The organism is Longispora sp. NPDC051575, from assembly GCF_040681875.1.
Lineage (GTDB): Bacteria > Actinomycetota > Actinomycetes > Mycobacteriales > Micromonosporaceae > Longispora.
In genome coordinates this window covers 166,056-223,058 of the sequence record NZ_JBFAZP010000005.1, presented here as the reverse complement: position 1 = coordinate 223,058, position 57,003 = coordinate 166,056, and the positions used below count along the sequence as shown (strand labels likewise).

52 protein-coding genes (1 of these 52 cut by a window edge) are annotated in these 57,003 nt (G+C 72.4%); 26 read left to right on the top strand and 26 right to left on the bottom strand.

Features of this window, described 5'->3' with window-relative positions:
• The 3 genes from AB0M43_RS15445 to AB0M43_RS15435 all read right to left on the bottom strand — a co-directional run.
• Window positions 1-2,606, bottom strand: the 5' portion of a protein-coding gene (locus AB0M43_RS15445) for a BTAD domain-containing putative transcriptional regulator (RefSeq protein ID WP_363724981.1). 580 nt of this gene lie to the left of the window's left edge; the window shows 2,606 of its 3,186 coding nt (coding positions 1-2,606); its start codon is at window positions 2,604-2,606; the stop codon falls past the left edge of the window.
• 170 nt (window positions 2,607-2,776) lie between these two features.
• Complete coding sequence (locus tag AB0M43_RS15440; RefSeq protein WP_363724979.1) at window positions 2,777-3,100, bottom strand: hypothetical protein; 324 nt, start codon at window positions 3,098-3,100, stop codon at window positions 2,777-2,779.
• On the bottom strand, window positions 3,097-3,957 hold the full coding sequence (locus tag AB0M43_RS15435; protein ID WP_363724977.1) for an SseB family protein: 861 nt from the start codon (window positions 3,955-3,957) through the stop codon (window positions 3,097-3,099). Before AB0M43_RS15435 ends, AB0M43_RS15440 begins: the two co-directional genes overlap by 4 nt.
• 159 nt (window positions 3,958-4,116) lie before the next feature.
• On the opposite strand from AB0M43_RS15435, the gene mycP reads away from it, so the two are divergent.
• Window positions 4,117-5,163 (top strand): type VII secretion-associated serine protease mycosin, encoded by a 1,047-nt coding sequence (gene mycP / locus AB0M43_RS15430; protein WP_363724975.1) that lies wholly within the window; start codon window positions 4,117-4,119, stop codon window positions 5,161-5,163.
• Window positions 5,164-5,292: 129 nt separating this feature from the next.
• Here the strand turns inward: mycP and AB0M43_RS15425 are convergent, their stop codons facing one another.
• The 3 genes from AB0M43_RS15425 to eccB all read right to left on the bottom strand — a co-directional run bounded on the left by AB0M43_RS15425 (window position 5,293) and on the right by eccB (window position 7,386).
• The gene (locus AB0M43_RS15425) at window positions 5,293-5,586 is read right to left on the bottom strand and encodes a WXG100 family type VII secretion target (RefSeq protein ID WP_363724973.1); all 294 of its coding nucleotides are present in this window, start codon (window positions 5,584-5,586) and stop codon (window positions 5,293-5,295) included.
• A gap of 13 nt (window positions 5,587-5,599) precedes the next feature.
• Entirely contained in the window at window positions 5,600-5,917 is a 318-nt protein-coding gene (locus tag AB0M43_RS15420; RefSeq protein ID WP_363724971.1) for a WXG100 family type VII secretion target, read from the bottom strand.
• 68 nt (window positions 5,918-5,985) lie between these two features.
• Entirely contained in the window at window positions 5,986-7,386 is a 1,401-nt protein-coding gene (eccB, locus tag AB0M43_RS15415) for a type VII secretion protein EccB (protein ID WP_363724969.1), read from the bottom strand.
• 65 nt (window positions 7,387-7,451) lie between these two features.
• On the opposite strand from eccB, the gene eccE reads away from it, so the two are divergent.
• The 7 genes from eccE (at window position 7,452) to AB0M43_RS15380 (ending at window position 16,946) form a co-directional block, all read left to right on the top strand.
• Entirely contained in the window at window positions 7,452-8,873 is a 1,422-nt protein-coding gene (eccE, locus tag AB0M43_RS15410) for a type VII secretion protein EccE (protein WP_363724967.1), read from the top strand.
• The gene (locus AB0M43_RS15405) at window positions 8,870-9,547 is read left to right on the top strand and encodes a hypothetical protein (RefSeq protein ID WP_363724965.1); all 678 of its coding nucleotides are present in this window, start codon (window positions 8,870-8,872) and stop codon (window positions 9,545-9,547) included. Before eccE ends, AB0M43_RS15405 begins: the two co-directional genes overlap by 4 nt.
• A 146-nt stretch (window positions 9,548-9,693) precedes the next feature.
• The gene (locus AB0M43_RS15400) at window positions 9,694-10,428 is read left to right on the top strand and encodes a peptidase E (RefSeq protein WP_363724963.1); all 735 of its coding nucleotides are present in this window, start codon (window positions 9,694-9,696) and stop codon (window positions 10,426-10,428) included.
• A 216-nt stretch (window positions 10,429-10,644) separates the two neighbouring features.
• Window positions 10,645-11,070, top strand: coding sequence for a hypothetical protein (locus AB0M43_RS15395; protein ID WP_363724961.1), 426 nt, complete (start codon window positions 10,645-10,647; stop codon window positions 11,068-11,070).
• 3 nt (window positions 11,071-11,073) lie between these two features.
• On the top strand, window positions 11,074-13,590 hold the full coding sequence (locus tag AB0M43_RS15390) for a caspase family protein (protein WP_363724959.1): 2,517 nt from the start codon (window positions 11,074-11,076) through the stop codon (window positions 13,588-13,590).
• A gap of 290 nt (window positions 13,591-13,880) precedes the next feature.
• The gene (locus tag AB0M43_RS15385; protein WP_363724957.1) at window positions 13,881-14,039 is read left to right on the top strand and encodes a hypothetical protein; all 159 of its coding nucleotides are present in this window, start codon (window positions 13,881-13,883) and stop codon (window positions 14,037-14,039) included.
• 3 nt (window positions 14,040-14,042) lie between these two features.
• A complete protein-coding gene (locus AB0M43_RS15380) occupies window positions 14,043-16,946 on the top strand; it encodes a caspase family protein (protein ID WP_363724955.1) in 2,904 nt (967 codons plus the stop codon).
• Between the two features lie 32 nt (window positions 16,947-16,978).
• On the opposite strand, the gene AB0M43_RS15375 is transcribed toward AB0M43_RS15380, so the two are convergent.
• Complete coding sequence (locus AB0M43_RS15375) at window positions 16,979-17,170, bottom strand: DUF397 domain-containing protein (RefSeq protein ID WP_363724953.1); 192 nt, start codon at window positions 17,168-17,170, stop codon at window positions 16,979-16,981.
• A gap of 42 nt (window positions 17,171-17,212) precedes the next feature.
• The gene (locus AB0M43_RS15370) at window positions 17,213-18,037 is read right to left on the bottom strand and encodes a helix-turn-helix transcriptional regulator (RefSeq protein WP_363724951.1); all 825 of its coding nucleotides are present in this window, start codon (window positions 18,035-18,037) and stop codon (window positions 17,213-17,215) included.
• A gap of 246 nt (window positions 18,038-18,283) precedes the next feature.
• Here AB0M43_RS15370 and AB0M43_RS15365 point away from each other — a divergent pair, with 246 nt between their 5' ends.
• The 4 genes from AB0M43_RS15365 to AB0M43_RS15350 all read left to right on the top strand — a co-directional run bounded on the left by AB0M43_RS15365 (window position 18,284) and on the right by AB0M43_RS15350 (window position 21,868).
• A complete protein-coding gene (locus tag AB0M43_RS15365; protein ID WP_363724950.1) occupies window positions 18,284-18,586 on the top strand; it encodes a hypothetical protein in 303 nt (100 codons plus the stop codon).
• Between the two features lie 163 nt (window positions 18,587-18,749).
• On the top strand, window positions 18,750-19,964 hold the full coding sequence (locus AB0M43_RS15360; RefSeq protein WP_363724949.1) for a S1 family peptidase: 1,215 nt from the start codon (window positions 18,750-18,752) through the stop codon (window positions 19,962-19,964).
• 2 nt (window positions 19,965-19,966) lie between these two features.
• Window positions 19,967-20,629: a hypothetical protein gene (locus AB0M43_RS15355; protein WP_363724947.1), complete on the top strand. Its 663-nt coding sequence runs from the start codon at window positions 19,967-19,969 to the stop codon at window positions 20,627-20,629.
• A 144-nt stretch (window positions 20,630-20,773) separates the two neighbouring features.
• Window positions 20,774-21,868, top strand: coding sequence for a WD40 repeat domain-containing protein (locus tag AB0M43_RS15350; RefSeq protein WP_363724945.1), 1,095 nt, complete (start codon window positions 20,774-20,776; stop codon window positions 21,866-21,868).
• A 165-nt stretch (window positions 21,869-22,033) separates the two neighbouring features.
• On the opposite strand, the gene AB0M43_RS15345 is transcribed toward AB0M43_RS15350, so the two are convergent.
• Window positions 22,034-22,762: a TetR/AcrR family transcriptional regulator gene (locus tag AB0M43_RS15345; protein WP_363724943.1), complete on the bottom strand. Its 729-nt coding sequence runs from the start codon at window positions 22,760-22,762 to the stop codon at window positions 22,034-22,036.
• Between the two features lie 151 nt (window positions 22,763-22,913).
• On the opposite strand from AB0M43_RS15345, the gene AB0M43_RS15340 reads away from it, so the two are divergent.
• Window positions 22,914-24,413: an MFS transporter gene (locus AB0M43_RS15340; RefSeq protein ID WP_363724941.1), complete on the top strand. Its 1,500-nt coding sequence runs from the start codon at window positions 22,914-22,916 to the stop codon at window positions 24,411-24,413.
• Between the two features lie 162 nt (window positions 24,414-24,575).
• Here the strand turns inward: AB0M43_RS15340 and eccD are convergent, their stop codons facing one another.
• A complete protein-coding gene (eccD, locus tag AB0M43_RS15335) occupies window positions 24,576-25,952 on the bottom strand; it encodes a type VII secretion integral membrane protein EccD (protein ID WP_363724939.1) in 1,377 nt (458 codons plus the stop codon).
• Window positions 25,953-26,609: 657 nt separating this feature from the next.
• On the opposite strand from eccD, the gene eccCa reads away from it, so the two are divergent.
• From eccCa to AB0M43_RS15310, 5 genes are read left to right on the top strand one after another with little or no spacing between them, the layout of a single operon-like run.
• Window positions 26,610-30,482: a type VII secretion protein EccCa gene (gene eccCa / locus AB0M43_RS15330; protein WP_363724937.1), complete on the top strand. Its 3,873-nt coding sequence runs from the start codon at window positions 26,610-26,612 to the stop codon at window positions 30,480-30,482.
• A complete protein-coding gene (locus tag AB0M43_RS15325; protein ID WP_363724935.1) occupies window positions 30,482-31,294 on the top strand; it encodes a hypothetical protein in 813 nt (270 codons plus the stop codon). The genes eccCa and AB0M43_RS15325 overlap by 1 nt, the downstream gene beginning before the upstream one ends.
• Window positions 31,295-31,325: 31 nt before the next feature.
• Window positions 31,326-31,757, top strand: coding sequence for a hypothetical protein (locus AB0M43_RS15320; protein WP_363724933.1), 432 nt, complete (start codon window positions 31,326-31,328; stop codon window positions 31,755-31,757).
• A 2-nt stretch (window positions 31,758-31,759) separates the two neighbouring features.
• Window positions 31,760-33,418 (top strand): hypothetical protein, encoded by a 1,659-nt coding sequence (locus AB0M43_RS15315; RefSeq protein WP_363724931.1) that lies wholly within the window; start codon window positions 31,760-31,762, stop codon window positions 33,416-33,418.
• 38 nt (window positions 33,419-33,456) lie between these two features.
• Window positions 33,457-34,767, top strand: coding sequence for a S8 family serine peptidase (locus AB0M43_RS15310; RefSeq protein WP_363724929.1), 1,311 nt, complete (start codon window positions 33,457-33,459; stop codon window positions 34,765-34,767).
• 25 nt (window positions 34,768-34,792) lie between these two features.
• Here the strand turns inward: AB0M43_RS15310 and AB0M43_RS15305 are convergent, their stop codons facing one another.
• From AB0M43_RS15305 to AB0M43_RS15260, 10 genes are all read right to left on the bottom strand, one after another.
• A complete protein-coding gene (locus AB0M43_RS15305; protein WP_363724927.1) occupies window positions 34,793-35,371 on the bottom strand; it encodes a hypothetical protein in 579 nt (192 codons plus the stop codon).
• 146 nt (window positions 35,372-35,517) lie between these two features.
• Window positions 35,518-36,792 (bottom strand): serine hydrolase domain-containing protein, encoded by a 1,275-nt coding sequence (locus tag AB0M43_RS15300; protein ID WP_363724925.1) that lies wholly within the window; start codon window positions 36,790-36,792, stop codon window positions 35,518-35,520.
• A gap of 248 nt (window positions 36,793-37,040) precedes the next feature.
• Window positions 37,041-37,505, bottom strand: a complete 465-nt coding sequence (locus AB0M43_RS15295; RefSeq protein ID WP_363724923.1) for a hypothetical protein — start codon at window positions 37,503-37,505, stop codon at window positions 37,041-37,043.
• Window positions 37,489-39,114, bottom strand: coding sequence for an alpha/beta hydrolase (locus tag AB0M43_RS15290; RefSeq protein ID WP_363724921.1), 1,626 nt, complete (start codon window positions 39,112-39,114; stop codon window positions 37,489-37,491). The genes AB0M43_RS15295 and AB0M43_RS15290 overlap by 17 nt, the downstream gene beginning before the upstream one ends.
• A complete protein-coding gene (locus AB0M43_RS15285; protein ID WP_363724919.1) occupies window positions 39,114-39,410 on the bottom strand; it encodes a type VII secretion target in 297 nt (98 codons plus the stop codon). Before AB0M43_RS15285 ends, AB0M43_RS15290 begins: the two co-directional genes overlap by 1 nt.
• A 15-nt stretch (window positions 39,411-39,425) precedes the next feature.
• Window positions 39,426-40,613 (bottom strand): MarP family serine protease, encoded by a 1,188-nt coding sequence (locus tag AB0M43_RS15280; RefSeq protein ID WP_363724917.1) that lies wholly within the window; start codon window positions 40,611-40,613, stop codon window positions 39,426-39,428.
• Window positions 40,614-40,622: 9 nt separating this feature from the next.
• Complete coding sequence (locus AB0M43_RS15275) at window positions 40,623-41,363, bottom strand: CoA pyrophosphatase (protein WP_363724915.1); 741 nt, start codon at window positions 41,361-41,363, stop codon at window positions 40,623-40,625.
• Entirely contained in the window at window positions 41,360-41,866 is a 507-nt protein-coding gene (locus AB0M43_RS15270; protein ID WP_363724913.1) for a TlpA disulfide reductase family protein, read from the bottom strand. Before AB0M43_RS15270 ends, AB0M43_RS15275 begins: the two co-directional genes overlap by 4 nt.
• A complete protein-coding gene (nth, locus tag AB0M43_RS15265) occupies window positions 41,863-42,606 on the bottom strand; it encodes an endonuclease III (protein WP_363725765.1) in 744 nt (247 codons plus the stop codon). Before nth ends, AB0M43_RS15270 begins: the two co-directional genes overlap by 4 nt.
• Window positions 42,607-42,663: 57 nt before the next feature.
• A complete protein-coding gene (locus AB0M43_RS15260) occupies window positions 42,664-43,803 on the bottom strand; it encodes a CapA family protein (RefSeq protein WP_363724911.1) in 1,140 nt (379 codons plus the stop codon).
• Between the two features lie 71 nt (window positions 43,804-43,874).
• Between AB0M43_RS15260 and AB0M43_RS15255 the strand changes: the two genes are divergently transcribed.
• The 3 genes from AB0M43_RS15255 (at window position 43,875) to AB0M43_RS15245 (ending at window position 46,568) form a co-directional block, all read left to right on the top strand.
• A complete protein-coding gene (locus AB0M43_RS15255) occupies window positions 43,875-45,110 on the top strand; it encodes a Gfo/Idh/MocA family oxidoreductase (protein WP_363724909.1) in 1,236 nt (411 codons plus the stop codon).
• A 73-nt stretch (window positions 45,111-45,183) separates the two neighbouring features.
• Complete coding sequence (locus tag AB0M43_RS15250) at window positions 45,184-46,347, top strand: hypothetical protein (protein ID WP_363724907.1); 1,164 nt, start codon at window positions 45,184-45,186, stop codon at window positions 46,345-46,347.
• Window positions 46,344-46,568 (top strand): hypothetical protein, encoded by a 225-nt coding sequence (locus AB0M43_RS15245; RefSeq protein WP_363724905.1) that lies wholly within the window; start codon window positions 46,344-46,346, stop codon window positions 46,566-46,568. The genes AB0M43_RS15250 and AB0M43_RS15245 overlap by 4 nt, the downstream gene beginning before the upstream one ends.
• A gap of 66 nt (window positions 46,569-46,634) precedes the next feature.
• On the opposite strand, the gene AB0M43_RS15240 is transcribed toward AB0M43_RS15245, so the two are convergent.
• Window positions 46,635-47,285 (bottom strand): adenosylcobinamide amidohydrolase, encoded by a 651-nt coding sequence (locus AB0M43_RS15240; protein ID WP_363724903.1) that lies wholly within the window; start codon window positions 47,283-47,285, stop codon window positions 46,635-46,637.
• A 119-nt stretch (window positions 47,286-47,404) separates the two neighbouring features.
• Between AB0M43_RS15240 and AB0M43_RS15235 the strand changes: the two genes are divergently transcribed.
• Together AB0M43_RS15235 and AB0M43_RS15230 are read left to right on the top strand one after the other, a co-directional pair.
• Window positions 47,405-48,082, top strand: a complete 678-nt coding sequence (locus AB0M43_RS15235) for a Crp/Fnr family transcriptional regulator (RefSeq protein ID WP_197006031.1) — start codon at window positions 47,405-47,407, stop codon at window positions 48,080-48,082.
• 242 nt (window positions 48,083-48,324) lie between these two features.
• Window positions 48,325-48,624, top strand: coding sequence for a hypothetical protein (locus tag AB0M43_RS15230; RefSeq protein ID WP_363724901.1), 300 nt, complete (start codon window positions 48,325-48,327; stop codon window positions 48,622-48,624).
• A 121-nt stretch (window positions 48,625-48,745) separates the two neighbouring features.
• Here the strand turns inward: AB0M43_RS15230 and AB0M43_RS15225 are convergent, their stop codons facing one another.
• The 4 genes from AB0M43_RS15225 to AB0M43_RS15210 all read right to left on the bottom strand — a co-directional run bounded on the left by AB0M43_RS15225 (window position 48,746) and on the right by AB0M43_RS15210 (window position 53,883).
• Window positions 48,746-52,285, bottom strand: coding sequence for an adenylate/guanylate cyclase domain-containing protein (locus AB0M43_RS15225; protein ID WP_363724899.1), 3,540 nt, complete (start codon window positions 52,283-52,285; stop codon window positions 48,746-48,748).
• Window positions 52,282-53,085: an MBL fold metallo-hydrolase gene (locus AB0M43_RS15220; protein WP_363725763.1), complete on the bottom strand. Its 804-nt coding sequence runs from the start codon at window positions 53,083-53,085 to the stop codon at window positions 52,282-52,284. The genes AB0M43_RS15225 and AB0M43_RS15220 overlap by 4 nt, the downstream gene beginning before the upstream one ends.
• A 178-nt stretch (window positions 53,086-53,263) precedes the next feature.
• Window positions 53,264-53,722 (bottom strand): RidA family protein, encoded by a 459-nt coding sequence (locus AB0M43_RS15215; protein WP_363724897.1) that lies wholly within the window; start codon window positions 53,720-53,722, stop codon window positions 53,264-53,266.
• Window positions 53,722-53,883 (bottom strand): DUF4177 domain-containing protein, encoded by a 162-nt coding sequence (locus AB0M43_RS15210; protein ID WP_197006034.1) that lies wholly within the window; start codon window positions 53,881-53,883, stop codon window positions 53,722-53,724. Before AB0M43_RS15210 ends, AB0M43_RS15215 begins: the two co-directional genes overlap by 1 nt.
• A gap of 69 nt (window positions 53,884-53,952) precedes the next feature.
• Between AB0M43_RS15210 and AB0M43_RS15205 the strand changes: the two genes are divergently transcribed.
• From AB0M43_RS15205 to AB0M43_RS15195, 3 genes are read left to right on the top strand one after another with little or no spacing between them, the layout of a single operon-like run.
• A complete protein-coding gene (locus tag AB0M43_RS15205) occupies window positions 53,953-54,399 on the top strand; it encodes a hypothetical protein (RefSeq protein ID WP_363724895.1) in 447 nt (148 codons plus the stop codon).
• Entirely contained in the window at window positions 54,396-55,334 is a 939-nt protein-coding gene (locus tag AB0M43_RS15200; RefSeq protein ID WP_363724893.1) for an ArsA-related P-loop ATPase, read from the top strand. The genes AB0M43_RS15205 and AB0M43_RS15200 overlap by 4 nt, the downstream gene beginning before the upstream one ends.
• 8 nt (window positions 55,335-55,342) lie before the next feature.
• Window positions 55,343-56,416 carry an ArsA-related P-loop ATPase gene (locus AB0M43_RS15195; protein WP_363725761.1) on the top strand — a complete coding sequence of 358 codons (1,074 nt, stop codon included), beginning with the start codon at window positions 55,343-55,345 and terminating at the stop codon, window positions 56,414-56,416.
• Here the strand turns inward: AB0M43_RS15195 and AB0M43_RS15190 are convergent.
• Window positions 56,413-56,703, bottom strand: coding sequence for a WhiB family transcriptional regulator (locus tag AB0M43_RS15190; protein WP_197006037.1), 291 nt, complete (start codon window positions 56,701-56,703; stop codon window positions 56,413-56,415). The two genes, AB0M43_RS15195 and AB0M43_RS15190, sit on opposite strands and share 4 nt — an antisense overlap.
• Window positions 56,704-57,003 lie beyond the last annotated feature (300 nt).

The following is a 57,003-nucleotide window of genomic DNA, read 5'->3' as shown; positions in this document are numbered from 1 at the left end:
TCGCCGTGCCGGTTGCCGATCCGGCGGTCCAGGTCCAGGGCGGCCCGGATGTGCTGCTCCGCGTCGGCGTACCGACCGAGGGAGTGTTCGGCCATGCCCAGGCTGTTCAGCGCCGTGCCCTGGAGGTCCGGAGCGTCGGCCAGCGCGTCCAGCGCGGCGGCGAACTGCTCGCGGGCAGCGGCGAGCCTGCCGAGCTGCATCGACGTGTTGCCCAGGTTGCCCAGGCTGAAGACGTCCAGCTGCCCGGTGGCGCGCGACCGTTCCCACGCGTCGCTGTAGCAGTCCGCGGCGAGATCGGGCCGGCCCATCCTGCGGTACGTGATGCCGAGGTTGTTGAGGATCGCGCTCACCCCTTCGGGCCAGTGCTCCCGGGCCAGGTCGACGGCCTCGCGCAGGTCGCGGACCCCGTTGTCGAAGTCGTTGGTGACGGCCCGGGCCATCCCGAGGCTGAGTAGCGCCGCCACTCTTCCCGGCCCGCTGCCCGCCGCGTCCGCCGTCCGCAACGCCGTGGCGGCCGAGGACAGCCATTCGACGGGGTAGCCCCGGCGGTAGAAGTAGCTGCGGGTGGCGTCGGTGAGCAGCCACGCGACCTCGGGCGCCCCGTGGCCGGCCGCCTGCTCGATCAACGCGCACAGACTGAGCCGTTCGGCGTCCAACCAGGTCACCGCGTCGGGCCCGCTGTCGAACGTGGCGGGGACCGTGTCGGCCAGCGCGGGCGGGGCGGGCAGGCGACGCCCCTCCGGGTTGAAGGCGGCACTCGCGGCGAGCGTGCTGTGCAGGTACCAGTCGAACAACCGGCCGACCGCCGCCGTGGACTCGCTCGGCGCCTGGGCCACGAGCCGTTCGTGCGCGTAGATCCGCAACAGGTCGTGCACCGAGTACCGCTGCGCGCCGTCCGTCTCGACCAGGTGCGCGGCCACGAGCCGGTCCAGTAGGGAGCCGACCCCGGCCACCGGGACGCCCAGCAGCGCCGCGGCCGCCGGGGCCGTGAAGTCGTCGCCCGGGACAAGACCGAGCAGGCGGAAGAGCCGGGCGGTATCGGCCGGGAGCCTCGCGTAGGACAGGTCGAAGGCGATCCGTACCGAGGCCTGGTCGTCGCCCTGGATCTCCAGTGCCGTGAGCCGGTCCCCCGCGCCGAGTTCGGCGACGTAGCGGGTGATGTCCTGGTCCGGGTGGTCGGTCAGGTGGGCCGCGGCGATCCGCAGCGCCAGGGGCAGGTGCCCGCACAGTCGGGCCAGCTCGGCGGTGGCCTCCGGCTCCGCGGTCGTCCGGGCGTGGCCCACGACCCGGGTGAGCAGCGCGAACGCCTCGTTCGGGGTGAGGATGTCCAGGTCGAGGCGGCGCGCCCCGTCCCGGGCGATCAGACCGGACAGCCGGTCGCGGCTGGTGATCAGGGCGAGGCTGCCCGGGCTGGACGGCAGCAGCGGGCGGACCTGGTCGGGGTGGCTGGCGTTGTCGAGGACGACGAGCACCTTGCGGTCGGCGAGCAGGGTCCGGTACATGCCGGTCGCCTCGTCCAGGTCGACGGGGATCCGTTCGCCGGACACGCCGAGGATGCGCAGGAACCGGGCGAGCGCGTCCAGCGGCCGGACCGGCGGGGTGGACGAGTAGCCGTGCAGGTTGATGTAGAGCTGGCCGTCGGGGAAGCGGTCCCGGGCGCGGCGGGCCCAGTACACGGCGAGGGCGGTCTTGCCCACCCCGCCGATGCCGGCGATCGTGCTGATCACCACGGCCCCGCTGTGGCCGAGCAGCAGGTCGAGCTGTCCGAGCTGCGCGCTGCGCCCGGTGAAGTCCACGATGTCGGGCGGCAGCTCGGCCGGACCGGTCTCCGAGGCCGCGGGGCCGGGGACCGGCAGGTCCAGCGCCGGGTCGCCGCGCAGCACGGCCGTCTGGAGTCGTTGCAGCTCCGGGCCTGGATCCAGCCCCAGCTCGTCGCTGAGCGCGGTGCGGATCCGCTGGCACACGTCGAGGGCGTCGCTGCGTCGGCCCGCCCGGTACAGGGCGAGGATCTGCAGCTCCGCGAGGCGTTCCCGGAGCGGGTACCGCCCGGTCAGCTCCGCCAGTTCGGTGAGGACCTCGGCGTGCCGGCCCTGGGCGAGCTCCGCCTCGATCCGCAGGTCCGTGGCCGCCAGCAGCAGTTCGTCCAGCCCCGCACCGACCCGGGACCGGGTGCGCTCGGGGGCCTCCTCGCCGAGCGCCGGGCCCCGCCACAGCGCGAGGGCCGCGCCGAGGAGCTTCGCCCGGGTCGCCGGGTCCGCCGACTCCTTGGCCCGCTGGTACTCGCCCCGGAAGCGGTGCACGTCCACCAGTTCGGGGTCGCCCTCCAGCACGTACGCCGAGCCCCGGGTGACGAGCCGGAAGCCGTACCGTTCCGCGTCGGCCTCCGCGAGCCGCTTGCGCAGCCGGGACACGTGCACCTGCAGGGCGCTGCGCGGACGGCTGGGCTTGTCGCCGTCCCAGAGCAGGTCGATCAGCCGATCGGTGGACACGGGATTGCCCAGTTCGAGCAGCAGGAGTCCGAGCAGGCAACGCTCCAGGCGTTGTCCCAGCTCAACAGGTTGCCCGGCTACGAGAGCCTGGACGGAACCCAGAACACGAAACTCCATTACATGACCCTAACGGGCGGGCGGATCGTGGCGGCAAGCGAACGGCAAGCTTCCGGCAAGCGGTGTACAGCAAGCTGTATCCAGTAGGGCGGAACGCCGGGTCAGACGGGGGTCGGGCGCTCCGCCCTAAATCCTTGTCCGGGTCCGGTCGGCCGCGGGCCGGACGCGCCCTAGATGCGCTGCTCCTGCAGGCCGATGACCTCGGCCCGGGACGCCCAGCCCTGGTAGACGCCGAAGTCGAACTCCTCCAGGCCGAGCTTCTCGGCCACCGGCGCCCGGCCGCCCGTGTACTCCAGGCGCAGCCACTGGCCGTGTTCACCGACCACGATGAACTGTTCGCCCTTCCACGAGCACATCGTCCTGATGTAGTACAGCTCGACGTCGGCGGCGGGGACGACCAACAGCTCCGGTGTGTACAACCGGACGGAAGGGCCGTCGGGGCTCGCCTTGTACTCAACGCCCTGATAACGGGCGAAGTATCCGTCGCGGCTCATCTGCGCCACCCGTCCACGTCGGCGTCGAAGGTCGCCACCAGCTCGCCGTTCATCCGGGTGATCGTCGCCCCGTGCGGCAGGCGGACACTGTCCACCTTGAACTCGGGGATCACGTCGCCCGTCTCGCCCGGCGCGAACCCGCTGCCCCGGAACGGGGCCCGCTCGATGACCCAGCCCTCGATGGCGGCCATCGCTGGTTCGTCGCGGCCGCCGTAGGGGATGCGGTAGAGGTCCTCGCGGTGCGCCGCCCAGGTGAGCAGGAACTCCGAGAACGACCTGCCCAGCGCGGCCTCCAGGCCCGCCAGGGTGCCCAGGTGGGCGATGTCCGGCGCGCGGTAGACGAAGCCGGCGACCCGGTCGTAGCCCCGCTCCAGGTAGAACGCGACCTCGCGGGAGGTCAGCGGCTTGCACAGCATCGTGGGGCCGGGCGCGGGCGGCGTGGGCACCGGCATCACCCCGGTCTCGCCCTCGCCGGTCAGCCCGACCTCGGCGGCCCAGCCGGCGAGCTGCACGACCTGCTCGCCCGGGAGGGTCGCGCTGTAGGGGGTGCCCGGGTTGAGCGCCAGGGACCAGCCGGCACTCGGCCACGCGCCGATCAGCCGGGCGAACTTGACCCGCGCGGCCGGCCGGTCGCCGAGCCGCTCCTCGGACGTGTAGACCGCCTGGTGCGGGACGCCGTCGACCACCTCGGGCGCCCAGGGGAAGTCGGGGTCGGTGGGACGCACGTCGAACCGGAGCCCGCTCGGGGCAGGCAGAAGCACCCGGGCCAGCAGCAACGCCGACAGGAAGCCATCCGTACTGGCCCCTCCGGCGGCGTCGAGCAGCGCGGCCTCGAGGTCGTTCGCCGGCGTCACCACCCCACCAACTTACCGTCCCGCCGCTACTCTCATCACATGCGATTTTCGGCCCGGCTGGTATCGGCCGAACTCGCCCTTTCCTGGTTACTACTGCTTCCAGCGCCCGCGTTTGCCGTTCCCGGGCAGCAATGCGCGCAACCCGGGCAAAGCATTGCGGACGTGCCCTGGGCGCAACGGCTGCTCGCCCCCGAACGGGTCTGGCCGCTGGCCACCGGAGCCGGGGTCACGGTCGCCGTCATCGACTCCGGTGTGGACGCGACCGCCCCGCAACTCGCCGGCCGGGTCGACCCGGGCCGCGACTACCTCTACGGCGGGGCCAACGCCGCCGACGACTGTGTCGGGCACGGCACCGGGGTGGCCAGTGTCATCGCCGCCCAGCGCGATCCCCGGACCGGCTTCCGCGGGCTCGCGCCCGGCGCGCGGGTGCTGCCGCTGCGGGTCAGCGAGCAGGAGCTGGTCAACGGGGAGACCCAGGGCAAGTCCAGCGCCGCGGGGCTCATCAGTGCCATCCGGTACGCGGCCGACAACGGCGCCAAGGTGATCAACCTCTCGCTGACCACGGACGACAGTCCCGAGCTGCGCGCCGCCGTGGACTACGCGGCCGGCAAGGACGTGCTGCTCGTGGCCGCCGTGGGCAACCGGCAGAACGGCGACAAGCGGGTGCCGTACCCGGCCGCGTACGACGGGGTGCTCGGCGTCGGGGCCGTGGACAGCGCGGGCCAGCGCTACCCGGAGTCCCAGATCGGCCCGTACGTCGACCTGGTCGCGCCCGGGGTCGCCGTGACCGTGGCGGCGCGGCAGAGCGGGCAGGCCACGGTGAACGGGACGAGCTTCGCGACGCCGTTCGTGGCGGGGGCGGCGGCGCTGGTGCGCCAGTACCACCCCGGGTTGAGTGCCGCGCAGGTCGCCCAGCGGCTGATCGCCACCGCGGACCCGGCCCCGGGCGGGCGGCGCAGCGACGCGTACGGCTACGGGGTGGTGTCCCCCTACCGCGCGGTGACGGACCTGACCGCCGTCGGCACCCCTCGCGCCGACGCGGCCGTGCCCCCGGTGTCCTACCCGCCCGACCACCCCGAGCGGGACCGCCGGGAACGCCTCGGGGTGGCGCTGGCCGCCGGCGGTGTCCTCGCGGCGGGCGTGCTGGCCGCCGCCGCTGCCGTGCTCCCCCGCGCCCGCCGACGCAACTGGCGCCCCGGCCGGCGCTGACCGCGTTTCGTCGAGCCCCGCTGGGCCCGCCGCACCCGGCACCCACACCGCCGGGCTCCCCGTAACCCGCCACCCGGCTCACCACAGCCCCGGAGCCCGGCCGCCCCACCGCCCGGCCGGGTCAGCCCGTTACGAGAACAGGCCGGTGTTGGCCTTCTCGGTGCGCAGGTACTCGCCCACCGAGGTGTCCACCGCCGTCTTGATCGCGTTCAGCATGGTCTTGATGTCGTCGGCCGCCGTGGTCCACTTCTGCTGGCGGGCCGCGTAGGCCACCTTCGCGTCGCCGTCCCACGTCGCGACGAGGGGGGCGGCGTGCTGGTTGAGCAGGTCCAGGCTCGCGGTGAGCTTAGAGACGGCGGCGGCGATGTCCGCGCTGCCGGCCTGCAACGCCGCGAAGTCGACGACCAGTTGGTTGTCCGTCACTGCCACTCCTCTACTACAGCGGAAGTTGCTTGCTCGTGTACGAGCGGGTGAGGTCGGCCGCCGACGTCTCGTCCGTCGTCGCGTAGCTCTGGCCGGAGGTGCGGATCGCGGCGGCGGTCTCCCGCAGCGCCGTGTTGATGGCGATCTGGTCGTCCTGGAACGCGCGCTTCACCTGCTCGAACGAGTGGCCGCCCGCTCCCTGCCACTTCTGTCGGAGCGGTTGGAGCTCGTCCATCAACCGGGTCAGCATCTGCTGCAACTCCCCGTTGACGGTCTCGAACTCACGGGCCGTCTTCTCCATGATCTGGAGCTCGGCCTCAGTCTTCGCCATGACACTCCCCTCGCACGGGACTGATACATCGAAGAACTTAGCGACCCCTGTCAAGGAATCCGGACAGGTCAGTCCGTGCCGACGACAGGCGTCAGCGCGGCGGCCGGATCCAACGCCCGCCCGGCCGGCAGCAGCGCCACCAGCCCCGCCGGCAGCCGCACCGGGGTCGCCGGTCCGAACCCGAGCATCCCCTGCACCTCGGCGCTCGGGATGGCGTACCGGACGCCCAGGTCCGTGACCAGGGACAGCCCGCCGTTCGGGGCGCCCGGCGCGGACAGGGCCGACACGAGCGCGCCCCGGCCGGGTTCGACGACCACCCGGTCCGCGAGGACGGTGCCGTCCTTGGACTTGCCGCCCGTACCCGGCGCGTCCTCGCCCTTGGTCGCGGTCACGTCCACGCTCAGCTCCGGCACCCCGGACGCGTCCCGGTACGCCGCGCACAGCGCCCCGTCGACCAGCCCCGGCCGGACCGGCTTCGGGGTCTCCACGGGCGGCGCGGCCGGCCCCGCGTCGGGGGTGAGCGGCGCGACCCGGGGCGTGACGGCGTAGTCGGCGGGCGCGATCCGCACCGCGCCCCCGGACGCGAACGGCGTCTCCGGGTCGCCGAGCAGGATGTCGGCCTGCACCTGGGTGATCGCGGCGAGCCCGTCGGCGACCGCCACGTGGTACTGCTTCCCGCCGCCCTGGGTCTCCACCACCGCGACCTGCCCGACCTTCAGGTTGCCCGCCTTCGACGCGCCGCCCCGGCCGGGCACCGCGATCCGGGCGAGGTCCTGGCCGGCCGGCAGCGCGTTCAGCCAGGCGGGGGCGGCCTCGACCGGGGCGTCGTTGAAGCCGAGGGCCGGGAGGACGATCCGGGGGTCGCGGACGGCGTACCGGTGGCCGTGCCAGATCAGGTAGCCGCGGACGAAGAGGGCGCCGTCGGCGAGCGGGCGGCCGGCGGGGAGCTCCGCGCCGACGTACAGGACGGACTGCGGGGTGGGGTTTCCGGTCTGGTCCTTCACCGGGCGGGAGCACAGGGTCCAGGCTCTGGTCAGGAGGTTCTTGCCGGCGGGCAGGGTGTCGGGCGCGCCGGGGATGCCGAGGGGCTTGCCGCGCGGCACGCCACTGATCGACGCGGCGGCCACGGACACCGGTTTCGCGCCGGCCGTCTTCGCCAGGAGCAGCGCGGACGCGTAGTTGGCGACGGGGTGCAGGAGGCCGGCGAGGTAGACGTACCGCGCGCCGGTCTCCTTCTCGATCACGATCGCGCCCTCGGTCTTCCAGCTGGTCTTGCCACCGGGCGAAACCAGTCCGAAAAGGCCGATCCCGGCAAGTGCGATAACGGCTACCATCAGGCTCGCCAGCATCGCCCCGGCGGCCCGCCGAAACGGGGACCGAACGGGATCAGTCTCCCGCATGACCAGGGCGGACACGACACGCTGCAGGACAAACTGGTACGACTGCAACTGGTCGCGCCTCTCAGACATCCCGTCAGGCTATCGGCAGTTGGCACGCCTCGAATAGCATGGGACAAACACGAGGGGAGGCCGTAGTGACACATGCCCGCGCATCCGTGTCCGTGTCGGCGCCGCCGGGTTATCCGACCAGCACCGGGGGCTATCCGACGAGCACCGGTGGGGTCTACGGCGCCCCTGGCCGCGGTCCGATCTCGGGCGCGCCCACCGTCTACGGCGGTCCCCGGCCGTCCGGCCCGCCCGGTGCGGCGGCCGTCGCGCCCCGCCCGCCGCGTACCCCCGGAATGATCTTCGGGGTGCCCGCCGTGCACCTGCTGGCCTGGCAGCTCGCCGCCGCCGCCGTGCTCGCCGCCGTCGCCTCCCGCAACCTCGTCCTGATCGCCGTCGCCGGCACGGCCGCCGTGCTGACCCTGCTGCTCACCGTGGTCCGGGTCCAACGCCGCTGGTTGTACCGGTGGCTGGGCACCTGGCTGCGCTACGTGCTGCGGGACCGGGTAGCCCAGCCCGCGCCCTACGTGGACCCGCGCGCCGCCCTCCTGGAGCACCTGTCCCCGGCCACCCTGGTCACGAGTGTCGAGATCGACGGGCAGGGCGTCGGCATCATCGAGCACGCCGCCGGGGTGACCGCGCTGCTGGAGCTCGGCCCGATCGACGCCGGCCTGGTCGCCGAGAGCCCCGTGAAGCTGCCCTCGCCGGCCGCGCTGCTCCCGCCCACCGACCCGAACGCGCCGCCGCTCACCCTGCAACTGCTGATCCAGGCCGCGCCCGCGCCCGCGCTGACGGTGGGCAACAGCCCCGTGGCCAACTCATACCGACAACTGACCGAGGGCCGGATCCCGGCCGTCCGGCGCGCCTGGCTGGCCATCCGGCTCGGCCGGGAGGGCGCGACGCACTCCGACGCCGACCTGCGCCAGGCCCTGGGCAGCGCCGCGCGCCGGTTGGTCCGCCGGCTCCGGCAGGACGACGTGCTGGCCCGCGCGCTCGACCGCGACGAGGCGCTCACCGCCGTGGGCGTGCTGGCCCACCTGCCCGCGACCAACGCGCCCGTGCGCGGCTCGGCCACGGTCGGCTCCGTCGGGGTCGCCAGCGTCGGCGCCGCCTCCCCCGGCCCGATCGGCCAGGAGACCTGGAACGCCTGGTGGAGCGGCGAGACCGCCCAGACCACGATCAAGCTGCGCCGGTGGGCCGACCCGCGCACCGACGGCGGCAGCCGCCTGCTCAGCGTCGCCCTCGCCTCCCCCGGGCTCGCCACCACGGTGTCGCTCGCGGCCCGCCGGGTCGACGTCCGCCCGGCCGACCTGCCCGCCGGGTCCGACGCGGAACTGGTCGCGGTCGAGCTGGGCGTGCGCCTGGCCGCCCCCAGCACCGCGCTCCTCGACGCCGGCTCGACCGCCCTCGCCGCGAACCTGCGCGCCATCGGCGCCACCGTCGACCGGCTCGGCGGTGAACAGGCCGCCGGCCTCGCCGCCACCCTCCCGCTCGGAGGCTTCCTGCAGTGACCCTGTTCAGCACGCTCGGCCCGCAACTGGCCAGCGCCACCTCCCTCGACGCCCTGGAGCTGCACGCGGGCGGCGCGGGCCTGATGCTCGGCACCAACCGGCAGCGCCAGCCCGTCATCGCCCGGATCTTCCGCCCCGAGCCGACCCGGGGCGTGCTGGTCGGCGGCCTGCGCTGTGCCCAGCTCGTCGCCTTCCGGGCCCTGGCCCTCGGCGCGCAGCTCATCATCCAGAGCGCCCGCCCGGCCGCGTGGCAGCCGTTCACGCACGGCGTGGGCGCGCCGGGCGACGCCGTGGTCTACGCGACCCCCGGCAGCGCGATGCCGCCCGCGAGCCCGACCCGGCCCCAGCTGCTCATCCTCGACGTCGGGGCCGGCGTCGGCGAGCTGTCGGAGTCCTCGGCGGCCAACTGGCGCACCACCCTCGCGATCCGCGAGGAGCTGACCGCGTGGGACATCGACACCCTGGTCCGGGCGCACCTCGTGATCCTCCAGCCGCTGACCGAGATCGAGGCGGCGCTCGCGTCCTCGGCGCTGGGCCTGTCCGATGTGCAGGACTGGCTGCACCGGATCCGGGCCGACATGGTGACCGTGGTCAGCCAGGGGGCCGTGCGCTGGGCGCTGCTCGGCACGACCCCGATCGAGCAGCAGGTCATCGGCCCGCCGAACAGGTTCTGACCGGCCTCACGCGCCGAAGGGCACGATCATGTGGGTACCCGCCGCAAGCCGTCCTTCCGGGGTTTCCACTGTGTAGCACGGTTGCCGGTGCGGGGCGCCGCGAGCCCGGGGCAGCGGGATGTCCCCGAAGGGTGAGAAGATCGGATATGCCTCGGCCGCCCCAGATCTTCGCCGTCTCCCCGATCCTCAAGCCCCCGGCGGACGCCCCGCCCCGGAAACGCAGCGCCCTGCTGGAGCACGCGATCTCGCTGACCGGCGTACCCCGCGCGAAGGTCTGCTTCGTGCCCACGGCGGTCGGCGACAGCCAGACCGCGATCGACAGCCTGTACGCGGCGCTGGCCGGTGCCGAGCACGCCGAGGCCAGCCACCTGCAACTGTTCGCCCAGCCCAACCACGCCGACATCCGGTCGTTCCTGCTGTCCCGCGACCTGATCTGGGTGGGCGGCGGCAGCGTGGTCAACCTGTTGGCCGTGTGGCGGGCGCACGGGCTCGGCGAGATCCTCCGCGAGTGCTGGGAGGCCGGCGTGGTGCTCGGCGGCGGGAGCGCCGGGAGCATCTGCTGGCACGAGGGGGGTACGACGGACTCGTTCTCCGACCAGCTCGACCCGGTGACCAACGGGCTCGCGTTCCTGCCGTACAGCAACGGGGTGCACCACGATCTCGATGTGCAGCCGCGCCAGGAGCGCTACCTGGAGCTGGTGGGCTCGGGCGGGCTGTCGGCGGGGTACGCGACCGACGACGGGGCCGGGTTGCACTACGTGGGCACGGAGCTGGTCGAGGCGGTGTCGGCGCTGCCCGACGCGGACGCGTACCGGGTGGAGGTGGATCCGGCGACGGGTGCCGCGACGGAGATCTCGTTGCACGCGCGACCGATCGGCTGACGGGCGGATGGTCGGTCGCGTGGTCCGGGCTGAGATCACACGGTCCGGGCGGCGGTCGCGGGCTGTTGATGCCGGCGGGGCCCGGTGCGCGGCCGGCTGACGGGGTGGGGGAAGAGTCGGCTGACGGACAGTTGGCGGCGCTTGTCTTCCCCGACAGGGCACGGGAACGATGGAACCATCCGGCTGGGTGGGCCGAAGACGACGGGCGGACAGTAGATGAGCAACGGTGACGACCAGGCCCGGAGCAGCGCCGACGCCGCGGTGCTGAGCGGAGCACTGCACCTGAGTTTCGTGCCGGACCCCGACCGGGACGACGAGGCGACCGACCGGCTGACCCGTGGCCTGCGCGCCGACCTGCGCACCCTCGACGTCGAGTTCGCGCCCCAGCCCCTCGGCGAGTCGCCCGAGGGTGCCAAGGGCGCCGACCCGGTGACCGTGGGCGCGGTGGTGGTCGCGTTGAGCGGGGCCGGCGGCCTGCTCCCGGCGTGCCTCGGGATCGTGCAGGACTGGCTGGGCCGGCAGTCCCGGCGGCACCGGATCGCGGTGACGATCGACGGCGACACGATCGAGTTGGACCGGGCGACGACGGATCAGCAGCAGACGCTGGTCGACGCGTTCGTGCGCCGGCACTCCGCCGGCTAGCGGATGGGGCGACGCCTGGCGCTGCTGATCGCCACCTACGAGTACGAGGACGCGGGGCTGCGCAAACTCGTCTCCCCGCCGCACGACGCGGAGGCGCTCGCGGCGGTGCTCGGTGACCCGGAGATCGCCGGCTTCGAGGTCACGACCCTGATCAACGAGTCGCACCACACGGTGGGCCGGGCGATCTCGGACCTGTACCGCGACCGGCTCGGCGACGACCTGACCCTGTTGTACTACACGGGCCACGGCCTCAAGGACGACGACGGCCAGCTGTACCTGGCGATGGCCGACACCCACCGCGACAACCTGGACTTCACCGGCCTGTCCACGGAGCGGATCGGCCGGGTCCTGTCGCGGTGCCCGTCCCGGCAGAAGGTGCTGATCCTCGACTGCTGCTACAGCGGGGCGTACCGGGTGGACCTGACGAAGTCGGATGCCGGGGTGCACACGATGGACCGGTTCCGGGGCCGGGGCCTGACGGTGCTGACCGCGTCGGACGCGATGCAGTACTCCTTCGAGGGCGACAAGGTGCACGGCGACGCCGCCCCGTCGGTGTTCACCGGGCACATGGTGACCGGCATCCGGGACGGCGGCGCGGACCTGGACGGCGACGGGGACATCACCCTCGGCGAGCTGTACGACTACGTGTACGACCGGGTGGTGGACGAGACCCCGCACCAGCGCCCGAAGAAGAAGGACGACATGGAGGGCCGCACGGTACTGGCCCGCAATGTCCACTGGCGACTCCCCGACCACCTGGTCAACGCGATCTCCAGTCCGCTCGCGTCGGCCCGGTTCGACGCGCTGAACTGGCTGGACCGCCTGAGCAGTACCGGCAACGAGGTGGTCCGCGCCCGGGTCCTGACGGAACTGCGCCGCCTGGCAGACGACGACAGCCGCAAGGTGTCGACGGCGGCGGCGAGCCGACTGCCCAATCCGCCGGGCCAGGGCCAGACGCAGGCGCAGGGCCAGACGCAGGCCCAGGCACAGAAGCAGGGCCAGGGCCAGGCGCAGGTCATTCCCCGGAACCAGGCGTCGGCCACACCGGCCGCAGGCCAATCGGTCATGGCCGGCGGAGGCTATCTCATGGCTGCGTCCGGTAGCCCCGCCGCCGACCGCGCCCGGGCGGCCGAGATCGTGCGCCGCGCCGAGGCCGAGGCGCAGGACATCCTCGCCCGGGCGAAAACCCAGGTGGACGCCGTCCTCGCCGACGCGTCCGCCAGCGCGAAGGCGTTCCTGGAGACCACCCGCCAGGACGTCGAAACCCTGCGTGACAGGGTGCGGGCCGAGGTCGAGCGGGGCCGCCGCGAACTCGCCGAAACCGAGCAGCGCCGGGACACGGTCCGTGCCGAGGCACAGGGCGCCGAGGCCCTGCGGGACACCGCGCTCGCCGAGGCACAGGCCGCCGAGGCGCTCCGGGATACGGTCCTGGCCGAGGCCCGGGACGCCGAGTCCCGCCGCGACGCGGCGCTGGCCGCGACCGGGGCCGCCGAGAAGCGCCGCACCACCCCCGCGCCCACCGCCCCGACAACCACCGCACGGCGGGCGCGCGGAAAGGCCCCAGCATGGCCGTCCGCACCAAACCGTGCCCGCACCGTGGGCGAGGTGGACACGGTGGCGGTCCTGAACGGCCACGACAAGGTCGTCTTCTCCGTCGCCTTCCACCCCCGCAACGGCCTCCTCGCCACCGCCAGCGAGGACGGCGACGTCCGGCTGTGGAACTCCGACGGCGGGGCACCTGTCGGCCGAATCGGCCACGATGTCCCTGTCTACGCGGTCGCGTTCCATCCGGGCGGGGACCTGCTCGCCACGGGTGGCAAGGACTTCAAGGTGCGCCTGTGGAACGCGAACAACGGCAGGCTGGTCGGCGATCCCCTGTCCGGCCACGACGGGGCCGTGAACGCGTTGGCGTTCCATCCGGGGGGCCGCCTGCTGGCCTCCGCGAGCTTCGACCGTTCCGTCCGGCTGTGGGACGCGGAGACAGGCGGCACCGTCGGCCGCACACTCACCGGACACGGCCAGTCCGTGGATGCCCTCGCGTTCCACCCCGACGGGAAACTGCTGGCCACCGGCGGCCGGGACGGCCAGGTCATGTTGTGGAACCCGTTCACCGGCCTGCGGGTCGGTGCGCCCCTCGTCGCCCACAGCGGTCCGGTGGGCGCGGTCGCGTTCCACCCGAGCGGTCGGCTCCTGGCGACGGCGGGCGAGGACGCGACGGTGCGGCTGTGGGATCTCCATACGCGGAAGCTGGCCGGTCCGCCACTCACCGGCCACGCGGGCACCGTGCACTCGATAGATTTCCACCCCGGCGGGCAGCTGATGGCAACCTCGGCCGATGACTGCACCGTGCGTCTCTGGAACCCGCACACGGGCCTGCTGGTCGGCGATCCGCTCACGGGCCACTCCGGCCCGGTCTTCTCCCTGACGTTCCATCCTGAGGGACATCTCCTGGCCAGCGGCAGCACGACAGGCTCGGTCCGACTGTGGGCGGGCGCCCCGCTGTCCAGGATCAACCCCTGAAGACCTTCATCCGGGTACCACCGGGAGCGCGGCCCTCTCCGCGCCGGGCCGCAAGGAAGGCGCGCCACTCGGCGGCGGGGAAATGACTCCGGGGCCGCTCGGGTCCTTGCTGTGGCGGATGCCGACGACACCGGCGGAGACGCGGCTGAAGGTGCCGATGCCGGGGGCGCCTGCCGGAGCGGGCGATGAGTCGGTTGATGGACAGTTGGCGGTGCTTGTCTTTCCCGACAGGGCACGGGAACGATGGAACTCTCCAGCTGTGCGGGTCGGGGACGATGGGCGGACGGTTGATGAGCGACGGTGACACGTATTCCGACCGGGCCAGGGCCGGGACACCGGCCAACGCCCTGCGTCGGGAGTTCGTGCCGGACCCGGAGCTGGAGCACGTGACGACGGCTCAGCGCCCACCCCTGGTCGGCACGCTCGCGTTCCGGCACTCTGCCGGATAGCGGATGGGGCGACGCCTGGCGCTACTGATCGCCACCTACGACTACCAGGACGCTGGCCTGCGCGAACTTGCCTCCCCGCCGCACGACGCGGAGGCGCTCGCGGCGGTGCTCGGCGACCCGGAGATCGGCGGTTTCGAGGTCACGACCCTGATCAACGAGTCGCACCACACGGTGACCCGGGCGGTCACCGCCCTGTACGACCAGTTGAGCAGAGACGACCTGCCGCTGCTGTACTTCGCCGGCCACGGCATCAAGGAAGCCGACGGCCGGCTCCACCTGGCTCTGGCCGGTACCCGGCGGGAAAACCTGGACTCCACAGCACTCCCCATGGAGAGCATCAGCCACCTCATGGACAGGTGCATCTCCCGACAGAAGGTGTTGATCTTCGACTGCTGCTTCGGCGGGCAGTTCCCGGCCAGTTCGACCACATCGAACTCAGAGCCGCCGATGAGGTGGTCACTCGGGCGAGGGGCGACGATCCTGAACGCCTCAGACACCGTCCAGTACGTGTTCGAGGGCGACATCGTGCACGGTTCCGCCACCCCTTCGACGCTCACCGCGCACCTGGTGGCCGGTCTCCGGGACAGCAGCGCGGACCTGGACGACGACGGGGACATCACACTCGACGAGCTGTCCAGGTACGTGAATGATCGGATGGCGGCTGAGAATCAGAACCAGCGGCCCAACAAATGGGGCACCGCCCATTTCCGAACGGTCATCGGCCGCAACCCGCACTGGCGGCTCCCGAACCATCTGGTGGCCTCGATCACGAGCCCACTCACGTCGGTCCGGCTCGCCGCGCTGGACTCTCTCGAACGCCTGAACGACGTTGGCAACGAGATCGTCCGTGCCCGGGTGCGGGAGACGCTGCTCCACCTGGCCGAGGACGACAGTCGCGCGGTGGCGGAGGTGGCCGCCGTCCTGCTGGCTCCTCCTGCACCCGACCTGGCCGCAGCCGAGGACGCGCTACGGCATGCCCGCGCCGAGGCTCAGAAGATCCTGGACGAGGCGAAGTCCCAGGCCGCCGACATTCTCACGGACGCGGCTGACAACGCGAAGGCGATCATCGCCAGCGCCCGCCAGGACGCCGAGGAGTCCCAACGCACCGCACGGGCCGATACCGCCCGGTTGACGCGCGAGGCCTCCCGGGCGGAGGACCGCCGGGACTCGGCGGTGGCGGGCGCCGAGGCCGCCGAGACCCGCCGCGACGCCGCACTCGCTGCGGCGACCGACGCCGAGGCACGTCGGGACGCGGCCGTCGCGGCGATGGACGCGGCCGACTCGCTCCGCGTCACGGCACTCACGGTGGTCAGCGCCGCCGAGATTCGCCGGGACATGGTGCGGGCCGAGTCCGAGAAGGAGGAGCAGCGCCGTGACCTGGCCCTCGCGGTCGCGGAAGCCGCCGAACTCCGCGCCGCCAGGGTCCAGTCAGAGTTGCCCCAGTCTGCTCAGGCCGACGAGTCCCGCCAGCTCGCCGCCGAGAAAGGCCAGGCGGGAACCGAATTGACCGCACAACCCGGCGAGACCGCCCAGCCCACGGACCCGCCAGCCACCGCCCGCACCCGCGAAACCACCGGCCCAACCGCGCCGACCCTCGACACCGTGGGGAGCCTGACCGGCCACACGAAGACGGTCCACTCCATCGCCTTCCACCCGAACGGGCACCTCCTCGCCACCGCCAGCGAGGACAACTACGTCCGCCTGTGGGACCCCGACAACCGGACGCCGGCCGGCCTCCTCGACCACAGCGTCCCCGTCTACGCGGTGGCGTTCCACCCGCAGGGCGAGCTGCTCGCCACCGGCAGCCAGGACAACAAGGTCCGGCTGTGGGACGTCAGCAGCGGAAAGCGAATCGGTGAGCGGCTGGTCGGCCACAGCAAGGCCGTGTACGCGTTGGCGTTCCACCCGGAGGGTATTCTGCTGGCCTCCGGGAGCTTCGACGGCGACGTCAGGCTCTGGGAACCACTGTCGGGCCGGGCCTCGGGTGCAGTGCTCACCGGGCACCGGCAGGCCGTCTACGCGGTGGCGTTCAGCCCGGACGGGAAGCTGCTAGCTTCCGGGAGCCGGGACCGCCAGGTCAGGTTCTGGAATCCGTTCACCAATCTGGAGGCCGGCTCGCCACTGACGGGGCATACGGGGCCGGTGCACGCGGTGGCGTTCCATCCGGGCGGGCGGCTCCTGGCGACGGCTGGGGAGGACGCCACGGTGCGGCTGTGGGATCTGCGGACGCACCAGCTGGTCGGCAGGCCACTCAACGGCCACACGGGCACGGTGCATTCGGTCGCGTTCCATCCGGGCGGGGAATTGATGGCCACGGCGGGCTACGACTGCACGGTGCGGTTGTGGAATCCGCGCAACGGCCAGCCGGTCAGCGGGCCGCTCACGGGGCACACGGGGCCGGTGCACGCGGTGGCGTTCCATCCCGATGGACATCTGCTGGTGAGCGGCAGTACGACGAGCGCGGTCCGGCTGTGGTCTGGCGCGCTGCTGCGACACGTCGACCCGGTTCCCCAGAGGTTCGCTCCCGATTCTGCCACCGTCCTGCTGTCGAGCCCCGATCCGGAGACGGCGGAGGCGATCGGGAAGCTGCTGGCGGCGTTGAGGTTCGAGGAGCCCCGGCGGGACGCGGGTTCCCGTAGCAGTGGCCCCCTGGACTGTGTGCCCGCTTCCGAAGTCGACCACCTCGTGAAACTACTCATGCGATACGTGACGGACCCCCAGGCATTGCTGTCGATTCTCGCCTCCAACGAGGCTTCCAAGCTGCCGAGATTGGGCACGCGACAGAAGCGCTCGACGGACAACCTGAACTATGTCCTGTCGGGCGACGGCTACCTCCGCACGGCGGTTGCCACGTACCTGATGTCCGTCGAGAATGCGGTCCGGGCGCTTGCCGCCGTCAAACCCTGAAAGCCCTCATCTGGGTACGCTGGGGCGGGGTGCTATCCGTGTTGGGCTGCGAGGAAGGCGCGCCACTCGGCGACGGGGAAGATGAGTACCGGGCCGCTCGGGTCCTTGCTGTCGCGGATGCCGACGACACCGGCGGACACGTGGTCGAAGGTGCACTCGACACAGTTGTCGGAGCTGCCATCGCTCCGGCGAGCCTTCACGTAGCGCGCTTGCGTCAGGTCCATCTCGCGCCTCCTCGTCCACATTGGCCCGCAGACGACGAGCCACTAGCCCGAGGCTAGCCGTGTCAGGAGCTTAGCCGAATCGCCTGGATCCAGGGCGTGTCGGCCGAGGCGGCGAAAGAGGTCGACGTAGCCCTCGACATCCATCGGAGCATCAAAGTAGATCGTGCCCAGGTGATGGGAAAGCGCGACGATGCCCGGGTCGAGGTCGTCCCGAAACTGCAATACGGTGAACGCTCCATTCGGTGCTGGGTGCGCCACACACTCCGCCGGAAGCACCTGAAGCATGACGCTGTCCAGCTCTCCCAGTTCTATCATTCTGCGAAGCTGTGCCCGGATCACGGGCTCACCGCCTACTGGGCGGCGCAGTGCTACCTCATCGACGATGAGGTGAAACCGCGGACCATCCGCCCTGGTCAGCAGTGCCTGCCGTGCAACCCTCAACTCGATCAGCCGCTCGGTCTCCTCGACCGTAAGTTCAGGCCGATGTGACTGGATGATGGCCCGGGTGTATTCCGGGACTTGAAGAATTCCTGGCACCAGGATCGACTCGTAGCCGAGCACCGCAGCTGACTCAGCCTCCAGCTCGCGAAAAGCACCAGGGACATGCCGAGGATTTCCGCTCGATGCCAGCCCTAGCATCCAGTCGCGGCGCGGGCCGGTGACGTTGTAGATGTCGAGGAGGCGAGCCGCATCGCCCGGGGTGATGCCCGACAGGCCGGTTTCGATGCGGCTCACCTTCGAGTCCGACCAACCCATGCGGCGGCCGACCGACTTGATCGTCAGTTCCGCGTCCTCGCGGAGGAGCCGTAGGTGTCGGGCGAGCCGGGCTCGGCGGGGATGTGGGGTGCGGCGCCCATCGCTGACCATAGGTGCATTGTCCGCTGAGGACGCTTCGTGCACCGATAGCCACGCTGGGCTGCAAATCTGCAAGGTACCCGCTGAATTTTCTGGATTGTCTGGGTCCTGGGCTCGGGAGATGCTGGTCGGGCTGAACTCCCCGGTGCGGCGTGGATCCCCAAGTCCGTCGGGCCGGGTTGAGCGGGGCGGGCGGCGGATTTCCCCGATCATGGCCGCCGCCCGCCCCTTCCAGAACACGGACGATGGGAGTACCGCATGACCGCCGAGGATCTGCCCCGGGTGTTCGCCCTCGACCGGCACGTCGACGTGTCCGGCGTGTCGGGGACGGGGGTGGTGGCGTTCGGGACGTGGTACCCGGTCACCGAGGCCGTCACGATCAGCTGGCTCGGGGAGAGCACCGGCCACCTGTCGATCGGGGTCTACGACTCGCTGGAGGCGGTCACCGCGATCCACTGCCACAGTGGCGCGACGGAACTCGTCTGGCTCACGGACATCACCTGGAAGACCCGCCCCTGGGCCCCCGTCCCCGGGCGGACGCCACCGCGCCGCCACGCCTGAGCCGCCGCGCCGAGGCACCTGGATGGTCATCCGGATGGCCGCTGGCGTGCCTCCCCGCGCCGGCCCCGGTCACGTGAGTCGGCACTCTGACATCGACGTTTGTCGAAGTTGTCGGTAGCGTTATTTCATCCTTACCTCATACCTTGATCAGGAAAGGGCTGTTTTGCGCGCACCACGGGGAACAACGCTCACGCTCCGCACCCTGGCGGCACTGGCCGCCGGCACCACCCTCCTGTCCCTGGCGGCCGTTCCGGCCGCAGCCTCCCCCGGCGCCACCCCCACCGACGCGACGGCGCGGCTCATGGCCCGCCAGCGGGTGCTGGTCGCCGGGGCGAACACCATCCGCTGGGCCGTCGAACGCACCGCCGCACCCGGCTACGGCTCGATCGAACTCGCGTCCGACCAGGTCATCGTGCACTGGAAAGGGCTGCCGCCCGCCCCGGTGGCCGACGCGATCGACAGCGCCCGGCGCACCGTGGACGTCCGCGTCGTCCCCGCCGCGCACAGCCACGCCGAACTCCGCGCCGCCGGGCTCCGACTCGCGGCCGACATCGACCGGGCCGTCGCGCGCGCCGACTACGACATCAGGATCGCGCCCGACGGCAGCGGCCTGACCCTCGCCACCGACGCCCCCGAACTGCTCGGCGACCCCGGCCTGCTGGCCACCGGCGTCCCGGTGCGCCACGAACGGGCCGGCGCGCACGTGCCCCTGGCCACCCGCGAGAACGACATCGCACCCTGGTCGGGCGGCGCGCGGACCCGCAACTGGAGCCCCGCGCTCGGCATGGTCGTGACCTGCACCAGCGGGTTCGGCGTCACCAGCGGCGCCGGGTACCACTACCTGCTCACCGCCGCGCACTGCATGACCCCACCCGACGCGGTGTACGACGGCAACAGCGACTGGATCGGCACCGCCGACCGGGAGAACTGGCAACACGACGTGATCCTGGTCCGCGCGTACGGCACCACCAGCGGCCGGATCTTCGACGGCGGGGTCAACTCCAACTGGGGCAAGGGCGTCTCCGGCTGGGACTGGGCCTACCAGGGGCAGTGGCTCTGCGACTCCGGGGCCACCACCGGCGTGCACTGCGGCATCCAGATCACCAACCTGTCCGTCCGGACCTGCTCCACCAACCCCGACTCCGACGGGGACTACAACTGCTACAACGACCTGGTCAGCGCCACCCGGCGCGACGGCGGCACGGTCGGCGACCACGGGGACAGCGGCGGGCCGGTGTTCAGTCTGGACGGCAGCTTCGTCCGGGCGATCGGAGTAATCTCGGGGCGGGACTCCAGCCGCCAGAATGTGCTGTTCTTCCAGGACTTCGGCACCGCCTGGCGGGACTTCGGCGTCAACCCGGTGACCAGCGGTTGGTGAACATGAGCAACAAGCCGTCCCCCCGGGGGCTGCTCGCCCTCGTCGTCGTGGCCGTCCTGGCCGCGACGGCGAGCGCGGCCGCCACCCGGTGGTACTACACCCGGGCACCCGCCCACACCCTCGACGACCCGGCGGACCGGCCGCCCGCGTACCCGCGCGCCGACCTCGCGGGGCTCGTCGTCCCGGCGTGCCCGCTCGCCGAACCGGGGCCGGCGCCCCGGCCGGATGCCAGCACCCACCGGCTGGTCGAGTGGGGGGCGGTGCGGGTCGTCCGGTGCGTATACGAACCCGGGGGCGCGCGGTTGTCGACCATGGACGTGGTCGAGGGCGGGCAGACCGTCTTCATGGTCACCGTGGTCCGGCGGTTGTTGACGCCCGCGCAGGCCGACGACGTGCTCGGGTCCGATCGGGGGGCTGTGGCGTTGCTGCTGTTCAGCCCGGTGCGGTACCTGTTCCAGTACTCCGACGGGCGGGTCCTCGAGGTAGCCACCAACAACGGGGGGTACTACCGGGGCACGGCCGTGCGGTACGGACTGCCCCGGGGGCGGGACATGGCGGCGCTCGGGTATCCGGGGCAGTGGGCGTGCGGGTTGGGCGGAATGGCGGCCGCCGGGCTGCGGGCGTGTGTGGTCACCGATGGTCGGGCCACGGTGCCGGGGGGCTGACCGGGTCAGCGGACCGGGGGCCGACCGGGTCAGGGGCCCCGGGGTCGAGGCTTCGCGCGCCGACAACGGTACCTGTCGGGCATCGGACCACCGACGCGTCTATCTACTATAGACAGTGCTGGTTCGCGCGGATACGTTGCTGCCATGAGGCTTCCGACAGCCAGCGCCGCCCTCGTCCTGCTCGCCTGCGCCGCGCTCGCCGGCTGCGGCTGGACCGACCCCGAGATCCGGGCACCGTTCACCGGCGAGCTGGCCAAAGGCAACCACCCCCACAGCATCACCACGAACGTCGCCACGTTCAGCCCGGACGGGTCGCTACTGGCCACCGGGCGTCGCAACTACGACAACGACAAGCACGAGATCCAGCTGTGGGACGCCACCACCGGCGCCGCCGTCGGCCCCCCGATCACCGACCACACGGACACCGTCCACGACCTCGCCTTCAGCCCCGACAGCACGACCCTCGCGTCCGCGAGCGGGGACGGCACCCTCAGACTGTGGAACGTCGCGGACCGCGCACCGCTCGGCACGCCGATCGCGGCTACCGGGCGCGGCGGAGTACGGGCCGTCTCGTTCAGCCCCAACGGGCAGACCCTGGCCACCGCCGGAGAGGACGGTGCCGTGCGGTTGTGGAACGTCGACATCCGCAAGCAGCTCGGCGCGCCCTTCCTCGGGCACCGCGACCACGTCACCGACGTGGCGTTCAGCCCGGACGGCCACACGCTGGGCACCGCGAGCAGGGACGGCACGGTCCAGCTCTGGCACGTCGACACCCGGACGCCCTACGGGCCGCCCCTGGCCACCGGACCGTCGCAGAGCTTCATGGCGTTCAGCCCGGACGGGAGGTACCTCGCCGCCGCGAGCCTGCACCTCCAGGTCTTCGACCTCGCCAATCGCAACCCGGTGGCCTCCTGGGACAGCAACCGCTACGACGGCGCATGGGGTGCGCTCGTCGACGGCCTCTACTTCAGCCCGGACGGCGGGACGGTGCTGTTCGCGGTCAGCGAGCTCCTGAACGGTCCGAACATCGCGACGCCGCCGGTGAACGCGACGCCGAACTACGTCGGGGGATACAGCCGGCACACGCTGAGGGCACTGGACTTCGCCACCGGGAAGGAGCGGGCCACGCCGGTACTCAGCGGGTTCGAGCAGTTCTCCGCGGCCGCCTACAGCCCTGATGGGAGGCGGATCGCCTGGGGGACGTCGGTGTCCGCCGGGGTGATCAGGGTTGTCGGGTGACAGGTGCTCGGCATCGCTCGGGGCGCGGTGGGCTGGGCCCGGGCGGCTGGTGACAGGTGCTCGGCAACGGACCTGCCCCGGGCTCCGGGGCAGGGGACCTCGCCCCGGGTCCGAGCTGATGCGCGGTGGGTCGGTTGCCTACTCGTAACCGTCTGATCGTGGGTTTCAGGTTTTGAGGCGGGTGGCCATGCCGTCGAGGAGGCAGTCGAGGCCCACGGTGAAGCTGTCCTCGCGGGTGTCGGCCGGGGCGAGCTGGTCGTAGGACTCGTGCAGCTCGCGGAGGCGCGGATAGGGCCGCACGGCCTCGCGGCCGGCCAGGAGGAACTGCTGGACCAGCTCCACCTCGTCGTGTCCGCCCCGGGCGAGCATGGTCAGCCAGGCGGCCTCGGTCGTGGTGATCCCGACGACGTAGGCGGACAGCATGCTGATGGCCTGGTTGCCGGCCCGCAGGGTGAAGCCCGCCCGCTCGAAGCGGGTGAGGATGTCCTCCACGAGGCTCATCAGGTTCGGTCCGAGGTGTTGCAGGCCGGCGTGGCCGAGCACGGCGACGAGCCAGGGGTGCCGGAGGATGGTCGCCCGCAGGTCGACGGCCAGTTGGCGGGCGGGGCCGGTCCAGTCCGCCGGGTCCTCGGACGGCGCCACCGTGATCTCGCCGTAGACCTCGTCGACGACCAGTTCCAGCAGCTCGTCCTTGTTGGCCACGTGGGTGTAGAGCGAGGTCGCGCCGGCGCCCAGCCGGGTACCGAGGTTGCGCATGCTCAGCGCGTCGAGCCCCTGTTCGTCCAGCAGCCGGATGGCCTCGGCGACGATCTGCTCGCGGCTCAGCGCGGGGTGTTCGCGCCGCCGCTTCTCGGGCCGGGACCAGACCGACGCGCGCTGGTTGTCCACGGGCATCTCGCACTCCTCACAGCACACGGGCGCCGACTACCGGGCGTCTCGGGCCTCAGCATACCGCCCGCCGAACACTGTGCGGCGTTGCGAACAGTGTGCGGTCGCCGTACAGTGTGCGGAGCGACGAACACTGTACGGACCTAGGGAGTGGTTTGTGACCGAAGAGCGGAACCCCCAACGCTGGTTGATCCTGATCGTGTTGTGCCTCAGCACGTTGGTGCTGGTCATCGACAACATGGTGCTGACCGTGTCGATCCCGCCGATGGTGCGCGACCTCGGGGCCAGCGCCCAGGACATCCAGTGGATCATCGACTCGTACATCCTGGTCTTCGCCGGACTGCTCCTGACGTCCGGCAGCCTGTCCGACCGGTACGGTCGCCGGAAAGTCATGATCATCGGATTGGTGATCTTCGGAGCGGCCTCCCTGCTGGCCGCCTACGCGACCGACCCGGGCCAGCTCATCGCCGGCCGCACCCTGATGGGCGTCGGCGGCGCGCTGATCATGCCCAGCACCCTGTCGATCCTGATCACCGTGTTCGACGAGAAGGAACGCCCCCGGGCCATCGCCGCCTGGAGCTCCGTGGCCATGCTCGGCCTGGTCGGCGGCCCGACCCTCGGCGGCCTGCTCATCGCCCAGTTCTGGTGGGGCGCGGTCTTCGTGATGAACCTGCCCATCGCGGCGCTGGCGATCCTCGCCGCCCTCGTCCTGATGCCCGAGTCTCGCGGCCCGGCGCGCAAGGCCGACCCGCTCGGCATGATCCTGTCCATGGTCGGCATGACCGCCCTGGTCTGGACCATCATCGAACTGCCCCAGAAGGGCATCTCCGACCCCACCACCCTGGCCGCGCTCGTCACCACCGTCCTGAGCCTCGCCGGCTTCGTCGTCTGGGAACTGCGCACCGCCTCCCCGATGGTCCCGCTCGAACTGTTCCGCAACCGGATGTTCACCGGCTCCAGCTTCTCCCTGGTCCTGGTCACCTTCGCCAACGGCGGGCTGATGCTGGTCCTGACGCAGTACCTCCAGTTCGTCCTCGGCTACACCCCCACCGAGACCGGGCTCGCGCTCACCCCGCTGGCCGTCGCGACCCTCGCGTTCAACGGGCTCGGGGCGGCGCTGGTGAAGAAACTCGGCTACCGGTACCTCGCGGCCCTCGGCCTGCTCGTCATCGCCGCCGGCTTCCTCGGCCTCGCCTCCCTGCCCGTCGCGGCCAGCTTCTGGCACGTGTCCGGGGCCATGCTGCTGCTCGGGGCCGGTTGCGGGCTGGCGATGCCCGCCGCGATCGGCGCGCTGATGGGGGCCGTGCCCGCCGCGCACGCCGGGGTCGGGTCGGCGCTCAACGACACCGTGCAGCAGACCGGCGCGGCGCTCGGGGTGGCGATCCTCGGGTCGGTGCTGTCCGGGGCGTACACGGACGCCATGCCCGGGGATGCTCCCGGGGCGGCTCGGAGGTCCGTGGCCGAGGCGTTGGGGGTCGCGGCCGGGAACGGGGACGCCGGGCTCGCGGAGGCGGCCCGGGAGGCGTTCACCAGCGCGATGTCCACGACGTTCGTCGCCGGGGCCTGCGGGGTCGTGGTGGCGGCGGTGTTGGCGTTGGTGTTGATGCGGGAGCGTTCCCCTGTGGTGGAGGAGGAGTTGGCTTCCGTGGGGAACTGAGGTTCGTGAGGTCGTGGCCGGGGGCGGATCGCCTCCGGCCACGGCCCGTTTGGGGTCCGGGCGGGCTTCGTTGCGGCGGCCGGCGCTTCCGGGCCGGGCGGGCTTCGTTGCGGCGGCCGGCGCTTCCGGGCCGGGCGGCCGGCTCGGCGATCAGGCGGCAGGTCAGCCGGCGAGGCCCCTGACCAGGGCGTAGAGGCCCAGGACCTGGCAGGCGACCGGGATCACCGAGATCACCAGGGCCACGTCGAGGATGTCGGCGGTCCGGCCGAGATACGGCGACGGGGTCCGGCGGCCGTAGACCAGCCCGGCCGTCGCGACCAGCCCCGCGACGACCAGCAGCACCACCGCGACGACGAGCAGCCGGGCCAGGGGCGGAGCGGCCGCGAGCAGCCCGACACCCAGCACGGCCAGCCCGGCGACCCCCGCCCCGAGCAGCGGCAACCGGTGCCGGACGGCCGGGAACAACCGGGCCCGCAGCAGGTACGCCGACGACACCACCCCGGCCAGGATCAGCCCCGCGACCCCGCCCTTGAGGACGAGGACCACCGCGCACGCCGCCGACACCACCGCCGCGCCCAGCAGCAGCCCCGTGAGCAGCTCGTCCGCCCGGGCCACCGCCGCGAACACCGTCACCCGGGGCGGCAGGGGCGCCGTCGCGTCGAGGGCCGCCGCGTTGGCCGGCACGACCGGTACGGGCAGCTTGCCCAGCCGCATCGACAACAGCGGGAACGCGCTCGTCACCGCCAGCAGCAGGCTCGCCACCAGCGCGGCCGACCCGGCGGCACCGAGCCACAGGCCGAGCAGCGCGCCCAACAGTCCGAGGAGCGCCGTCAGGATCCCGGCCGCGAAGATCCGGGGCGCGTCGGCCACCCCGACATAGCCGGCCACGGCCAGGACCAGCAGCACCGAGGAGCCGAGCAGCAGGTCACCGGCCGTCAGCTCGCGGCCCTGGGCCAGGACGAGGAAGCCGCCGAGGAAGCCGTAGGGCAGGCCGTACGCGGCGAGGACCGCCCCCGCGAGGCCGTCGGACAGCGCGCGGGACAGCACCGTACCCGTCAGGACCAGCACCACGCCCACACCCAGCGCGAACAGGCCCGGCCCGAGCCAGCCCGGCCCCGAGGCGAGCACCGCGAACCAGCCCAGCGCCAGCGCCACCCCCGCCGCGACCAGGCCCGCGCGGCGGGTGGCGGCGCCCGACCAGGCCGGCCCGTAGGCCTTCGCGCCCGTCGCGATCGCGTCCACCACGTCGTCGTAGTCGAGCTCCGGCCAGTCCGCGCGCCGGGGCAGGAGGTGCAGGATCTCGCCGTCGCGTACCCCGTTGGCGGTCAGCGTGCGGCCAGCGGTCAGCGGCGTGCCGTCGGACCTGCGGAGGATCCAGCCGCCGTGCGCCTCGCCGTCGTCGGCGATCGCCTCGCCCGCGTGCGCGAGGATGCGCGGCAGGAGCTCGGTGAGCGCGGACTGCTCGGGCAGGGCGACGTCGATCCTGCGGCGCGGGGTCGCGATGGTGACCCGCGCCAGGCCCAACCCACTGGTGCTCATGACCCATGACCATACCGGCCTATCCCCGGGCGATCCCCTGTCACGAAGGGGACCCGGATCGGGCTCCGACGGGCGTGCCCGGGGCGGTCGGCGGGCCGCTCGGCCGGCGGGCGGCTGGCGGGCGGCTGGCGGGCCGCTCGGCCGGCGGCGGTGTGCGGCGGGGGTCGCTCGGCGGGGCTGGCGCGTGGGCGAGGCCGCTCGGCCGGGGCAGCGCCCGGTGATGGTCGCTCGGCATGGATGGCACGCTGCTTGGCGAGGTCGGCGCGTGGGCGGGGTCGTTCGGCCGGGGTCGACTCCTGGGCGAGCGTCGCTCCGCGAGGATCGGCGTCCCTCGGGCCCAGCGCCTGGGGCAGGCACCAACACCCCGAAGACCCTCAGATGGTTACGCCGCGCGCCCGACCCGTAGGCATCGGCACCAACCCGGCCCCCTGTGAAGCCGCGCCTCCGGCCGCCCCCTACAGGAGCCACCCGCCCGCGCCCCAGCTCCGGGCGGCGGCCGCGCCCCACTCACCAGGCGAGGCGGCCGATCGGGAGAAGACACTGCGCCAACCGAGGGGCGGCGTAGCTCGCACAAGGTGTGGGCCCGCTTTCAGAAAGTGTGGGCCAGAACCGAATCCGGGGAGGCGTACCGGTCGATCCGCGCCCTAGGGTGGTCGGGTGAGCACCGTCATCGTCAAGCGCCCCCCGCGCAGGCCCGGCCCCCAACTGCCGTCCGGTGACATCGTGCTCAACCCGCCCCCGGAGTTGCCGCAGGTCACGGGTCGCGCGTGGTCCCAGTTGCTGATGATGCTGCCGATGCTCGCGGGCAGCGGCTCCATGGCGTTGATGTTCATGGGCAGCCGGGGCGGCGGCACCATGCAGTGGATCATGGGTGGCCTGTTCGGGCTGTCCTCGGTCGGGATGCTGGCGACCAGCTTCGCCGGCCAGACCGGCCCGAAGAAGGCCGAGCTGATGGCCCAGCGCCGCGACTACATGCGCTACCTGGGCCAGATGCGCCGCAAGGTCCGCCGCAACATCGAGGCCCAGCGCACGGCCATGCACCACCGGCACCCGGAGCCGGCCGCGCTGTGGTCGACGGCCGCCAGCCACCGCCTGTGGGAGCGCCGCCCGGGCGACGGCGACTACCTGACCGTCCGGATGGGCCTCGGCCCACAGGAGCTGGCCACCCCGCTGCGCACCGGCCCGTCGAAGGCCCTGGAGGACCTGGAGCCGATGACGGCTTTGTCGCTGCGCCGCTTCGTGAGTACGTACCACATCATTCCGGACCTTCCGGTCGCCCTTTCCCTGCGCAGCTTCGCCACGTTGTACGTGCGGGGCGAGCGCGCCGCCAGCATGGACTGGGTCCGCGCGATGCTCGCCCAGCTCGCGGTCCTGCACGCCCCGGAGGACATCCGGATCGCGGTGTGCGCGGCCAACGACCGCCGCCCCGAGTGGGAGCACCTCAAGTGGCTCCCGCACGCGCTGCACCCGCACCGGTTCGACGCCCTCGGCCAGCTCCGCCTGATCGCGCCGGGCGTCACGGCCCTGGAGTCCCTGCTCGACGACGTGGTGTCCAGCCGCCCCCGGTTCGCCCCGGGCGGCGCACCCTCCGAGGGCCCGCACCTGGTCGTGGTGATCGACGGCGGCGACCGGGCGGGCTCCGACCACCTGATGACCGACGGCGGGGTCGCCGGGGTCACGATCGTGGACCTGTCCGGCCAGCCGCCGCGCTCGCTGGACCGGGGCTCGATCGTGTTCGACGTGACCACCGAGAAGCTGATCAGCACGACGATGGAGGAGAGTTCCTGGATCGGCCGGCCCGACGCGCTCGGCGAGCTGGAGCACGAGGCGCTCTGCCGGCAGCTGTCCCCGCTCCGGCTGTCCCTGCTGACCAGCGGCGACGACCAGCCCCTGGCCGCCGAGCTGGGCCTGTCGGAGCTGCTGGAACTCGGCGACCCCTACGAGTTCGACCCGGCGTTCGCCTGGGGCCCCCGGCCCAACCGGGACCGGCTCCGGGTCCCGATCGGCGTCGGCCCCGAGGGGCAGCCGATCGAGCTGGACCTCAAGGAGTCCGCCCAGGACGGCATGGGCCCGCACGGCCTGCTGATCGGCGCGACCGGCTCCGGCAAGTCCGAGCTGCTCCGCACCCTGGTCCTGGCCCTGGCGATCAACCACCCGTCCGAGACGCTGAACTTCGTCCTCGTCGACTTCAAGGGTGGCGCGACGTTCGCGAGCATGGACAAGCTCCCGCATACCAGCGCCGTCATCACGAACCTGGTGGACGAGATGGCCCTCGTCGACCGGATGACCGACGCGATCAACGGCGAGCTGGTCCGCCGCCAGGAGCTGCTCCGCGACTCGGGCAACTACGCCTCGCAGCGCGACTACGAGAAGGCCCGGGCGGCCGGGGCGCCGTTCGCGCCGCTGCCCAGCCTGCTGATCATCTGTGACGAGTTCGCCGAGTTGCTCACCGCGAAGCCCGACTTCATCGAGATGTTCATCCAGATCGGCCGGGTGGGCCGCTCCCTGGGCGTGCACCTGCTGCTGGCCTCCCAGCGGCTGGAGGAGGGCAAGCTGCGCGGCCTGGACACCCACCTGTCGTACCGGATCGGCCTGCGCACCTTCTCCGCCACCGAGTCCCGGGTCGCGATCGGGGACGCCGCCGCCTTCGAGCTGCCCCGCCAGCCCGGCCACGGCTACCTGCGCAACGGTACGGAGCCGCTGGTCCGCTTCAAGGCCGCGTACGTGTCCGGCGTGCACCGCCGCGCCTCCGGTCCCGGCGTGGCCCGGGGCGGCTCCCAGGTCCTCGACTACACCAGCCGGTTCGTCGCCCCCGGTGTCGTCGCCCAGGCGCCGGTCGAGGAGCCGGCGGTGGGCGACAGCCTGCTGGACATCCTGGTCCGCAAGATGGAGGGCCGGGGCGCGCCCGCGCACCAGGTGTGGCTGCCCCCGCTCCAGGAGCCGCCGACCCTCGACCAGTTGCTGGCCCCGCTGACCGGCGACCCGGAGCGCGGCCTGACCGTGACGAACCCGGAGCTGCGCGGCTCGCTCCAGGTCCCGATCGGCGTGGTCGACAAGCCGTACGAGCAGCGCCGCGACCTGCTCCGCGCCGACCTGACCGGGCACGTGGCGGTGATCGGCGGCCCGCAGTCGGGCAAGTCCACGATGCTCCGCACCCTGGTCGCGGCGGCGGCGCTCAGCCACACCCCGCAGGAGGCCCAGTTCTACTGCCTCGACTTCGGCGGCGGCGCGCTGGCCTCGCTGCGCGACCTGCCGCACGTGGGCGGGGTGGCGACCCGGCGCGAGGTGGACGTGGTCCGGCGCAGCGTCGCCGAGGTGTACACGACCCTGACGGACCGGGAGCGGATCTTCGCGGAGCGCGGCCTGGACTCCATCGCGGCGTTCCGCCGGACCGGCGGCGCGGACGTGTTCCTGGTGGTCGACGGCTGGGGGACGGTCCGCAGCGACTTCGAGGACCTGGAGGCGACGATCACCGACATCGCCACCCGGGGCCTGTCCTACGGCGTGCACGTGGTGATCAGCGCCAGCCGGTGGATGGACCTGCGGCCGGCGATCCGCGACCTGCTCGGCACGAAACTGGAGCTGCGGCTCGGCGACCCCACCGACTCGTACCTGAACCGCCGGATCGCCGCGAACGTGCCCGCCAAGGCCCCCGGCCGGGGCATCACCCCCGATGGCCTGCACTTCCTGGGCGCGCTGCCCCGCCTCGACGGCCGGCAGGACTCGGCCGACCTGGCCGCCGGCTGCCAGGCGCTGGTCGCGGCGGTCAAGTCCTCCTGGCAGGGGCCGGCCGCGCCGCCCGTCCGGCTGTTGCCGTCCTCGGTCGCGTTCGTCTCCGGCCCGGCCGACGGGCTGCGGCTGCCGATCGGCGTCGCGGAGGCCGACCTGCGCCCGGTCACGATCGACTTCGCGTCCGAGCCGCACCTGCTGCTGTTCGGCGACTCGGAGAGCGGGAAGTCCACGTTCCTGCGGTCGATCGCCCGGTCCATCGTGGAGCGCTACACCCCGGAGCAGGCCCGGATCATCCTGGTCGACTACCGCCGGTCCCTGCTGGGCGCGATCACGACCGACCACCTCATCGGGTACGGGACGAACACGACCACCACCATGGAGTTCACCCAGTCCGTCGCCGGCTACATGTCCAAGCGGCTGCCGGGCTCCGACGTGACCGCCGCCCAGCTCCGAGACCGCAGCTGGTGGACGGGCCCGGAGTGCTTCGTCCTCGTCGACGACTACGACCTGGTCGGCTCCGGCGCGCTCGCCCCGCTCCTCGACTACCTGCCGCAGGCCCGCGACGTCGGGCTGCACCTGATCCTCACCCGGCAGATCGGCGGCGCGAGCCGCGCGCTGTACGACCCGGTGATCCAGCGGCTCCGCGAGCTGGCGTCCCCGGGGATCGTGATGTCCGGCAACCGGGACGAGGGCGTGCTGCTCGGCAACGTCCGGCCCGGTCCGCTGCCGCCCGGCCGGGGCTGGCTCGTCACCCGCCGCGGCGGTACCCAACTCGTCCAGCTCTCGCAGGTGACCTGATGTCGCAGCTCACGACCCTTCTCCGCCGCTCCTGGGTGCTCCGCGCCTTCTTCCGCCGGGCCGCGCTCGCCGCCCGCCTCACCCCGTGGCTGGCCCTGGCCGACCTGTCCCCGGCCCGGTCCGCGATCGAGCCGGTCCTCGCCCGCGCGGAGAGCGACCTGGAACGCCGCTACCTGCTGCTGGCCGCCGCCGCGGGCCGCACCGCCGAGGAGATCACCGCCTTCGCCGACCGGATCCGGGGCCGTTCCGACCACTGGCTCGACGGTCACCTGCGCCTGGTCGACCCGGCCGTCCCGGGCGCCGTGCCGATCGCCCAGTCCACGCCGACCACGTGCGGCTCCGTGTCGATCCTGATGACCCGCGCCCTCCTCGACCCGGTGTACGCGCTGTCGCTCACCGACACGGACCTCCCCTTCGCCGACCGGCTGGCCCAGGAGGAACGTCGGATCCACGACGCGACCAACCGGCTCTGGCCCCAGCGGCTCGGCACCTCCCCGTGGGGCGTGTCCGGCGCCCTGGGCCGCGCGTACGACTGGCGGCTCGTCGACGACACGAACCCGGCGAGCATCGGCGCGGCCCTGCGCGACGCGGTGGCGGCCGTCGAGGCAGGTCACCCGGTGCCGGTGCTGATCGGCGACGGGTACCCACGGCACTATGTCCTGCTCATCGGCCCCGAGTTGACCTTCTTCAATCCGTCCGGCGAGGTGGTGCGCGTACCGCCCGAAGCGTTCCTAGCCGGCGATCTTGGCATACTCGGCTTTCGACACGTTCAGGGCATAGTGCTGCCCGCACGGGTTGACGGCATCCACTAACCTCGAAGGGGCGGCGGGAGGAGGGCACGCGATGATTCCCAACGAGAGCCCGGACTGGATCGGTAGCTACCAGGCCATCGACGTCGACATCACCTCCCTGCACGACTTCGCCGAGGTGGTCAGACGCGACCTCGACGAGAACTTCAAGCAGGCGTGGAACGCCGACATCCGCCCCTACTTCGAACAGGGCGCCCAGATGGGCAACTCCTGCTACATCCAGGACCTGCTCAAGGTCCGCTCCTACTACGAGCGGTGCCTGAAGAAGATCGACGAGTCGATGGCCAACTTCTACCGGGGCACCGCCGCGATGGCCTCCGCCGCCGACCTCGTCGCCCAGCGCTACCAGGGCAGCGACGCGTTCTCCGCCGAGCTCCAGGACCGGGTGAAGCGCGACATCGACACCGCGCTGCCCCCGCCGCCGCCCGCGTCCGCCCCCGTGCGCCCGACCCCCGAGGTGGCCTGACCGTGGGTCGTTACGACAACCTCGACGCCGACGACATCCAGCAGATCATGTCGTACGAGCACGCCCCGCCGAACACCGCGCACTCCCTCGCCTGGCACCGCCTGACCCAGATCCTCGACCAGCACCGCGACAACCTCAGGGTCTACGCCGAACGCCTCGCCGCCCACTGGGACCCGGCCACCAACGTCGCCGCCGCCGCCTTCCTCTCCCACATCGAGGAACTCCGCGCCGCCCTCGACGCCTCCGCCCAGGTCACCATGACCAACTCGAACGCGCTCACCGACCTCGCCGGGCACATCACCACCACCCAGAAGCAGGTCACCAAGATCGCGAAGGACTACGGGCACCACAAGTCCGAGGACAAGGAACTGATCAACAACCTCAATCCGTGGTACGACGACCAGGCCCCCAAGGACAACGCGCACGCCCGCGCGGCACTGGAGAAGTTCGACCAGGCGAGCTTCGATACGTACATGCGGATGCAGTTGCCCCCGGAGTACATCCCGCCGACCCCCGGGGAGTTCGACCCCAACGAACCCGGCGCCGACAGCGGCTGGCAACCGTTGAGCCCGATCGCCCCGCTCGTCACCCCGGTGCCCGGCCATCCCGGCCCGATCACCGGCCCGGTCACGCAGCCGTGGCCCGCCCAGCCCGCTCCGGGGTATCCCGCTGGTGGCGGCCCCATCGTCGCTGGTGGCGGCCCGATCATCCAGGGCGGCGGCCCGGTTCCGATCACGCCGGCCCCGGTCACTCCCGGCCCACACCTGCCCACCGGCCCCGGCCCGACGGGTCCCGGGCTGCCCGGCCTTCCCGGATTGCCCCCGACAACCGGGCTCCCGGTCGGCCCGCACGCACCTTCCGGCGGCCCGCCGGGTGGTTCGCGACGTCCCGGCCTGCTCGACAACCTGCCCAACAGGCGCAGTGTCTCCCCCGTGGTCGGAGGCACCGGCGAAGCCGCCCCCGCCCGGCAGCCGTTGCGTTCCCGCCCCCCGGGCACCGTGCCGTCGATGCTCGGCGAGACCACCCGCCCGGCTGCTCCTGCCCAGTCCGTCGCACCCGGCGAACGCGGCCTCAGCGCACGGCCGAACCGGGGCGGTGTCATCGGCAGCCCGTCCGGGACCGGGGTTCCGCCGACCGGCCGGGGTCCACTCCGGGGAGTCGACGGCGACGAGGACCACCGCTACAGCGACGTCTACGAGGAAGACTTCTGGGGCAACCGGCAGTCCGCGCCCGCCGTGATCACCGGTCCGGGCGACCCGCGCCCGGTGGAGCCAGGCCCGACGAGGCCCGCACCTCCGGTCGAGCGGCCCATCGGGGTCAGCCCGGTCATCGGCTCGCCAGGGCCGAATCATCCCGTTGCCTCAGGTCCCGCGATCGGCGGACCTGACTCCAGGCTCGCAATGCCGTCGGGTCCGGCGGTCAACGGCCACGGCTCCGACGGCTCGACAACGGCAGGGGCCGTGCACGGCAGTTCCAGGTCCGAGCACCCCGTGGTCGGCCCGACCAGCTCCGAGGACGCGAGCTCGGTGCCGGTCAGGTCCACGCATTCCCTGACGCCGTTCAACTCCGCCGGCCGCTTGCCGGAGTCTCCGGGGGCAACGGATCCTGGCCCTACGATCGGCCTGTCGCGCGGTAGCACCGTGCACGGCGACGCAGGATGACGCGTCGCGGGGACTCGGGGGCCACCTGGTGGCGCGCGATGCGAGTCGTCGCCGGACGGTTGGAGGACGCGTTCACGCTGCTCCGGGTCACAGGCACGGGCAAGGGACCTACCGTGCTTGTCGACGTCCGGACCGCCGCTCGAAGCGCCAGGATCGGCGTGCTCGCGGCCGCACGTAGCATTGCGCCTCGCCGGGGCACCCGCCCATGGTGCGCGGCACTGCTCGTCGGATTCCTCGCCGCCACGACGGTCCCCGGCGCGGCCTCGGCCGACCCGATCCGGGACGCCCAGTGGTACATCTCGGCCATGCACCTCTCCGACGTGCACACCATCAGCCGGGGCGCGCGCGTCACGGTCGCCGTGATCGACAGCGGAGTCGACGCCGAACACTCGGACCTCGTCGGTTCGGTCCTCAAAGGAGCCGACGCGAACCTGAACGGCGACGGTTGGACGGACGGCGGCGACCACGGAACCGGAGTGGCCTCCCTCGTCGCCGGGCACGGCCACGAAGGCGGTGGCGGCGTTCTCGGTATCGCACCCGAAGCCAAGATCCTGCCGATCGGCCGGAGCACGTCCGCGCTGGACCGGGGAATGCCGAGCGCCCGGATCCCGGCCGCGATCGACTACGCGGTCCAGCACGGAGCGAAGGTGATCACCCTGGCGTTCGGCGGGGTCGCGTTCGGGGAGTTGGAGGCGGCCATCCAGCGGGCCCAGGCCGCCGACGTCGTGATAGTCGCCGGTACCGGCAACGTCGGCGACCCCGGCACGGAGGGCATCGGCGGCATCAACTACCCGGCGAAGTACCCGGGCGTCCTCGCCGTCACCGCCACCGGCCGCGACGGCACCCTCGACCCGATCTCGGTCACCGGCACGGGCGTCGTCCTCGCGGCCCCCGGCGCGGACCTGAACGTGGCCAGCTCGACCGGCGGCTACCGGCACACCTCCGGCACGAGCCTCGCGACCGGGGTCACGGCCGGGGCGGTGGCAGTCCTGCGCGCGAAGTTTCCGCAGCTCTCCGCCAGGGACACCATCGCGCTGCTCACCTCGACGGCCACGGACAGGGGCGCCCCGGGCCGCGACGCGCAGTACGGCTTCGGCTCCCTCGACCTGCTCGCCGCCCTCCGCAAGGGTCCGCCGGCCACCACCCCGACCGGCCCCGCGTTCATCCCGGCCCCTGCGGCCCCACCCGCCGGATCCTCGAACGCGCCGACGTTCGTCCTGGTCGGCATCGCCGTGGTGCTGGCGGCCTGGGGCGTGCTGGTCGTGCTCATCGTGCGCCGCCGTCGCCGCCCGATCCCCCCGGGCCCACCGACCGGCCCACCCCCGGACGTCCTGCACCGCCCCAACTGACGGCGAACGGGTCGACCGGGCACTCCTACCGGACGATCCGGACGTGATCCAGGATCGCCCCGGCGGTGTGTTCCGGGCTGAGATCGGTGGTGTCCAAGGTCAGGAGGCGCGGATCGTCCGGAAGGTACATCGCCGTGGACGCCAGGTATTCGCGGAGCTGGTCGGGGTCTGACAGCTTGAGTCGCTGTCGGCGCTGCGGCGAGGTGACCCGGCGGCACTGTTCGTCGAGGTCGCAGGTCAACATGACCGGGACGAACTCCGCGCCCCGGGTCGCGGCGAGGTCCCGGATCCGGGAGAAGACGGCGTGACCGGCGGCGTCGTTCTCGAGGGCGTTGGTCAGGACGTAGCTGATCGACGTCGGCGTGAGGTGCTTCATCACCGTGAGGACCTCGGCGCGGATCCGGCCGATCGGCCCCCAGATCGCCGATAGCAGGTCGCTGCGGCCGTCCCAGGCGAACAACGCGAGCACCGGGTGGTTGATCAGCTGGTTGTCCACGACCACCGCGCCGGACCGGGCGGCCAACGCCCGGCCGACGGTGTACTTCCCGACACCCGGGGAGCCGAGCAGGTACACGATGTGCGGCGCGAACTCGTCGTCCGTCATCGTCGGCCGTCTCCTCGGTTCCGCGCCGGCCCGCTGCCGCACGGGGCAACGGTCGCAGGCACGCCGGGTGCGGTCAACGGGAAATCAGCCGGGCCCGCCGGGGCCAGGAACATGGCTATGCCCCGCCGGTACCCAGATGATGGTTTTCAGGCCACGGCGGCAGCGGCATCCAACCGTGCCGGATCCGGATCAGCCCAACTCCAGTTCGGATGCGCCCGATTCGTCAGCAGCACCAGCACCAACCGCCGCCCCGGCTCCACCACCAGCGACGTCCCGGTGAACCCGGTGTGCCCGAACGTGCGCGGCGAACTCAACCTCCCCATGAACCACCCCTGATCGAGCACCACACCCAACCCGTGCGAGGACAACCGCCCCGGATGCACGGCGTCCACGGCCGGCAGCCCCGCGTTGGCGTTGCCGAGCATCCGGCGCACAACCCCTTCGGACAACAACCTTTTTCCCTGGTACTGGCCGCCGTCCAGCAACAGCTGCCCCACCACCCCCAGATCGGCGGCGGTACTGAACACCCCGGCGTGCCCCGCGACCCCGCCCAGGATGTTCGCGACATCGTCGTGCACCACGCCGCGCAGCAGCCCCCGCGAGGACCGGGCGTCGGTGGCCACGATCCGCGACCGGTCCGCCCATTCCAGGGGCCGGAACCCGGTGTCCCGCAGCCCCAGCGGACCGGTCACCCCGGAACGTAACGCCTGGTCAAGGGGCTGTCCTCCGACCTTCTCCACGAGGTAGCCGAGGACCTGCACGCCGACACTCGAATACCGGAAGGCCTGCCCGGGCGGCCCCGCGAGGGGAGACCCCAGGACGGCGGCCCGGCGCTCGGCCGGCCCCGACAGCCCGGTGACCCGTGCGCCCTCGACCAGGCCGCTGGTGTGGGTCAGCAGCATCGCCACGGTAACGGGCCGTTTGCCGGGTCCGTCGAACTCGGGCAGGTGGTCGACCACCGGCGTGCCGAGGTCGAGGGCGCCCCGGTCGACGAGTTGGAGGGCGAGCAGGGCGGTGAAGACCTTGGTCACGGAGGCGAGGTCGAAGATCGCGTCCGGGCGCATCGGGACCCGGCGGGCCGGGGGCAGTTCGACGGGGCCGGCGTCGTAGCGGACCGCGTCGCCGAGGGCCACGTGCCCGGTGACCGCGCCGTCGCGCCGGACCAGGGCGACGGCGCCGGCGAAGGCGGGGTGCTGCGGGTTCTCCGGGGTGGGCGACAGGTGCCGGGTGAGGGCGGCGGTCAGTTCCGGGCCCTGATCGGGGGCCGCGACCGGGGCCGGGGTCGCGCTGCTGGGGGCAGCGGAAGGGGACGGCGCGGGGGTCGGGACGGCGGCCGGGTCCTTCCGGGGCGGGCCGCCACAGCCGGCCAGGGCCAGCGAGGCGAGACCGGCCCCGAGGACCGCCCGGCGGGCTACTGACATGCGCAGATCCTCACACCGACGCGGCCGGGCGCCAAGTCGGAGCCCGATTCAAGCCCTCCAGCCCCGGCTCTCAGCCCGCACGGTCCCCGCCCCCGGCCCCCAACAGCTCCCAACTCTCGGCCCCCGGCAGCTCCTGGCCCCGACTCCCGGCGGCTCACGCCTCCCGGCCCCGCGCCACCATGCCCACCGACCACCAACAGCCCGGCGCGGACCTGCAGCCCACCCCCGGCACCCGCGATCCCGCCCGGCTACTCCCCCGCGCTCACACAGGGCGACGACCCGGCGATGAACAACCCGTCCCCGCTGTACCCGGCGTCGACCTTCACCACGAACCCGTCCGGCGTCTGCACCACCACCCCGGGCGCCCCACTCCCCCGGTCGTCGCGCAGCACGTTGTACCGCAGCCCGGCCCAGTACCCGGCGAGGGTGTCGAACACGGCGGCGTGCCCGGCCCGGGGCACCTCCAGCAGCGCGTAGTTGTGCTCGACGTTCACCCCGGCCCCGTCCCCCTTGACCAGCCCGTCGCAGGGCACGGAGTTGAACAGCGCCTGGCGCATCGTGGGGCGCGGGCTCAACTGGCCCACGGCGTCGGCGATGTAGTGCTCGATCCGCTCGGCGGCCTGTCCCTCGTTCATCGTCGAACCCTCTCCGGTCGAGCAGGCGGCGGTCAGGAACGCCGCCAGGAGCAGCCAGGCGCTAGCGGACGTCCGCATAGTGCCCGGTCACGATCCTGGCGATGTTCTCCCGGGACCGGTTGTGCTCGTCCCAGTATTGCGAGTGCGCGTGGGTGTCGATGCCGGACGGCACGCTCACGGTGCCGACGTGGTGGCCGAAGATGTCGATGGAGAGGTTCTTCTTCTTGATCAGCGGGTCGCCGGGGTCGCTGGTGAAGACCTGACCCCCGAATCTCTCGGTACTGGGGTTGGTGCCGAACACCAGGTCCGCCTTCGGCGTGAACGGATTCGACGCGTACTGGATCGGGTCGTTCTTCGCCGTCGACGACCAGACATGGTCCCCGCCGACCCCGAGGTCCGGGGCGCGGTCCACGCCGACCCCGGGGCTGCCCACGAAGATCAGGTCGTCGACGAACCCGCAGTGTTCGCGGGCCGCGTACCCGACCGTGGTGGAGCCGTAGCTGTGGCCGATGATCGAGGCGTGCGAGGGGGCGCCGTCGTGGGTGACCCGCAGCCCGTTCTGGAACCGGCTCAGGTCCGTCTCCGCCCCCTTCGCGTACGTGTCGCTGGTCGCGGCGAGCAGGTTGTCCGGCGCGTCGTACCCGAGCCACATGATGGCGGCCGTCCGGCGGGTCGGGTCGAGCTTGTTCGCGTCGAACGCCATCCGGTCGGCGCGCGCGATGTCGCCGCCCACCTTGGACAGGTCCGCCCCGGTCCCGGGCAGGTACGTGACGACGTTGTCCGCCTCGTCCGGGTTGCCGACGGCGACGACCGCCCGGCCGTCGTGCGCGGTGTCGACCCCGAGCAGGTAGGCCCGTTGTTCCGACCCGTCGGCGCCGCGCGGGGCGTTGACGAGGCGGTCGTTGAGCGCGTCGAGGCCCTTGAGGGTGCTCCGGAGGCCGTCGAGTTCCTTCTTCTCCGCCCCGGACAGGTCGCCGCGCGCCTCCAGTTCGGCCCGGCGGGCGCCCAGGGTCTCGCGGCGCTGCTCCAGGACGAGCCGGTTGGCCAGGTCCCGGTCGGCGGCCGGTACGCCGTCGAGCCAGCCGATCAGCTCCGGGTGCCGGGTGATCAGGAACCGGCGCTCGGTGTCGGAGAGCCCGCGCCACCATTCCCGGACACTCGCCGGACTGGTACCGCGCGCGGGCACCGATGACAGGGGCACCTCGGTCAGGGCGGTGCCGTTCCCCGGTACCAGCTGAATGAGGCCCTGTGCGGTGTGCTCGTCGGACTCGGCCGCGACCCGCAGCGCCGCCTCGAACTCCCGGACCAGCCCCTCGACCCGGCCCGGCTCCACGGCCCCGGCGGGGGTGATCGTGCCGTCGTCGCCGACCGTGGCGGGCAGGGCGAGCGCCCGGGTCAGCGCGGAGTGCAGCATGCCCTTGGCCTTGAGGACCTGCTCGTGGTGCGCGTCGAGCAGGGTGGCCACCTGGCGCAGCGGCACCTGGTTGTCCTCGACGTCGACCCGGATCCGGTCCAGGTGGGCGCGGGCGGCGGCCCCGGCGGTGCCCTCCCAGCCCTGGAGCGGCTTCGTGTCCCGGATCAGGTCGTCGGCCTGGGTCTCCATCGCCGCCGCCAGGCCCGTCCAGGCGGAGGCGGCGGTCGAGTACAGCCCCGGGTCGGCGTCCCGGAGCTGCGCGAACGTGACCACTACGGCCGCCCGAACCGGGCGGACACCCCGGCGTCGGTCCTGTCGTACTCCTCGGCGGCGGTGGTCAGCCGCGCGCCCGCGTCGACCGCCCGGTCGCGGAGCACCCCGGCGTAGTCGGCCCAGGCGTCGACCACGGCGCGCAGGGTGGCGACCGTGGCCCAGCCGGGCTGCTCGGCCGGGGCCAGGGCGGCCCGGGTGCCATCGAAGTGCGTCTTGATCCTGCGCCCGGTCGCCGTGACGGCCACCCCGACGCTTCTCAATGCCTGGGTGTCCACTGTCACCTGTGGTTCGGCCATGGCCGATGGTACTGACTAGGCGCAATTCCCCGTGCTGGTCGCCGCCGTCCGGGTTCGGCCCTCGTTGGCGACGCTGGCCGCCTCGGCCGCGGTGACCGCGAAACCGGTGGTCTCGTCGTCGGCGGCGGCGGCGAAGATGACCCCGTAGACCGTGCCGGTGGGCGAGATCAGCGGGCCGCCGGAGTTGCCGCTGCGCACCTCGGAGCGGATCGTGTAGACCTCGCGGACGACGGTGCCCGAGTTGTAGATGTCCGGGCCCTTGATGCTCCGGATGTCGCGGACCCGGGCGGGCTTCGCCGTGTACGGCCCGTCGAGCGGGTAGCCGAGGACGATGGAGTCCTGGTTGCCGGCGGCGGGCGCGGTGGCCCAGGGCAGCACCGGGGCCGTCAGGCCGGGCACGTAGATGACGGCGAGGTCCTTCAGCGGGTCGTACGCCACGACGGTGCCCGACTTCTTCACGCCGCCGCCCGCGTCGATGACGATCTTCTTGGTACCGGCTACCACGTGCGCGTTCGTCATGACGTGCTCCGGCGCGTACACGAAGCCGGAGCCCTCGATCCGCCGCGAGCAGCTCGGCGCGTCGCCCAGCACCTTGACGACGGAGCTGCGCACCCGGCGCACCACCTCCGAACCGGCCAGTGACCCGTTCGGCTCGCCGACCTCGGGCACCACGGTCGGGGTCAGCCCGCCGAAGACCTCGGGGAAGCCGTTGGTGTTGACGGTGTCGCGCAGTTCCTTGTAGATGCCCTTGATCGGGTCGGGCATGACCGCGTTCACCGTACTGACGATGCTGCTGTTCCGGATGGCGCTCGACAGCCCCGGCACCGAGGACGAGGCCAGCGGGGCGGTCACCATCCACGCGACGAGCAGCACGGCGACGATGGACACCAGCGCGCCGCCGATGTCGTCGAGCACCTGGACGCCGCTGTCCCGGATGCCCTGCCGCAGCCGGGAGCCCAGCCAGGCGCACAGGGCCTGGAGCAGCAGCGCGATCGCGAAGATGACCCCGAGCGCGGCCAGCACCCGCACGGTGGGGCTGTCGAAGTAGTCCGCGATGGACGGGGCCACCTGGAGACCCAGCAGCGCGCCGCCGAAGAAGCCGACGAAGGACAGGATCCCGATCACGAAACCCTGCCGGTAGCCGTTGATCGCGAAGAGCAGCGCGAGGACGACGAGGATGATGTCGACAAGGTGGCCGGGCATGACGCCAGGCTATCTCAGCTCGGCAATCCGGTCCTGATCCCAGGGAACGGACCATTGCGCGATATCCAGGAGCACCGACAACACATTGGCCGTGAACCCCCAGACCTGCATGCCGGCCACCTCGAAGGCCGGGGAGACGTAGCCGCTGGAGTGCCGGACCCGGACCCGGTGCGCGGGATCGACCAGATCGTCGATGGGTACCCGCACCACGCGGGCCACCTCGCCCGCGTCCACCGGGCCGACCGGGTGCGGCGCGTGCCACCAGGCGAGCACCGGGGTGACGATGTAGTCGCTGACCGGGATCCACAGGTCAGGCAGGTGGGTGAGCACCTCGACGCTCGCCGGGTCCAGGCCCACCTCCTCCTGGGCCTCGCGGAGCGCGGTGACGGCCGGGTCGGTCTCGCCCTCGTCCGCCGCGCCGCCGGGGAAGGCGGGCTGGCCGGCGTGGTTGCGCAGGGTCGCGGCCCGCTCCAGGAGCAGCACGTCCGCCCCGGGAGCGCGGGACGGGAGCGCCGCAGCGGCGGACGACAGGGCCCGCGCCCTGGGCGACACGGCCCCGGCCCGGGCCGCCTCCGTCGGGGAGAGGACAGTCCCGCTGTCGGGAGTCGGACCCTCGGCGGGGCCGAGCAGGATGAGTACCGCGCTGCGCCGCCCGCCCGTCTCCGGCGGCCCGTACCGCGTGAAGTCCGCCGTGGTGGAACCGTTGATCCGCTCCACGAGGGGCGGCAGCCAGTCGGGCAGGTCGGTCACAGGTGCTCCTCGACGAGCGCGCCGAGGGCCGCGTCGTCCAGCGCGGGCCCCGTGTAGGTGTGGGTGACCCGGCCGTCGGCGGCCACGAACAGGGTGATCGGCAACAGTGACCTGCCGACGGACTTCTGCAACTTGCCGGCGGAGTCGTACAACATGGGGAAGGTGATCTTGAGGTCCTTGGCGGTGTCGAGCGCGCGGGCCCGGTCGTCGAGGGTCACGACGCCCAGCACCTTGACCTGGTCCTTCTCGGCCAGCCGCTGGAACGCGGGCAGCTCCTGGCGGCACGGCGCGCACCACGAGGCCCACAGGTTGACGACGGCCGGGCCGGTGACGGTGCTGGCCGCGCCGCCGGTGAAGCAGGGCAGCTCCATGCCGGCGCCCGAGGCCGGCGCGCAGGCGGCGAACCAGGTCTCCTCCGGGGTGGTGGGCTCGGCCGGCGCGGAGCAGGCCACAGCCGCGACCAGCGTCATCAGCGCGGCCCCGACGATCCGGGCGGCTCTCACAGCTCGATGCCCGCCCGCTCGGCGATCTCCTTGACCCGCTCCCCCTTCAGCAGCCGCACGGCCACCTCCGGATCCGTCGGCCCGACCCCGTACGACGGGCACATGGGCGCCAGCGAGCACGCCCCGCACGCCGGCTTGCGCGCGATGCACACCCGCCGGCCGTGGAAGATGATCCGGTGCGAGAGCATCGTCCAGTCCCGACGCTCGATCAGCGCCGCGATCTCGTGCTCGATCTTCACCGGGTCGGTGGAGGTGGTCCAGCCGAACCGGGTCGCCAGCCGCTGGAAGTGGGTGTCGATGGTCAGCCCGGGCACGCCGAAGCCGTCGCCGAGCACCACGTTCGCGGTCTTGCGGCCGACGCCGGGCAGGGAGACCAGTTCGGCCATGGTGCCGGGCACCTCGCCGGCGAACCGGTCGACCAGGCCCTGGCCGAGCCCGATGATCGAGGTGGCCTTGTTCCGGTAGAAACCGGTCGGCCGGATGATGGCCTCCAGCTCGGCGCGGTCGGCGGCCGCGTAGTCCTCGGCCGTCCTGTACTTCGCGAACAGGGCCGGGGTGGTCAGGTTGACCCGCACGTCGGTGCACTGCGCGGACAGGATCACCGCGACGGTCAGCTCCAGCACGTTGGTGAAGTCGAGTTCGCAGTGCGCGTCGGGGTGCAGTTCGGCGAGTTCCCGGGTGATCCTGCGGGCGCGGCGCTTCAACGCGAGCGGGGTCTCCACCGGGGCTGAGGCCGGCACGTGCGAGGGTCGACGCCGCCGGGCGGGCCGGACGGGTGATTCAGTCACCCCCCGAGCCTACTGGGGCGTCAGTGCCCCGTCGTCGCCGATCGTCGGAGCGCTGGCCCTGAGGTCGGCCGTCGACAGGTCCCGGATCAGGGTGAGTGCCTGCTTCTTCGGGTCGATCGACGGGTACCCGCCCTCGACCATCACGGTCGGCAGCACCTTCCCCGACACCCAGGTGCCGTCGGCGCGCAGGGTCGCGGACACGACGCCGCCGATCCCGGCCGGTCCGGCGCTGGACAGCACCCGGTACCCGGAGAAGTTGCCCAGCGAGTACGCGATCAGCCTGCCCTTGTAGAACTCCATCCCGCGCAGCACGTGCGGCCCGTGCCCGATGATCAGGTCGGCCCCCGCGTCGACCATGGCCCGGGCGAACGTGATCGGGTCGCCCCGGTTCTCGCCGAGGAAGTTCTCGGTACCCGGCTTGACGTGCGCGTACGCGGCCCCCTCGGCCCCGATCTGCATCTGTACGACGACGAGGTCGGCCTGGGTGGCGGCCTTGCGGACCAGCTCGGCGGCCTTGGGGACGTCGAGGAGCGAGGCGCCCCAGGAGTACGGCGAGAAGCCCAGCACCGCGATCTTGAGCCCCTTGGCCTCGACCAGGGTGATCTCCCCGGGCCCGCCGGTGGGCTGGAGCCCCTGTCCGGTGAGGGTGGTCCGGGTGTTGGCGAGCCCGGCCGGGCCCATGTCCAGGGTGTGGTTGTTGGCCAGGTTGAGCACCTGGAAGCCGGCGGTCTTGAGGTGGGTGGCGTAGCTCGGCGGCAGCCGGAACGCGAAGCAGCCCTCCTCGGGCTTGCCGTCGACGACCTTGCACTTCTTGTGCCCGGTGTCCTCGGTGAGCGGGCTCTCCAGGTTGCCCATGATCAGGTCGCCGGTGAGCGGGGCCCGTTTGAAGAAGTCCCTGCCGGAGTTCGGGGGCAGCAGGCTCGGGGCCGCGCCCATGATCACGTCGCCGGTCCCGGTGATGGTGACCGTGGGCGGCTCGGCGGAAGGTGTTACCGAAACGGTAGCGGACTCCCTCGATGGCACACCGGCCGAAACCGGCTTCTTCGGCTCATCTGTGTCGATGGCGAACCCGGCGACGACCACGCCGACGCCGATCAGCATCACGATCGCCAGGCCCGTGACCAGCCATTTCTTCCCGCCTGCCGCCATCGGGCACTCCTCTCTCAGGCGGCGCACTCTAACCTCTGGTCATTTAGAAAGAGTTCAGCAATACTCGGTTGGTGTCGCAGACAACCATCGCCATCGTCGGGGCCGGCAGCCGCGGCGGCTCGTACGCGAACTGGGTCGCCCGCCACCCCGAGCACGCCCGGGTGGTCGCCGTCGCCGAGCCCCGCGTGGAGTACCGGGACAAGCTGGTCACCGAGCACGACGCCGAGCCGTACGCCGACTGGCGCGAGATCATCGCCCGGGGCGAACGGATCGCCGACGCCGTGGCCATCTGCACCCAGGACGCCGACCACCTGGAGCCGGCCCTGGCCTTCGCCGCCGCCGGGTACCACATCCTGCTGGAGAAGCCCCTCGCCCCGACCGAGGACGAGTGCCGGCGGATCGTCGCGGCCTGCGCCGACGCCGGGGTCATGCTCGCCGTCTGCCACGTGCTGCGCTACACGCCCTACACCGAACTGGTGAAGCACGCCCTGCCCCGGATCGGGCGGATCGTCAGCGTCCAGCACCTCGAACCGGTCGGCTTCTGGCACCAGGCGCACTCGTTCGTCCGGGGCAACTGGCGCAACACCGCCGAGTCGACGTTCATGCTGCTCCAGAAGTCCTGCCACGACATCGACTGGCTGCAGTACGTCGTCGGCGCGTCGATCAGCAGGGTGTCCAGCTTCGGCGGCCTCGCGCACTTCACCCGGGAGAACCAGCCCGCGGGCGCGGCCGACCGGTGCACCGACTGCGCCCTCACCGACTGCTCCTACGACGCGCGGAAGATCTACCACCGGTTCTACGACGAGGGCAAACGCGCCTGGCCGCTCACGATCCTCACCCCGGAACCGACCCGCGAGTCCCTCGACCGGGCGCTGCGCGAGGGGCCCTACGGCCGGTGCGTCTACGCCTGCGACAACGACGTGGTCGACCACCAGGTGGTCGCGTTGGAGTTCGAGGGCGGCGCGAGCGGCGCGTTCACGATGACCGCGTTCAACGAGCAGGCCCACAGGAAGACCCGCATCTTCGGTACGCACGGCGAGCTCGACGGCGACGGCGAGACCGTCCGGGTCTTCGAGTTCGCGACCCGCGCCTGGGAGACGGTGGACGCGGGCTCGATCGGCGACGCCAGCGCGTCGGGCGGGCACGGCGGCGGGGACGACGGCATCATGGCCGCCTTCACCACGGCCCTGCGCACCGGCGACCCGAGCCACATCCGCAGCGGCGGCGAGGCCTCCCTGAACTCGCACCTGGCCGTGTTCGCCGCCGAGCGGGCCCGGCTCCAGGGGACCGTGGAGACCGTGCGCTGACGGGCCGTCGGGACCGTCCGATAGGGAGCTAGATCATCGATGGCCGTGGCGGGCAAATGGTAGTGTGCCGGCCATGGCGCAGGTCGAGTTCAGTCCCGACGAGCTCGACGGGTTCGCCGCCCTGCTCGACGGGCAGGACACCCACCTCGACGCCCTCAGCAGGTATGCGGACGTGACCTGCCGCGCCCTCCCCGACATGGGCGACCTCCGCGCGGCCCTCGACGGGCTGGGCGAGGCGCACGCCCGGGCGCTCCAGGACAGCCAGTCCGGGCTGGGCCGCACCGCGCACTGGCTGACCCGCGCCGCCCGGGAGTACCGGGCGCGGGACTCCGAGGCGGCGGCCAGCCTGGACAGGGTCCGGGGCTCCGCGTCGTCCACCGTGCCGGGGCCGCGCGCCGCAGCCGGATCCGGTCCGGCGAGCATGGCCGGACCGGCAGGCATCGCCGGACCGGCAGGCATCGCCGGACCGGCAGGCATCGCCGGCCCTGGCGGCCTCGCTGACCACCCGGGTGGATCGGCGCCGCATGGGTTCCTCTCCCGGGAGGGCGGGCGCGGCCCGGACGCCCGGGGCCGGCTGTTCCGGTCCGACGGCACCCTGGCGCTGCCGGTGCCCGAGTTCCACCGGCACGAGCGGCTCGCCCGCACGGAGCAGCGCCTCACCGAACACACCGAGCTGTGGTACAGGCTGACGAGCGACCACCTCCCCGCCCTCGTGACCGCCCCGCTGGCCGGCCGGATCGAACGCCTCGCCTGGCTGGCGACCGCCTACGCCACCCTCGGCGCGGGCACCACCGCCGTCCTCGACACCGTCGGCCCGGGCCTGCCCGGGTGGCGTACCCCGGCGGGCGCGGAGTTCGAGAGCCACCTGCGCCGCTGGCGGACGGGCCTCGCGGGCCTCGTCGAGCTGGACCGCGCGATCGCCGCCGAACTGGGCCGGATGTCCGCCGAGGCGACCCGGTCCGCCGAGGGCATCCTCGACCTCGCCGACGACCTGCTCGACGGCCCACTGCCCCGCCTGCGCACCCTGGTGTACCCGGACCGCAGCCTGAAGATCTGGCTCGTCCCGGCCCAGACCCAGGAGATCTACACGGAACTGCGCCGGGGCCTGGCCCTGCTCGCCGAGATCGGTGCGGCCCTGGCGGGCGTGGAGCGGGCCTTCACGGAGCTGGCCGACCAGCTGGGCCAGTGGCGGGGCGCCTGCGAGTCGCTGCTGTCGAGCGCGGGCCGGCCGGCATGAGGCCCGAGGACCGCGAGCGCCCGGGGAGCGTGGAGTCGTTCGCCGCGAACCCGTCGGCCATGGAGACGGGAGCAGCGGGAGTGGACCTGTCCTCCTCGACGTACGACGACCAGCTCGCCCAGCTCGGCCAGTGGGCGAAGGAGGGCTGGCACTGGGAGGACATCGAGTCTCGGGTCTACGACCTCTTCGACATTCCCCAGCAGCACCGGCCGGCGGAGTAGCCCGCCCGCCCGCATGTGCCGCAGGCACCTCGAAGCCCGGCCGGAAAGGACGCCAGCCCGGCCGCCCTAGCCCCAGGCGCGCGGCCGGGCCAGCCAGTCCTTGCCGCCGGCCAGCACCGCCGCGTGCACCGCCCGCGCCACCCGCGCACCCCACTCCGACCGCGGCCCACCGTACGGCGCCGGATCACCCGCCACCGGACAAAGCAGACAAGAGGCGTCGCTGGCGGTACCCGTCGCCTCGATCCCCAGTTCCCAGATGGCCTGCGCCTTGGCCTCCGCCACGGTGGCCACCGCGTTGACCAGCGCCGCGTCCGACAGCCGCACGGGCAGGAAGCACACGATGTTGACCGTGCCGGGCTTCAGCCGCCGCAGGTGCCCGTCGGGCGCGGCGGCCCACGCGGGAGCCCCGAGCCCGACCGTCACGTGCGCCGAGACCCCGCCGTCGGCGGCCGAGACCACGTCACGCACGTCCACCCCGGTCAGCAGCCCCACCCCGGGGCCGGTCAGTCCGAGGCCGGCCGCCAGCTCGCCGACGTGCGCGGCGGGGTCGGAACGGCTGTAGGACATGGGTACCGTCGCGTTGAGCACCCAGTCCCGAACGCCCAGCCCACCGCCGTGTACCCCGCTGGAGATCGCGGTCATCGGGGCCGGGAGCCGCCAGTACAAAATGGGTATTTGAGACCCGGACTCGGGCCGGGAGGTGAGTTCGCCGTCCACGGCCACATAGTGGCCCACGGGGAAAACGACCTTGATCGTGGGTGCTGGCCCGTTTCCGACAACGATGGGCCTAGACTCGACTCGCGCGGGCACACCTGCGCGAGTGGAGGTTGCAGACGATGGATGAGGTACTGGGTCGCAGCGGGATCTTCCAGGGGGTAGATCCGGAGGCCGCCGAGGCGCTCGCGAAGGACATGGAGTACATCGACGTCCGCAAGGGTGACGTCGTGTTCAGCGAAGGTGAGCCTGGGGACAGCCTGTACATCGTGCTGTCCGGCAAGGTGAAGATCGGTCGCCGGGCTGTGGACGGGCGACAGAACCTGATCGCGGTCATGGGCCCTAGTGACATGATCGGCGAGCTCTCACTGTTCGACCCCGGGCCGAGGACGGCTACCGCGACAGCGGTGACCGACACTCGTCTGTCCCGGCTGCGCAAGCAGGCCCTGCGTCCGTGGCTGACCAACCGGCCGGAGATAGCCGAGCAGCTGCTCCGCGTTCTCGCCCGCCGGCTCCGCCGCACCAACGACGCGCTGGCCGACCTGATCTTCACGGACGTGCCCGGCCGGGTCGCCAAGAACCTGCTGCAGATGGCCAGCCGGTTCGGTACCCGTGACGGCGGCGTCCTGCGGGTCACGCACGACCTCACCCAGGAGGAGTTGGCCCAGCTGGTCGGCGCCTCCCGGGAGACCGTGAACAAGGCTCTCGCGGACTTCGCGTCCCGGGGATGGCTGCGGCTCGACGGCAAGAGCGTGATCATTCTGGACCCCGAGCGCCTCGCTCGCCGGGCCCGCGTCTGACCACACGGCAACACGAGGAGCCGCAGGGGTGACCCTGGCGGCTCCTCGCCGTGCCTGGCCCGCCGAACCCACGGTCAAGGACAGGTTCATTCCCTGTTACGACGTCCGACTCCCCGGGTTCCCGCGGGCCTCCCCCGTTCGGGCAGAATCGTGTCCTTCCTGGTCAACGATGTGGAAGCCGCGTGGGCAGATCATTTAAGGTCGGAACGCGCCGCCCCGCGCCAACATCCAGGAGCAGTGACGTGTCCGACCCCGCCGAGGGAACCCCGCAGCCCGCCGCCGCCCCGGAATCCGGGTTCGGCCGGGCCGTCGGCCTCGCCACCGTTCCGCGCCCCGCCGGCTACCAGGATCCGGTCCTCGCGGCCGTCCCGGCCCAGCGTTCGGCCGTGACCCCGGCACCCGCCCGGACTCCCGCGCCGGCTCCGCCGGCCTCCAAGTTCCGCGTGTTCGGCGAGGTCGTGCTGCGCCGCGCGATCGGTGGGCTGATCGTCCTCGCGGTCATCGCGGTCGTCACCTACACCTGGAACTACTTCCACCGCTGACCCGGAACGGTCCACGGTGCCTGGCTCCAGGCTCCACCGATCCACCGTGCCGGGCGGGGCCGCCGCTCCAGGCTCCACCGGGGACGGCGGGTTTCTGCATCCCGCCCCAGCCGTCCCCGCGTCACTGGGCCGGGCTGGTCGCCCCCGGTGACACGAGCCCCGGGCCCGCCGTCGACGCGTCCGTCAGCGAGGCCAGCAGCGCGTCGCTCGCGGGCCGCTCGGCCAACTGCTGCGTCGAGTACGCCAGCTCCACGGCCCGGGTCGCCGCCTCGCGGGCCTCCGCCAGCTCCCCGGCCGCCGCCAGAGCCGCCGCCAGAGCCCTCTGGGCCACGATCCGGCTCCGCAGCTCCTCCACCGGCGACTCGGCCGCCCAGCGCGCGTGCGCGACCGCCTCGTCGATCCTGCCGGCCTGCAGCAGTGCCTCGGAGTAGTGCGCGACGGCCTGGGTGCGCGGCAGGAGCAGCGACGGGCACGCGGCGCACGCCGACACCTCCTCCAGGAGTTCCAGCGCCCGGCCGACGTCGCCCTGGGCGCGCCGGGCCTCGGCGAGCAGGACGAGCGGGCCGACCCGGGCGGCGTCCTGGGCGTCGTACGTGGAGACGAGTTTGAGGGTCTGGAGGGCCTCCTCCTCGGCGGCGGCCACGTCCCCGAGTTCGAGGCGCACGTAGCCCCGGATGGTGCGGGCCATGCCGATCAGCAGGGGGTGGCCGGCGCGGGTCGAGTACGCCTCGGCCTCGTTGAGCAGGTCCACGGCCTGGGCGGGCTCGGCGAGACCCCGGGCGACGACCCCGCGCACGATCATGGCGAGGCCCCGGCCCCAGTCGTCGTCGGTGGCGGCGAAGTCCCGGTACGCGCGCCGGGCCTCGCGGTCGGCCTCGGCCAGCTCGCCCAGCTCGGCGGCGGCGAACGCCTCGACGCTGCGCAGGGTGCCCACGGCCCAGTGCTCCCCGACCCGCTCACCGAACGGCAGGAAGGCGGTCGCGAGCCGGCGGGCCTCGGCGAGCTTGCCGCCGAGGAGGCGCGCGAAGGCCGTCGTACCCCTGATCCAGGCTCTTCCGACCGGGTCGTCGAGCTCCGCGAACAGTCGGGCGGCCCGGCCGAGCACGGTGTCGGCGGCGTCGAAGTCGCCCCGGGTGGTGGTGACCCAGCCGAGGTGTTGCAGCGCCCAGGCCTGGTTGCGGCGGTCACCGGAGTCCACGGAGACCTTGTGCGCGGCCTCGAACCGGGCGGCGGCCTCGGTCAACTGGCCGGCGAGGTAGTCGGCCATCCCGAGCCGCAGCAGCGCCTCCGCGCGCTGGGTGGGGATGTTCGCGGCCTCCGCCCCGGCGAGCGCGGCCGTCCACAGTCGGACGGCCTCGTCCGCCGCGCCGAGCACCCGGTGGGCGCGGCCGGCGAGGAGCTGGGCCTGCACCCGGACCAGTGGGTCGGGGTCGGTCAGCACGGGGCCGACGTGGTCGAGCGCGTCGTGCGGCCGGGCGAGCTGGAGCAGCGCCCGGGCGTAGGTGACCTGGTCGGACGCCGACAGGTCGCCGCCGGACAGGGTGGCGGCGCGTTCGGCGTACCGGGCGGCCTGGGTCGGGTCCCCGCCGGACACGGAACGGCGGGCGAGCCGGCCGAGCGCGGCGACCCCGAGCCGGGTGACGCTGGGCCGGTTGGGCGCGTCGTCGTCCTCGCGCAGGCCCATGGCCCGGCCGAAGTGCACGGCCTGCTCGGCGTGCTCGGCGATGAACAGGTCGACGTCCACGGCGGACATGCCGGCCGGCGGGGAGGCCGACACCCAGCGGGCCAGCTCCGCGTGCCGTTCGGCCTTGTCGGCCATTCCCACGCCCGCGTACGCCGCCTGGCGCATCAGGGGGGTGGTGAACGAGAAGCCGTATCGCAGGCGGCGCAGCATCCGTCGGCTGAGCAGCTCCTCCAGCACCGGTTCGAGTTCGCCCTCGGGGGTGCCGAGCAGCGTCTCCAGCGCCCCGGACGGCACGGTGTCCCCGACAACGGCGGCAGCCCGGAGCACCGACCTCGACTCCGAAGGCAACGCGTCGATCCGGGCCGCGAGCACCGCCGCCAGGTCCCGCGACAACAGCCGCCCGTCCAGCGACCCCGGTTCCAGCGTCCACTGGTTGTCCACGGAGGTCAGCAGCCCGCGCTCCTGGAGCAGGGTGACCAGCTCGGCGAGGTAGAACGGGTTGCCCAGCGCGGTGGCGAGCAGCTTGTCCTCGTCGGCCTGGGCGAGCCGGCCGCCGGACAGGTACGCCGACAGCAGCCGGGCCGCGTCGGCGCCCCGGAGCGGGGACAGCGCGTGCACCTCGGCGTCGGAGATCCGGCCGAGCACCCCGGCGGTCCGGACCAGCTCGGGGCGGCCGAGCAGCAGCACGAGTACCGGGCCGCTGAGCCGGGACAGCATGGCCCCGAGCGCGTCGATGCTCTGCGGGGTCGCGTCGTGCGCGTCGTCGACCTCGACGAGCAGCGGGGTCTCGGTGGCCAGCGCGGACAGCAGGGTGGCGACGGCGGCGGGCACCGCCTCCTCCTCGGACTGCTCCCGGCCGAGCCGTTCGGGCTGCATGACGGGCAGTTCGCCGAAGCCGAGGAGGGCGAGCAGCAGGTCGATGCTGATCGGGTCCTTGGCCTTGCCGCTCTTGGCGAGCCGTTCGGCGACCCGGCGGAGCCGTTCCTCGGCGACGCCCTTGGTCAACCCGGGGTGGGTGTTGCTGTCCTCCTGGTTGAGGCCGATGGCGACCCGGACCAGGTCCGCGAGCGGCGCGAGCCGTCTGCGCTCGCCGTACGCCGCGCACCGCACCGACAGGGTCCGGGTGCCGCGCTTGGCCGCCTTGCGGGCCGCCTCGGCCGCGAACCGGCTCTTGCCGACCCCTGCCTCGGCGGTGACCACGAGGATGCGGGGCTCGCCCCGGTCGATGACCTCGGACAGCCGGTCGGTGACCCGGCCCAGGTCGGTCTCCCGGCCGAGGAACGCGGCCTCGTCGCTGAAGCCGAGCCGTTCGCGGTCCATGGGGGCGTCGAGCAGGCCGAGGAGTTCGTACGTTTCGACCGGCTCGCGTTTGCCCTTGAGCTTCAGCGGGTGCAGTTTCCGCCACGCGGCGATCCGCCGGGTGTCCGCGGCCGTGTACTCGCCCGCGTATGCCGTGCCGATCGCCGCCGCGTCGCCGATCCGGGCGGCCGTGTTCACGGTGTCGCCGATGACCGTGTACTCCACGCCGGCCTGGACCCCGGCCACCACCTCGCCGGTGTTCAGCCCGATCCGCAGCCCCATCGGGACGCCGCCGCCCTGCTCGTCGTCCAGCACCCGCCGGACGGCCCGCTGCATGGCCAGGGCGGCCCGGACGGCCCGCTCGGTGTCGTCCTCGTGCGCGACGGGCGCGCCGAACACGGCCATGATGCCGTCGCCGGTGAGCTTGTCCACGTGCCCGCCGAACGTCTTGACGGCACCGGCCAGCGCCGCGAGCACCCGGTCGGTGACCGCCCCCACCCGTTCGGGGTCGCGGTCCTCGGACCAGGCGGTGAAGTCGGACAGGTCGCCGAACAGCACGGTGACGATCCGGCGTTCGGTGACGGGCAGCACGGCCTCGGCGGCCGGGAGAGCGGTGCCGCAGTTGTGGCAGAACCGGGCCCCGGCGACGGCGGTGGTGCCGCAGACCGCGCAGGTCACCGTGTCACCCGCAGGTAGTCGAGCTGGGCGCGCACGGTCAGCTCGGCGGCCCACCACAGCGCCGGGTCGACGTCGGAGTAGACGACGGCGACGACCTCGGCCGGGGTGTTCGCGCCGGCGTCGAGCGCGGCGCGGACCTGGTCGAGCCGGGCCCGGCGGTGCGCGAGGTAGTGCCCGGCGGCGGCGGAGACGTCGGCGAGTGCCGGGCCGTGTCCGGGCAGCGCGGGGATCGACCCGAGAGCTTCGAGCCGAGCAAGACTTTCCAGGTACGCCCCGAGGTTGCCGTCCGGGTGCGCCACGATCGTGCTGCCCATGCCCAGGATGGTGTCCCCGGTGAGCACGGCCTCCCCGTTGACCAGGAAGGACGCGGAGTCGGACGTGTGCCCGGGGGTGGTCAGGACCTCGACGGTGATCCCGGTGAGCGGCACCTCGTCGCCGTCGCGGAGCTCCTCGGGGGCGCTGCCGTCGGGCTCTTCGTGGCCGACCGGGTGCGCGCCGTGCGCGGGGTCGACGGCCAGGATCGGGGCGCCGGTCAGCTCGCGGAGCCGGGCCGCGCCCTCGACGTGGTCGTGGTGGCCGTGGGTCACGAGGATCATGGCGACGGGTCCGTGCGCGACGATCGCCGCGAGGTGGGCCTCGTCGAGCGGGCCGGGGTCGACCACGAGGCCCGCGTAGGCCTCCGGGTCGCGGAGGACCCAGGTGTTCGTTCCGGTGAGGGTCATCGGCCCCGGATTGGGTGCACGGACCAGCCGCGCCCACGCCGGCAGCTCCTCCAACAGGGCGCCCGCCGACCCGGACATCCGCCCCCCAGCATCCGTCATGACAGAGATGGTACGGCGACGAAGCTCACGTTGCCCGGCCCGTGGTTACTCCGCGTCAATCGATCTACGCATATCGGGTCAAGCACCCAGAGAAGTCGGGGAGAGCTGTCGTCATCCAGTCACAGAGAACGACAACTCCCCCCAAAACTGCTAGAAACTACCGGACCTCGACGATCAGGTCGACCTCGACCGGGGCGCCCAGCGGGAGCTCCGACACGCCCACCGCGGCGCGGGCGTGCCGGCCGGCCTCGCCGAACACCGCGAGGAACAGGTCCGAGGCGCCGTTGATGACGCCCGGCTGGCCGGTGAAGCCCTCGGCGGAGGCCACGAAGCCGCCCACCTTCACGATCTTGACGACCTCGTTGAGCCCGACGAGCGAGTCGACGGCGGCGAGGGCGTTGAGCGCGCAGATCGCGGCCAGCTCCTTCGCGCGCTCGGCGGTGATGTCCGCGCCGACCTTGCCGGTGTCGGCGAGCTTGCCGTCCACGAACGGGATCTGACCCGACACGTAGACGAGGTTGCCGGTGCGGACGGCGGGCACGTACGACGCTACGGGCGCGGCCACGACCGGCATGGTGTGCCCGAGCTCGATGATCTTGGCGTAGGGGTCAGACATCACTTCTCCAGAGGGCGCTTCAGGTAGGCGACGGGCTGCTCCGGGCCGTTCGGTCCGGGGATGACCGTCACGAGCTCCCAGCCGTCCTGGCCCCAGTTGTCGAGGATCTGCTTCGTGGCGTGTACCAGCAGGGGCACAGTCACGTATTCCCACTTCGTCATGGTCCGAAAACCTATCAGTCGCCAGGTGGCACTACGCTGAGTCTGCAGCGCCACCACGCGGAGGGGTACATGCGGGCTCGTAGCGGAATGATCACCAGCCTGGTCTTCGGTGTGCTCCTCCTCCTCTGTGTCGGCGGGGGCACCGGGGCTTTCGCACTCGTCAGACACCTGGAGGGTCCCGGGGCCCTGACGCCCGCCGCCGCCGCGGAGAGCTTCCTCAACGGCGTGTTCAACGCCCGCGACCTGGACATGGCCAGCAAGTACGTGTGCTCGGAACTCGAGCCGGACGCCGTCGCGCAGAAGATCAACGAGGTCAACGCGCTCGGCCGCGAACACCCGTTCGTCTCCTTCGACTGGACGAAGACCGAGAAGTCGAACGAGGACCACAAAGCGGTGCTCGACGTGATGGTCAGGGCCATCGACAAGGGCGAGGCCATCGCCAAACAGCACCTGGAGATCGCCGTGGTCGACGACGGCGGCTGGCGGGTCTGCGGCGTACGGCGTCTGCCCTCGTGACGGCCCCCCGGCTGCACATCGTCACGGGCAAGGGCGGGACCGGCAAGACCACGGTCGCCGCCGCCCTGGCGCTCGCCCTCGCCGGTGAGGGCCGCCGCGTCCTGCTGGTGGAGGTCGAGGGCCGCCAGGGCATCGCGCAGCTCTTCGACACCGCGCCGCTGCCCTACGAGGAGCGCAAGATCGCCACCGGGCCGGACGGCGGCGAGGTCCGCGCGCTCGCGGTGGACGTCGAGGAGGCCCTCCTCGAATACCTGGACATGTTCTACCGGCTGGGCCGGGCCGGCCGGGCGCTGCAGAAGTTCGGCGCGTTCGACTTCGCGACGACAATCGCCCCCGGGCTGCGCGACATCCTGCTCACCGGCAAGATCAAGGAAGCCACGACCAGGACCGAACACAACAAGCGGGTGTACGACGCGATCGTCGTCGACGCGCCGCCCACGGGTCGGATCGGCCGGTTCCTCAACGTGACGGCCGAGGCGGCCAAGCTGGCCAAGGTGGGCCCGATCAAGACCCAGAGCGAGGGCGTCGCGGCGGTACTCCGATCGCCCATGGCCACCGTGCACGTGGTGACCCTGCTCGAGGAGATGCCCGTCCAGGAGTGCCGGGACGCGATCACCGAGCTCACGGCCCTGGACATGCCGATCGGCTCGGTGATCGTCAACGCGACCCGGCCCTCGGCGCTGGACGGCGTCAAGATCACCCAGGCGGAGCTGAAGCGCGGGCTGACGTCCGCCGGGCTGCCCGCCGACAAGGCCACGGTCACCGGTCTGCTCGAAGAGGCGAAACTCCATCAGGTACGCCTCAGACTGGAGCGGGAACTGCGCGCGGAACTGGCCGCACTCGAGTACCCCCTGGTGGAGTTGCCCTTGTTGCCCGACGGCGTGGACCTCGCCGGCCTCTACGGGCTGGCCGCGACCCTGCGGGGTGCCCTGTGAACCTCGACATGGACGCGCTGCTCGCCGACTCCCGCACCCGGATCGTGGTGTGCTGCGGCTCGGGCGGGGTCGGCAAGACCACCACCGCCGCCGCCCTGGCCCTGCGCGCCGCCGAGAAGCACGGCCGCCGGACCGTGGTGCTGACCATCGACCCGGCCCGCCGGCTGGCCCAGTCGATGGGCCTGACCGAGCTGGACAACACCCCGCGCAAGGTGGAGAGCGCCGACGGCGACCTGTTCGCGATGATGCTCGACATGAAGCGGACCTTCGACGAGGTCGTGCTCGCCCACACCGACCCGAAGCGCGCGAAGGAGATCTTCGCCAACCCGTTCTACCAGGCCATGAGCTCGACGTTCGCCGGGACGCAGGAGTACATGGCGATGGAGAAGCTCGGCCAGCTCCGCGCCACCGAGGAGTGGGACCTGATCGTGGTGGACACCCCGCCGTCCCGGTCGGCGCTGGACTTCCTCGACGCCCCGCAGCGGCTGGCCCGGTTCCTCGACGGCCGGATGCTCCGGATGCTGCTCGCCCCGGCCCGCGCCGGAGGTCGGAGCGTGTTCAACCTGGTCACGGCCTCGTTCGGCGTGATGACCAAGGCGTTCACGAAGATCCTCGGCGGCCAGCTGCTCACCGATGTGTCCGGGTTCGTCACCGCGCTGGACTCGATGTTCGGCGGGTTCCGGGAGCGCGCGGAGCAGACCTACAAGGTGCTCCAGGCCCGGGAGACGGCGTTCCTCGTGGTGGCAGCCCCGGAACCGGACGCCCTGCGCGAGGCCGCGTACTTCGCCGGCCGGCTCGCCGAGGAGAAGATGCCGCTCGCCGGCCTGGTACTCAACAGAATGCACCGGCTGGCGGTCCCGGACCTGTCGGTCGAACGGGCGCTGGCCGGTGCGGAGAAGGTCGACAGCTGGGTGACGGAGGAGGTCCTGCGGCTGCACGCGGACCTCAGTCGGCGGGTGGCCCGGGAGCGGCGACTGGCGGACCAGTTCACCGCCGCCCGGCCGGGCGTACCCGTCTTCGAGGTGCCCGCCCAGCCGGAGGATGTCCATGATCTGGACGGCCTCCGGCGGGTGGTCGGTTAGCAGATCTTCGCGAGTTCGCGATCCTTGAGGGCGGCCTCGAAGAGGCGCCGCCAGCTGGTGACCTGTGGGTGTCGGCGGATCAGGGCGCGGCGCTCCCGTTCGGTCATACCGCCCCAGACTCCGAACTCGATCTTGTTGTCCAATGCGTCGGCGAGGCATTCGTAGCGGACCGGACACGTCCGGCACACTCGTTTCGCCACGTTCTGTTCAGCCCCCTGAACGAACAATGCGTCCGGATCCCCGGATCGACACGCGGCTGCGCTCGCCCAATCAACGACAAGGCCCATATTTCCCGGTCCCCCCTTGTATGGTCCCCCCTCATGGCCCGATACCCCGTGCCCGGACCACCCAACCCCCACCCGGCCCGACCGTGGTCCGCGAACCCCCTCGCCGACGCACTTTCCAAGCCGTGTGAACAAGTCTGCCCTGCGCGATCATCATCCTCCGTGATTGCCCGATTACGCAATGTGTTGGGCAAGAAATTCGGACAGTAATTTTCTCCTGACACATCGGAGTGCCTGAGCCCCAAAGTGGGTTCACCAGTGTCAACCTTTGCGGTAGACGCAACCTCCTATGCACACAAGACG

Coding starts and splice junctions, on each gene's coding strand:
- AB0M43_RS15440 (WP_363724979.1), bottom strand. CDS start 3,100: ATGAGCCGCGACGGATACTTCGCCCGTTATCAGGGCGTTGAGTACAAG.
- AB0M43_RS15420 (WP_363724971.1), bottom strand. CDS start 5,917: ATGGCGAAGACTGAGGCCGAGCTCCAGATCATGGAGAAGACGGCCCGT.
- eccB (WP_363724969.1), bottom strand. CDS start 7,386: ATGTCTGAGAGGCGCGACCAGTTGCAGTCGTACCAGTTTGTCCTGCAG.
- AB0M43_RS15400 (WP_363724963.1), top strand. CDS start 9,694: ATGCCTCGGCCGCCCCAGATCTTCGCCGTCTCCCCGATCCTCAAGCCC.
- AB0M43_RS15395 (WP_363724961.1), top strand. CDS start 10,645: ATGAGCAACGGTGACGACCAGGCCCGGAGCAGCGCCGACGCCGCGGTG.
- AB0M43_RS15390 (WP_363724959.1), top strand. CDS start 11,074: ATGGGGCGACGCCTGGCGCTGCTGATCGCCACCTACGAGTACGAGGAC.
- AB0M43_RS15385 (WP_363724957.1), top strand. CDS start 13,881: ATGAGCGACGGTGACACGTATTCCGACCGGGCCAGGGCCGGGACACCG.
- AB0M43_RS15380 (WP_363724955.1), top strand. CDS start 14,043: ATGGGGCGACGCCTGGCGCTACTGATCGCCACCTACGACTACCAGGAC.
- AB0M43_RS15375 (WP_363724953.1), bottom strand. CDS start 17,170: ATGGACCTGACGCAAGCGCGCTACGTGAAGGCTCGCCGGAGCGATGGC.
- AB0M43_RS15370 (WP_363724951.1), bottom strand. CDS start 18,037: ATGGTCAGCGATGGGCGCCGCACCCCACATCCCCGCCGAGCCCGGCTC.
- AB0M43_RS15365 (WP_363724950.1), top strand. CDS start 18,284: ATGACCGCCGAGGATCTGCCCCGGGTGTTCGCCCTCGACCGGCACGTC.
- AB0M43_RS15355 (WP_363724947.1), top strand. CDS start 19,967: ATGAGCAACAAGCCGTCCCCCCGGGGGCTGCTCGCCCTCGTCGTCGTG.
- AB0M43_RS15350 (WP_363724945.1), top strand. CDS start 20,774: ATGAGGCTTCCGACAGCCAGCGCCGCCCTCGTCCTGCTCGCCTGCGCC.
- AB0M43_RS15345 (WP_363724943.1), bottom strand. CDS start 22,762: ATGCCCGTGGACAACCAGCGCGCGTCGGTCTGGTCCCGGCCCGAGAAG.
- eccD (WP_363724939.1), bottom strand. CDS start 25,952: ATGAGCACCAGTGGGTTGGGCCTGGCGCGGGTCACCATCGCGACCCCG.
- AB0M43_RS15325 (WP_363724935.1), top strand. CDS start 30,482: ATGTCGCAGCTCACGACCCTTCTCCGCCGCTCCTGGGTGCTCCGCGCC.
- AB0M43_RS15320 (WP_363724933.1), top strand. CDS start 31,326: ATGATTCCCAACGAGAGCCCGGACTGGATCGGTAGCTACCAGGCCATC.
- AB0M43_RS15310 (WP_363724929.1), top strand. CDS start 33,457: ATGCGAGTCGTCGCCGGACGGTTGGAGGACGCGTTCACGCTGCTCCGG.
- AB0M43_RS15305 (WP_363724927.1), bottom strand. CDS start 35,371: ATGACGGACGACGAGTTCGCGCCGCACATCGTGTACCTGCTCGGCTCC.
- AB0M43_RS15300 (WP_363724925.1), bottom strand. CDS start 36,792: ATGTCAGTAGCCCGCCGGGCGGTCCTCGGGGCCGGTCTCGCCTCGCTG.
- AB0M43_RS15295 (WP_363724923.1), bottom strand. CDS start 37,505: ATGCGGACGTCCGCTAGCGCCTGGCTGCTCCTGGCGGCGTTCCTGACC.
- AB0M43_RS15285 (WP_363724919.1), bottom strand. CDS start 39,410: ATGGCCGAACCACAGGTGACAGTGGACACCCAGGCATTGAGAAGCGTC.
- AB0M43_RS15280 (WP_363724917.1), bottom strand. CDS start 40,613: ATGCCCGGCCACCTTGTCGACATCATCCTCGTCGTCCTCGCGCTGCTC.
- AB0M43_RS15260 (WP_363724911.1), bottom strand. CDS start 43,803: ATGGCGGCAGGCGGGAAGAAATGGCTGGTCACGGGCCTGGCGATCGTG.
- AB0M43_RS15250 (WP_363724907.1), top strand. CDS start 45,184: ATGGCGCAGGTCGAGTTCAGTCCCGACGAGCTCGACGGGTTCGCCGCC.
- AB0M43_RS15245 (WP_363724905.1), top strand. CDS start 46,344: ATGAGGCCCGAGGACCGCGAGCGCCCGGGGAGCGTGGAGTCGTTCGCC.
- AB0M43_RS15235 (WP_197006031.1), top strand. CDS start 47,405: ATGGATGAGGTACTGGGTCGCAGCGGGATCTTCCAGGGGGTAGATCCG.
- AB0M43_RS15220 (WP_363725763.1), bottom strand. CDS start 53,085: ATGTCCGGGTCGGCGGGCGCCCTGTTGGAGGAGCTGCCGGCGTGGGCG.
- AB0M43_RS15215 (WP_363724897.1), bottom strand. CDS start 53,722: ATGTCTGACCCCTACGCCAAGATCATCGAGCTCGGGCACACCATGCCG.
- AB0M43_RS15210 (WP_197006034.1), bottom strand. CDS start 53,883: ATGACGAAGTGGGAATACGTGACTGTGCCCCTGCTGGTACACGCCACG.
- AB0M43_RS15205 (WP_363724895.1), top strand. CDS start 53,953: ATGCGGGCTCGTAGCGGAATGATCACCAGCCTGGTCTTCGGTGTGCTC.
- AB0M43_RS15195 (WP_363725761.1), top strand. CDS start 55,343: ATGGACGCGCTGCTCGCCGACTCCCGCACCCGGATCGTGGTGTGCTGC.
- AB0M43_RS15190 (WP_197006037.1), bottom strand. CDS start 56,703: ATGGGCCTTGTCGTTGATTGGGCGAGCGCAGCCGCGTGTCGATCCGGG.